The 54,822-nt window shown below is 63.7% G+C and carries 61 protein-coding genes (1 of these 61 cut by a window edge); 50 read left to right on the top strand and 11 right to left on the bottom strand.

What is annotated here, in order from left to right:
* The 18 genes from rplD to rpmD all read left to right on the top strand — a co-directional run.
* On the top strand, nt 1-587 hold the 3' portion of the coding sequence (rplD, locus tag H3Z74_RS14350) for a 50S ribosomal protein L4 (RefSeq protein ID WP_187760304.1). It extends 43 nt beyond the left edge of the window; the window shows 587 of its 630 coding nt (coding positions 44-630); the start codon falls outside the window, past its left edge; its stop codon occupies nt 585-587.
* Nucleotides 580-894: a 50S ribosomal protein L23 gene (locus H3Z74_RS14345; protein WP_034161644.1), complete on the top strand. Its 315-nt coding sequence runs from the start codon at nt 580-582 to the stop codon at nt 892-894. Before rplD ends, H3Z74_RS14345 begins: the two co-directional genes overlap by 8 nt.
* Nucleotides 895-898: 4 nt before the next feature.
* A complete protein-coding gene (gene rplB, locus H3Z74_RS14340) occupies nt 899-1,750 on the top strand; it encodes a 50S ribosomal protein L2 (RefSeq protein ID WP_187760303.1) in 852 nt (283 codons plus the stop codon).
* Nucleotides 1,751-1,754: 4 nt separating this feature from the next.
* Nucleotides 1,755-2,030: a 30S ribosomal protein S19 gene (rpsS, locus tag H3Z74_RS14335; protein WP_187760302.1), complete on the top strand. Its 276-nt coding sequence runs from the start codon at nt 1,755-1,757 to the stop codon at nt 2,028-2,030.
* On the top strand, nt 2,030-2,413 hold the full coding sequence (gene rplV, locus H3Z74_RS14330) for a 50S ribosomal protein L22 (protein WP_034161647.1): 384 nt from the start codon (nt 2,030-2,032) through the stop codon (nt 2,411-2,413). The genes rpsS and rplV overlap by 1 nt, the downstream gene beginning before the upstream one ends.
* Nucleotides 2,413-3,108 (top strand): 30S ribosomal protein S3, encoded by a 696-nt coding sequence (rpsC, locus tag H3Z74_RS14325; RefSeq protein ID WP_187760301.1) that lies wholly within the window; start codon nt 2,413-2,415, stop codon nt 3,106-3,108. The genes rplV and rpsC overlap by 1 nt, the downstream gene beginning before the upstream one ends.
* Nucleotides 3,109-3,120: 12 nt before the next feature.
* Nucleotides 3,121-3,555 carry a 50S ribosomal protein L16 gene (gene rplP, locus H3Z74_RS14320; RefSeq protein ID WP_183108980.1) on the top strand — a complete coding sequence of 145 codons (435 nt, stop codon included), beginning with the start codon at nt 3,121-3,123 and terminating at the stop codon, nt 3,553-3,555.
* Between the two features lies 1 nt (nt 3,556).
* Nucleotides 3,557-3,763, top strand: a complete 207-nt coding sequence (rpmC, locus tag H3Z74_RS14315; protein ID WP_183108979.1) for a 50S ribosomal protein L29 — start codon at nt 3,557-3,559, stop codon at nt 3,761-3,763.
* An 11-nt stretch (nt 3,764-3,774) separates the two neighbouring features.
* Nucleotides 3,775-4,047, top strand: a complete 273-nt coding sequence (rpsQ, locus tag H3Z74_RS14310; RefSeq protein WP_034161651.1) for a 30S ribosomal protein S17 — start codon at nt 3,775-3,777, stop codon at nt 4,045-4,047.
* A gap of 66 nt (nt 4,048-4,113) precedes the next feature.
* Nucleotides 4,114-4,482 (top strand): 50S ribosomal protein L14, encoded by a 369-nt coding sequence (rplN, locus tag H3Z74_RS14305; RefSeq protein WP_183108978.1) that lies wholly within the window; start codon nt 4,114-4,116, stop codon nt 4,480-4,482.
* On the top strand, nt 4,482-4,799 hold the full coding sequence (rplX, locus tag H3Z74_RS14300; RefSeq protein ID WP_034161653.1) for a 50S ribosomal protein L24: 318 nt from the start codon (nt 4,482-4,484) through the stop codon (nt 4,797-4,799). The genes rplN and rplX overlap by 1 nt, the downstream gene beginning before the upstream one ends.
* 22 nt (nt 4,800-4,821) lie before the next feature.
* Entirely contained in the window at nt 4,822-5,382 is a 561-nt protein-coding gene (gene rplE, locus H3Z74_RS14295) for a 50S ribosomal protein L5 (protein ID WP_187764334.1), read from the top strand.
* Nucleotide 5,383: 1 nt separating this feature from the next.
* Entirely contained in the window at nt 5,384-5,689 is a 306-nt protein-coding gene (gene rpsN, locus H3Z74_RS14290) for a 30S ribosomal protein S14 (RefSeq protein ID WP_187760300.1), read from the top strand.
* 10 nt (nt 5,690-5,699) lie between these two features.
* Nucleotides 5,700-6,095, top strand: coding sequence for a 30S ribosomal protein S8 (rpsH, locus tag H3Z74_RS14285; RefSeq protein WP_034161656.1), 396 nt, complete (start codon nt 5,700-5,702; stop codon nt 6,093-6,095).
* On the top strand, nt 6,095-6,628 hold the full coding sequence (gene rplF / locus H3Z74_RS14280) for a 50S ribosomal protein L6 (RefSeq protein ID WP_187760299.1): 534 nt from the start codon (nt 6,095-6,097) through the stop codon (nt 6,626-6,628). The genes rpsH and rplF overlap by 1 nt, the downstream gene beginning before the upstream one ends.
* Entirely contained in the window at nt 6,628-6,987 is a 360-nt protein-coding gene (gene rplR / locus H3Z74_RS14275) for a 50S ribosomal protein L18 (protein WP_187760298.1), read from the top strand. Before rplF ends, rplR begins: the two co-directional genes overlap by 1 nt.
* Before the next feature lie 2 nt (nt 6,988-6,989).
* Complete coding sequence (gene rpsE / locus H3Z74_RS14270; protein WP_187760297.1) at nt 6,990-7,709, top strand: 30S ribosomal protein S5; 720 nt, start codon at nt 6,990-6,992, stop codon at nt 7,707-7,709.
* 5 nt (nt 7,710-7,714) lie between these two features.
* Nucleotides 7,715-7,918: a 50S ribosomal protein L30 gene (gene rpmD, locus H3Z74_RS14265; protein WP_034161660.1), complete on the top strand. Its 204-nt coding sequence runs from the start codon at nt 7,715-7,717 to the stop codon at nt 7,916-7,918.
* A gap of 53 nt (nt 7,919-7,971) precedes the next feature.
* On the opposite strand, the gene H3Z74_RS14260 is transcribed toward rpmD, so the two are convergent.
* On the bottom strand, nt 7,972-8,697 hold the full coding sequence (locus tag H3Z74_RS14260; protein ID WP_187760296.1) for a class I SAM-dependent methyltransferase: 726 nt from the start codon (nt 8,695-8,697) through the stop codon (nt 7,972-7,974).
* Nucleotides 8,698-8,855: 158 nt separating this feature from the next.
* Here H3Z74_RS14260 and rplO point away from each other — a divergent pair, with 158 nt between their 5' ends.
* The 7 genes from rplO (at nt 8,856) to H3Z74_RS14225 (ending at nt 14,650) form a co-directional block, all read left to right on the top strand.
* On the top strand, nt 8,856-9,398 hold the full coding sequence (rplO, locus tag H3Z74_RS14255) for a 50S ribosomal protein L15 (RefSeq protein WP_187760295.1): 543 nt from the start codon (nt 8,856-8,858) through the stop codon (nt 9,396-9,398).
* A gap of 132 nt (nt 9,399-9,530) precedes the next feature.
* Nucleotides 9,531-10,877, top strand: a complete 1,347-nt coding sequence (gene secY / locus H3Z74_RS14250) for a preprotein translocase subunit SecY (RefSeq protein ID WP_187760294.1) — start codon at nt 9,531-9,533, stop codon at nt 10,875-10,877.
* A 33-nt stretch (nt 10,878-10,910) separates the two neighbouring features.
* Entirely contained in the window at nt 10,911-11,561 is a 651-nt protein-coding gene (locus H3Z74_RS14245; RefSeq protein WP_187760293.1) for an adenylate kinase, read from the top strand.
* 96 nt (nt 11,562-11,657) lie between these two features.
* The gene (locus tag H3Z74_RS14240) at nt 11,658-12,233 is read left to right on the top strand and encodes an SRPBCC family protein (RefSeq protein ID WP_187760292.1); all 576 of its coding nucleotides are present in this window, start codon (nt 11,658-11,660) and stop codon (nt 12,231-12,233) included.
* 120 nt (nt 12,234-12,353) lie between these two features.
* The gene (locus tag H3Z74_RS14235; RefSeq protein WP_187760291.1) at nt 12,354-12,509 is read left to right on the top strand and encodes a hypothetical protein; all 156 of its coding nucleotides are present in this window, start codon (nt 12,354-12,356) and stop codon (nt 12,507-12,509) included.
* Between the two features lie 105 nt (nt 12,510-12,614).
* On the top strand, nt 12,615-13,307 hold the full coding sequence (locus H3Z74_RS14230; RefSeq protein ID WP_187760290.1) for a response regulator transcription factor: 693 nt from the start codon (nt 12,615-12,617) through the stop codon (nt 13,305-13,307).
* Complete coding sequence (locus H3Z74_RS14225) at nt 13,304-14,650, top strand: HAMP domain-containing sensor histidine kinase (protein WP_187760289.1); 1,347 nt, start codon at nt 13,304-13,306, stop codon at nt 14,648-14,650. The genes H3Z74_RS14230 and H3Z74_RS14225 overlap by 4 nt, the downstream gene beginning before the upstream one ends.
* 219 nt (nt 14,651-14,869) lie before the next feature.
* On the opposite strand, the gene H3Z74_RS14220 is transcribed toward H3Z74_RS14225, so the two are convergent.
* Complete coding sequence (locus tag H3Z74_RS14220; RefSeq protein WP_187760288.1) at nt 14,870-15,676, bottom strand: SDR family NAD(P)-dependent oxidoreductase; 807 nt, start codon at nt 15,674-15,676, stop codon at nt 14,870-14,872.
* Between the two features lie 75 nt (nt 15,677-15,751).
* On the opposite strand from H3Z74_RS14220, the gene H3Z74_RS14215 reads away from it, so the two are divergent.
* Entirely contained in the window at nt 15,752-16,192 is a 441-nt protein-coding gene (locus H3Z74_RS14215; protein WP_187760287.1) for a winged helix-turn-helix transcriptional regulator, read from the top strand.
* A 167-nt stretch (nt 16,193-16,359) separates the two neighbouring features.
* On the opposite strand, the gene H3Z74_RS14210 is transcribed toward H3Z74_RS14215, so the two are convergent.
* Nucleotides 16,360-16,758 (bottom strand): EVE domain-containing protein, encoded by a 399-nt coding sequence (locus H3Z74_RS14210; RefSeq protein WP_187760286.1) that lies wholly within the window; start codon nt 16,756-16,758, stop codon nt 16,360-16,362.
* 151 nt (nt 16,759-16,909) lie between these two features.
* Between H3Z74_RS14210 and H3Z74_RS14205 the strand changes: the two genes are divergently transcribed.
* The 3 genes from H3Z74_RS14205 to H3Z74_RS14195 all read left to right on the top strand — a co-directional run bounded on the left by H3Z74_RS14205 (nt 16,910) and on the right by H3Z74_RS14195 (nt 20,287).
* Complete coding sequence (locus tag H3Z74_RS14205; RefSeq protein ID WP_187760285.1) at nt 16,910-17,296, top strand: hypothetical protein; 387 nt, start codon at nt 16,910-16,912, stop codon at nt 17,294-17,296.
* 96 nt (nt 17,297-17,392) lie between these two features.
* The gene (locus tag H3Z74_RS14200) at nt 17,393-17,662 is read left to right on the top strand and encodes a DUF3297 family protein (RefSeq protein WP_187760284.1); all 270 of its coding nucleotides are present in this window, start codon (nt 17,393-17,395) and stop codon (nt 17,660-17,662) included.
* Nucleotides 17,663-17,884: 222 nt separating this feature from the next.
* Nucleotides 17,885-20,287, top strand: a complete 2,403-nt coding sequence (locus H3Z74_RS14195; protein WP_187760283.1) for a TonB-dependent receptor — start codon at nt 17,885-17,887, stop codon at nt 20,285-20,287.
* Nucleotides 20,288-20,986: 699 nt separating this feature from the next.
* Here the strand turns inward: H3Z74_RS14195 and H3Z74_RS14190 are convergent.
* The 3 genes from H3Z74_RS14190 to H3Z74_RS14180 form a co-directional block, all read right to left on the bottom strand.
* Nucleotides 20,987-21,739 (bottom strand): isocitrate lyase/PEP mutase family protein, encoded by a 753-nt coding sequence (locus tag H3Z74_RS14190; protein WP_187760282.1) that lies wholly within the window; start codon nt 21,737-21,739, stop codon nt 20,987-20,989.
* A 182-nt stretch (nt 21,740-21,921) separates the two neighbouring features.
* A complete protein-coding gene (locus H3Z74_RS14185; RefSeq protein ID WP_187760281.1) occupies nt 21,922-22,722 on the bottom strand; it encodes a LytR/AlgR family response regulator transcription factor in 801 nt (266 codons plus the stop codon).
* Nucleotides 22,719-23,858 carry a sensor histidine kinase gene (locus H3Z74_RS14180; RefSeq protein ID WP_187760280.1) on the bottom strand — a complete coding sequence of 380 codons (1,140 nt, stop codon included), beginning with the start codon at nt 23,856-23,858 and terminating at the stop codon, nt 22,719-22,721. Before H3Z74_RS14180 ends, H3Z74_RS14185 begins: the two co-directional genes overlap by 4 nt.
* A gap of 70 nt (nt 23,859-23,928) precedes the next feature.
* Between H3Z74_RS14180 and H3Z74_RS14175 the strand changes: the two genes are divergently transcribed.
* From H3Z74_RS14175 to H3Z74_RS14160, 4 genes are all read left to right on the top strand, one after another.
* A complete protein-coding gene (locus H3Z74_RS14175; protein ID WP_187760279.1) occupies nt 23,929-24,519 on the top strand; it encodes an HD domain-containing protein in 591 nt (196 codons plus the stop codon).
* Between the two features lie 115 nt (nt 24,520-24,634).
* The gene (locus H3Z74_RS14170; protein WP_229726583.1) at nt 24,635-25,096 is read left to right on the top strand and encodes a hypothetical protein; all 462 of its coding nucleotides are present in this window, start codon (nt 24,635-24,637) and stop codon (nt 25,094-25,096) included.
* A gap of 46 nt (nt 25,097-25,142) precedes the next feature.
* Nucleotides 25,143-27,479, top strand: a complete 2,337-nt coding sequence (locus H3Z74_RS14165) for a TonB-dependent receptor (RefSeq protein WP_229726582.1) — start codon at nt 25,143-25,145, stop codon at nt 27,477-27,479.
* Nucleotides 27,476-28,840: a PepSY-associated TM helix domain-containing protein gene (locus tag H3Z74_RS14160; protein ID WP_187760278.1), complete on the top strand. Its 1,365-nt coding sequence runs from the start codon at nt 27,476-27,478 to the stop codon at nt 28,838-28,840. The genes H3Z74_RS14165 and H3Z74_RS14160 overlap by 4 nt, the downstream gene beginning before the upstream one ends.
* A 114-nt stretch (nt 28,841-28,954) precedes the next feature.
* On the opposite strand, the gene H3Z74_RS14155 is transcribed toward H3Z74_RS14160, so the two are convergent.
* Nucleotides 28,955-30,997, bottom strand: coding sequence for a M13 family metallopeptidase (locus tag H3Z74_RS14155; RefSeq protein ID WP_187760277.1), 2,043 nt, complete (start codon nt 30,995-30,997; stop codon nt 28,955-28,957).
* Between the two features lie 130 nt (nt 30,998-31,127).
* Here H3Z74_RS14155 and H3Z74_RS14150 point away from each other — a divergent pair, with 130 nt between their 5' ends.
* Together H3Z74_RS14150 and H3Z74_RS14145 are read left to right on the top strand one after the other, a co-directional pair.
* Nucleotides 31,128-32,393: a spinster family MFS transporter gene (locus H3Z74_RS14150; protein ID WP_187760276.1), complete on the top strand. Its 1,266-nt coding sequence runs from the start codon at nt 31,128-31,130 to the stop codon at nt 32,391-32,393.
* 2 nt (nt 32,394-32,395) lie between these two features.
* A complete protein-coding gene (locus H3Z74_RS14145) occupies nt 32,396-33,298 on the top strand; it encodes a TauD/TfdA dioxygenase family protein (RefSeq protein ID WP_229726581.1) in 903 nt (300 codons plus the stop codon).
* Nucleotides 33,299-33,343: 45 nt separating this feature from the next.
* Here the strand turns inward: H3Z74_RS14145 and H3Z74_RS14140 are convergent, their stop codons facing one another.
* Nucleotides 33,344-35,698 carry a TonB-dependent siderophore receptor gene (locus H3Z74_RS14140; protein WP_187760275.1) on the bottom strand — a complete coding sequence of 785 codons (2,355 nt, stop codon included), beginning with the start codon at nt 35,696-35,698 and terminating at the stop codon, nt 33,344-33,346.
* A 146-nt stretch (nt 35,699-35,844) separates the two neighbouring features.
* Between H3Z74_RS14140 and H3Z74_RS14135 the strand changes: the two genes are divergently transcribed.
* From H3Z74_RS14135 to H3Z74_RS14125, 3 genes are read left to right on the top strand one after another with little or no spacing between them, the layout of a single operon-like run.
* Nucleotides 35,845-36,099 carry an iron transporter gene (locus H3Z74_RS14135; protein ID WP_187760274.1) on the top strand — a complete coding sequence of 85 codons (255 nt, stop codon included), beginning with the start codon at nt 35,845-35,847 and terminating at the stop codon, nt 36,097-36,099.
* Entirely contained in the window at nt 36,096-37,694 is a 1,599-nt protein-coding gene (locus H3Z74_RS14130) for a PepSY-associated TM helix domain-containing protein (protein ID WP_229726580.1), read from the top strand. The genes H3Z74_RS14135 and H3Z74_RS14130 overlap by 4 nt, the downstream gene beginning before the upstream one ends.
* Nucleotides 37,684-38,001 carry a DUF3325 family protein gene (locus H3Z74_RS14125; RefSeq protein WP_187760273.1) on the top strand — a complete coding sequence of 106 codons (318 nt, stop codon included), beginning with the start codon at nt 37,684-37,686 and terminating at the stop codon, nt 37,999-38,001. The genes H3Z74_RS14130 and H3Z74_RS14125 overlap by 11 nt, the downstream gene beginning before the upstream one ends.
* A 293-nt stretch (nt 38,002-38,294) precedes the next feature.
* On the opposite strand, the gene H3Z74_RS14120 is transcribed toward H3Z74_RS14125, so the two are convergent.
* Both H3Z74_RS14120 and acs read right to left on the bottom strand, forming a co-directional pair.
* Nucleotides 38,295-38,816: an O-acetyl-ADP-ribose deacetylase gene (locus H3Z74_RS14120; protein WP_315443301.1), complete on the bottom strand. Its 522-nt coding sequence runs from the start codon at nt 38,814-38,816 to the stop codon at nt 38,295-38,297.
* Nucleotides 38,817-39,009: 193 nt separating this feature from the next.
* Nucleotides 39,010-40,950, bottom strand: coding sequence for an acetate--CoA ligase (acs, locus tag H3Z74_RS14115; RefSeq protein WP_187760271.1), 1,941 nt, complete (start codon nt 40,948-40,950; stop codon nt 39,010-39,012).
* Nucleotides 40,951-41,065: 115 nt separating this feature from the next.
* Here acs and H3Z74_RS14110 point away from each other — a divergent pair, with 115 nt between their 5' ends.
* A complete protein-coding gene (locus tag H3Z74_RS14110; RefSeq protein WP_187760270.1) occupies nt 41,066-42,082 on the top strand; it encodes an NAD-dependent epimerase/dehydratase family protein in 1,017 nt (338 codons plus the stop codon).
* Between the two features lie 24 nt (nt 42,083-42,106).
* On the opposite strand, the gene H3Z74_RS14105 is transcribed toward H3Z74_RS14110, so the two are convergent.
* On the bottom strand, nt 42,107-43,492 hold the full coding sequence (locus H3Z74_RS14105) for a helix-turn-helix domain-containing protein (protein ID WP_187760269.1): 1,386 nt from the start codon (nt 43,490-43,492) through the stop codon (nt 42,107-42,109).
* Nucleotides 43,493-43,606: 114 nt separating this feature from the next.
* Here H3Z74_RS14105 and H3Z74_RS14100 point away from each other — a divergent pair, with 114 nt between their 5' ends.
* The 11 genes from H3Z74_RS14100 to H3Z74_RS14050 all read left to right on the top strand — a co-directional run bounded on the left by H3Z74_RS14100 (nt 43,607) and on the right by H3Z74_RS14050 (nt 54,172).
* Nucleotides 43,607-45,133 (top strand): acyl-CoA carboxylase subunit beta, encoded by a 1,527-nt coding sequence (locus H3Z74_RS14100; protein WP_187760268.1) that lies wholly within the window; start codon nt 43,607-43,609, stop codon nt 45,131-45,133.
* Between the two features lie 16 nt (nt 45,134-45,149).
* The gene (locus H3Z74_RS14095; RefSeq protein ID WP_187760267.1) at nt 45,150-45,719 is read left to right on the top strand and encodes a hypothetical protein; all 570 of its coding nucleotides are present in this window, start codon (nt 45,150-45,152) and stop codon (nt 45,717-45,719) included.
* A gap of 10 nt (nt 45,720-45,729) precedes the next feature.
* Nucleotides 45,730-46,164, top strand: coding sequence for a methylmalonyl-CoA epimerase (gene mce / locus H3Z74_RS14090; RefSeq protein WP_187760266.1), 435 nt, complete (start codon nt 45,730-45,732; stop codon nt 46,162-46,164).
* Nucleotides 46,165-46,222: 58 nt separating this feature from the next.
* On the top strand, nt 46,223-46,963 hold the full coding sequence (locus tag H3Z74_RS14085) for an enoyl-CoA hydratase-related protein (RefSeq protein ID WP_187764329.1): 741 nt from the start codon (nt 46,223-46,225) through the stop codon (nt 46,961-46,963).
* Nucleotides 46,964-46,970: 7 nt separating this feature from the next.
* Entirely contained in the window at nt 46,971-47,567 is a 597-nt protein-coding gene (locus H3Z74_RS14080) for a histidine phosphatase family protein (RefSeq protein WP_229726579.1), read from the top strand.
* Nucleotides 47,564-48,103 (top strand): 3'-5' exoribonuclease domain-containing protein, encoded by a 540-nt coding sequence (locus H3Z74_RS14075; RefSeq protein WP_187760264.1) that lies wholly within the window; start codon nt 47,564-47,566, stop codon nt 48,101-48,103. The genes H3Z74_RS14080 and H3Z74_RS14075 overlap by 4 nt, the downstream gene beginning before the upstream one ends.
* Nucleotides 48,100-50,241, top strand: coding sequence for a methylmalonyl-CoA mutase (gene scpA / locus H3Z74_RS14070; protein WP_187760263.1), 2,142 nt, complete (start codon nt 48,100-48,102; stop codon nt 50,239-50,241). The genes H3Z74_RS14075 and scpA overlap by 4 nt, the downstream gene beginning before the upstream one ends.
* Nucleotides 50,242-50,354: 113 nt before the next feature.
* Nucleotides 50,355-51,359 (top strand): biotin synthase BioB, encoded by a 1,005-nt coding sequence (bioB, locus tag H3Z74_RS14065; protein ID WP_187764328.1) that lies wholly within the window; start codon nt 50,355-50,357, stop codon nt 51,357-51,359.
* The gene (locus tag H3Z74_RS14060) at nt 51,350-51,721 is read left to right on the top strand and encodes a lysozyme inhibitor LprI family protein (RefSeq protein ID WP_187760262.1); all 372 of its coding nucleotides are present in this window, start codon (nt 51,350-51,352) and stop codon (nt 51,719-51,721) included. The genes bioB and H3Z74_RS14060 overlap by 10 nt, the downstream gene beginning before the upstream one ends.
* A gap of 61 nt (nt 51,722-51,782) precedes the next feature.
* Nucleotides 51,783-52,061 (top strand): hypothetical protein, encoded by a 279-nt coding sequence (locus H3Z74_RS14055; RefSeq protein ID WP_187760261.1) that lies wholly within the window; start codon nt 51,783-51,785, stop codon nt 52,059-52,061.
* A complete protein-coding gene (locus tag H3Z74_RS14050) occupies nt 52,058-54,172 on the top strand; it encodes an acetyl-CoA carboxylase biotin carboxylase subunit (RefSeq protein ID WP_229727084.1) in 2,115 nt (704 codons plus the stop codon). Before H3Z74_RS14055 ends, H3Z74_RS14050 begins: the two co-directional genes overlap by 4 nt.
* Nucleotides 54,173-54,822 lie beyond the last annotated feature (650 nt).

Here is a 54,822-nt window from a genome sequence, read left to right as displayed (position 1 = left end):
CGGACATCGAGCTCAACGATGAGGTCTTCGGCCTCGATCCGCGCCCGGATATCCTGCACCGCGTCGTCACCTGGCAGCTCGAAAAGCGCCGCGCCACTGCGCGCGGTACTCGTGAGCGTGCCGATGTCGCTCGCACGGGCAAGAAGTTCGGTCGCCAGAAGGGCGGCGGTACGGCACGTCACGGCGATCGCCGTGCGCCGATCTTCGTCGGCGGTGGTAAAGCCCACGGCGCTCGCGTCCGCGACTTCAATCCGTCGCTGAACAAGAAGATCCGCGCACTCGGCCTGAAGATGGCGCTGTCGACCCACGCTCAGGCGGGTTCGCTGGTAGTCATGGAGAGCCTGGCGGTTGCAGAGAGCAAGACCAAGACGCTGATCGCGGATTGGGCCAAGCTGGGCCTCGGCAAGACTGCGCTCGTCATTGACGGCGATGCGGTCGACAACAGCTTCGCGCTGGCCGCGGGCAACCTTCACACGATCAACGTCATGCCGGCCGCCGGCGCGAACGTTTACGACATCCTGAAGCACGACACGCTGGTCCTGACCCGCGCTGCCGTCGAGAAGCTGGAGGCGCGCTTCAATGGCTAAAAAGCAGAAGGCGGACATCGATACGCGTCATTACGACGTGATCGTTGCGCCCCACATCACCGAGAAGGCGACCTTGCTCAGCGAGCACAACGCGGTCGTGTTCAAGGTCGCTGGCGATGCCACCAAGCCCGAGATCAAGGCTGCCGTCGAGGCGCTGTTCTCGGTCAAGGTCCTGGGGGTCAACACGATCGTCCAGAAGGGCAAGACCAAGAAGTGGAAGGGCGTGCCCTACACCAAGTCCGATGTGAAGAAGGCGATCGTGACGCTGGCCGATGGCCAGTCCATCGACGTGACCACGGGAATTTAAAGCCATGGCACTGAAGCATTATAACCCGACCAGCCCGGCACGACGCGGTCTTATCCTCGTCGACCGTAGCGGTCTGCACAAGGGCGGCCCGATCAAGGCGCTGACCGAAGGCAAACGCAAGACTGGCGGCCGCAACAACAAGGGCCATGTGACCTCGCGCGGCATCGCCGGCGGTCACAAGCAGCGCTATCGCATCATCGACTTCAAGCGTCGCAAGTGGGACGTCGAAGGCATTGTGCAGCGGATCGAATATGATCCCAACCGTACCGCCTTCATCGCACTCGTCAGCTACGGCACCGATGACGCGGGCAAGGAAGACGTCGCCTACATCATCGCACCGCAGCGCCTCGGCGTTGGCGACAAGGTGATCGCGTCGAAGAAGACCGACGTGAAGCCGGGCAATGCGATGGAACTGGGCCAGATGCCGGTCGGCACGATTGTCCACAACGTCGAGATGAAGCCCGGCAAGGGTGGCCAGATCGCTCGTTCGGCAGGCACCTATGTGCAGGTCGTCGGCCGCGACAAGGGCATGGTGATGGTTCGCCTCAATTCGGGCGAGCAGCGCTACATCCACTCGAACTGCATGGCGACCGTCGGTGCGGTGTCCAACCCGGACAACGGCAACACCAACCTCGCCAAGGCCGGCCGCAATCGCTGGCTCGGCAAGCGCCCGCTGACCCGCGGCGTCGCCAAGAACCCGGTCGACCATCCGCACGGCGGTGGTGAAGGCCGGACCTCGGGTGGCCGTCATCCGGTTACGCCTTGGGGCAAGCCGACCAAGGGTGCGCGCACCCGTCACAACAAGTCGACCGACAAGATGATCATCCGGTCGCGTCACGCCAAGAAGAAGGGCTAACGCCATGGCTCGTTCCGTCTGGAAGGGTCCGTTCGTGGACCTCCATCTGCTGAAAAAGGCAGAAACCGCGCAGGAAGCCAATTCGCGCGCGCCGATCAAGACCTGGTCGCGTCGCTCGACGATCCTGCCGCAGTTCGTGGGCCTGACCTTCACCGTGTATAACGGTCGCAAGTTCGTGCCGGTCTCGGTCAACGAGGACATGGTTGGGATGAAGCTCGGCGAGTTCGCGCCGACGCGTTACTTCCCCGGCCACGCCGCCGACAAGAAGGGCAAGCGCTGATGTCGAAGCCGAAATCCCCCCGCAAGGTCGGTGAGAAGGAAGCTCTCTCGGTCGGGACGCAGATTCGCGGCTCGGCTCAGAAGCTCGGTCTCGTCGCTGCGCTGATCCGCAACAAGCCGGTCGGCGATGCGATGAACATCCTCGCTTTCTCGACCCGCGCGATGGCCGTGGACGCTCGCAAGGTGCTCGCTTCGGCGATCGCCAATGCGGAGAACAACCACAATCTCGACGTCGATGCGCTGGTCGTATCGGAAGCGAGCGTCGGCAAGTCGATCGTCATGAAGCGGTTCGCCACGCGCGGTCGCGGCAAGTCGACCCGCATCCTGAAGCCCTTCAGCCGCCTGCGCATCGTCGTTCGCGAACAGCAAGAAGAAGAAGCCTAATGGGTCAGAAAAGCAATCCGATCGGGCTTCGGCTTCAGATCAACCGCACCTGGGACAGCCGCTGGTACGCGGAGGGCGCCGACTATGGCCGTCTTCTCCTCGAAGACCTCAAGATGCGTGCCTACATCATGAAGACGCTGCCGCAGGCCGCGATCTCCAAGGTAGTGATCGAGCGTCCGGCAAAGCTGTGCCGCGTGTCCATCTTCGCTGCGCGCCCCGGCGTGATCATCGGCAAGAAGGGTGCGGACATCGAAAAGCTGCGCAAGACGCTCGGCAAGATGACCAGCTCGGACGTGTCGCTGAACATCGTCGAAATCCGCAAGCCGGAAGTCGATTCGAAGCTCGTCGCACAGGGTATCGCCGATCAGCTTGAGCGTCGTATCGCTTTCCGCCGCGCCATGAAGCGTGCGGTTCAGTCGGCGATGCGCCTGGGTGCTGAAGGCATCCGCATCAATTGCGGCGGCCGTCTCGGCGGCGCCGAAATCGCACGGTCGGAATGGTATCGTGAAGGTCGCGTTCCGCTGCACACGCTGCGCGCGAACGTCGATTATGCCGAAGCGACTGCACACACCGCCTATGGCGTGTGCGGCGTGAAGGTGTGGATCTTCAAGGGCGAAATCCTCGGCCATGACCCGATGGCGACCGACCGGATCATGATGGAGGCTCAAACCTCCGGCGTGCGCCCGGCGCGCTAAGGAACATTTGACATGTTGCAACCGAAGAAGACCAAATTCCGCAAGCAGTTCAAGGGCCGGATTCACGGCGATGCGAAGGGCGGCACCACGCTGAACTTCGGCTCGTACGGGCTTAAGGCAATGGAGCCGGACCGGATCACCGCACGCCAGATCGAGGCGGCTCGCCGCGCGATCACGCGTCACATCAAGCGCCAGGGGCGTTTGTGGATCCGCATTTTCCCCGACGTGCCGGTCACGTCGAAGCCTGCCGAAGTCCGCATGGGCAAGGGCAAGGGTTCGCCGGAATATTGGGCGGCCCGGGTCAAGCCCGGCCGCATCCTGTTCGAACTGGACGGGGTTCCCGGCGACATTGCAGCGGTGGCGTTCAGCCGCGCGGCGATGAAGCTGCCGATCAAGGTAAAGGTTGTTGCCCGTCTCGGCGACACCTCGCACCTGGGAGTTGCATAAGATGGCTCGCATCGACGATTTGAAGGCGAAGACCGAGGACCAGCTGGGCGAAGAGCTCGGCAACCTGAAGCGCGAGGCGTTCAACCTCCGTTTCCAGGCCGCGACCAACCAGCTCGAAAAGCCGAGCCGGGTTCGTGAAGTCCGTCGCGACATCGCTCGCATCAAGACCCTGCAGACCGCGCGTTCGCGCGACGCTGCGGCTAAGTAAGGAACGATACCATGCCGAAGCGCGTGCTGACGGGACTGATCGTCTCGGACAAGGGCGACAAGACGGTGGTCGTGAACGTGGAGCGCAAGGTCAAGCATGCGCTCTACGGCAAGATCATCCGCCGTTCGAAGAAGTACCACGCCCATGACGAGGCGAACGAGTTCAAGCAGGGTGAAACCGTGCGGATCGAAGAGACCGCGCCGATCTCCAAGCTGAAGACCTGGAAGGTGATCGATCGGGTGAACACCCATGCGACGCCGGAGCGGGTCGACGTCGACGCGTAACGCGCCGGCATATTTTTAGGCGGGGTCCGGTCGGAATCGGCCCCAGAGTGAGAAGGAACCGGATCGATGATCCAGATGCAGTCCAATCTCGAGGTCGCTGACAACAGCGGCGCGAAGCGGGTGCAGTGCATCAAGGTGCTTGGCGGGTCCAAGCGCCGCACCGCAGGCGTTGGCGACATCATCGTCGTCAGCGTCAAGGAAGCAGCCCCCCGTGGCCGCGTGAAGAAGGGCGACGTGCACCGTGCCGTCATCGTGCGCACGGCGAAGGACATTCGTCGCGCCGATGGCTCGGTGATCCGCTTCGACGGGAACGCAGCCGTGCTGGTCAACAAGAACGAGGAGCCGATCGGCACCCGTATCTTTGGCCCAGTGGTGCGCGAGCTCCGCGGCAAGAAGCACATGAAGATCATCAGCCTGGCGCCGGAGGTTCTGTAATGGCCGCTGCGAAAATCAAGAAGGGTGACCGCGTCATCGTCCTGTCCGGCAAGGACAAGGGCAAGACCGGTGAAGTGACCCAGGCCCTGCCGCGTGACGGCAAGGTCATCGTGTCGGGCGTGAATGTCGCGATCCGCCACACCAAGCCGAGCCAGGGCGACCCTCAGGGTGGCCTGGTCCGTTCGGAAGCGCCGTTGCACGTCTCGAAGGTCGCTCATGTGACTGCCGACGGCAAGCCGACGCGTGTCCGGTTCGAAACCCAGGACGGGAAGAAGGTCCGCGTGGCCGTCAAGACCGGGGAGAAGATCAGTGGCTGAAGCCGCCAACACCAAGCCGCGCATGCGGCAGATCTATGATGACAAGATCATCAAGGCGATGACCGAGAAGTTCGGTTACAAGAACGCGATGGAGGTTCCGCGCCTCGACAAGATCGTCCTGAACATGGGCGTTGGCGAAGCGACGCAGGACAAGAAGAAGGTCGAGCAGGCCGCGGGCGAGATGGAACTGATCGCAGGTCAGAAGCCCGTCGTCACCAAGGCGAAGAAGTCGATCGCGCAGTTCAAGCTGCGCGAAGGCATGCCGATCGGCGTGAAGGTAACCCTTCGCCGTGAGCGCATGTACGAGTTTCTCGACCGCTTCATCACGATCGCGCTTCCCCGCGTTCGCGATTTCCGTGGCCTGAACCCCAAGAGCTTCGATGGACGCGGCAATTATGCCTGCGGCCTGAAGGAGCAGCTGGTGTTCCCGGAAATCAACTATGACCGGATCGACAAGGTGCGCGGCATGGACGTGATCGTCACCACCACCGCCCGGACCGACGACGAAGCGCGCGAGCTGCTCCGCCTGTTCGGTTTCCCGTTCCCGATCGAAGTCGCTGACGACGAAAAGAAGGCAGCATAAGATGGCTAAAGTCAGTTCTGTAAACAAGAACGAGCGCCGCAAGCGGATGGTGAAGAAGTACGCCCCCGCTTATGCGAAGCTGAAGGCGATTGCGGCCGACGAGTCGCTCGACGATGGCGAGCGTCTGATCGCCCGCCTGAAGATGGCGCAGATTCCGCGCAACGGTAACCCGACCCGCGTTCGCAACCGTTGCGAAACCACCGGGCGCCCGCGCGCTTATTATCGCAAGTTCCGTCTCTGCCGTATTCAGCTGCGCGATCTGGCCAACAAGGGCCTCATCCCCGGCGTTACGAAGTCGAGCTGGTAAGGATCACGAGATGGCATTGACCGATCCCCTGGGTGATATGCTCACCCGCATCCGTAACGGCCAGCGCGCGCGCAAGGATTCTGTCCTTTCGCCGGCGTCGAAGCTGCGCGCCCGCGTGCTCGACGTGCTTCAGCGCGAAGGCTATATCCGCGGATATTCCGAAGAAGAGATGGGCCCCGCAAAGGGCATCCGCATCGAGCTTAAATATTTCGAGGGTCAGCCCGCGATCAAGCACGTTGCGCGCGTCTCCAAGCCTGGCCGTCGCGTCTATTCGGGTTCGCAGGATCTGCCCCGCGTGATGAACGGCCTGGGCATCACGATCGTCTCGACGCCGCGTGGCGTTCTGTCCGACGCCGAAGCGCGTGAGCAGAATGTCGGTGGCGAAGTGCTGGCGGAGGTATTCTGATGAGCCGCATCGGTAAAAAGCCGATCACGATCCCGAGCGGCACTACCGCGACGATCGAGGGTCAGCAGCTCAGCGTGAAGGGCCCCAAGGGCACCCTCGCAATGCCGCTGCGCGAAGAGATCAGCTATACGCTCGAAGACGGCGGCATCTCGGTGCAGCCGGCCAATGCGACCAAGCGCGCTCGCGCGTTCTGGGGCATGCAGCGCACGCTGGTTCAGAACCTCGTCACTGGCGTGTCGGAAGGCTTCACCAAGAAGCTGCTGATCAACGGCGTCGGCTATCGTGCCGCCGCTTCGGGTCGCACGCTCAACCTGAAGCTCGGCTATAGCCACGACGTCAACATCGACGTGCCGGAAGGCATTGAAGTGAAGACGCCGGACAACACGACGGTCGAGATCTCGGGGTCGGACAAGCAGAAGGTCGGCCAGCTGGCCGCCGAAATTCGCCAGTGGCGCAAGCCTGAGCCGTACAAGGGCAAGGGCATCAAGTACGACGGCGAGTTCATCTTCCGCAAGGAAGGGAAAAAGAAGTAATGAGCACCAAAGGTCTCTCCCTTTTCGCGAAGCGCCGTCTTCGCAACCGTACCGCTCTTCGTGGTCGTGCCGCTGGCCGTCCCCGTTTGTCGGTGCATCGTTCGGGCAAGCATATCTATGCCCAGATCATCGACGACGCAGCGGGCAAGACGCTCGCTTCGGCATCGACCCTGGAAAAGGACGTGCGCGGCACGACCGGCGCGAACATCGACGCGGCGACCTCGGTCGGCACGCGGGTAGCAGAAGCAGCCAAGGCAGCGGGTGTGACCAAGGTCGTGTTCGATCGCGGCGGCTTCCTGTTCCACGGTCGTGTCAAGGCGCTGGCACAGGCCGCGCGTGAAGCCGGATTGGAGTTCTAAGAATGGCTGACGAAATCATCCCGACCGAAGCCGCTGCATCGCCCGAGGGCGCACCGCAGGAAGCTCCTGGTCGTGGCCCGCGTGGCGGCCGTGGCCGTGGCGGTCCCGGTGGCGGCGGTCAGAACCGTGGCGGTCGCGACAATCGCGGTGGTCGTGACAATCGTCGCGGCGCACCCGGTGGCGACGATGGCGGCGAAGAGCTGATCGAGAAGCTGGTTCACATCAACCGCGTTTCGAAGACGGTGAAGGGCGGCAAGCGCTTCGGCTTTGCGGCACTGGTCGTCGTCGGTGACGGCAAGGGCCGGGTCGGCTTCGGTCACGGCAAGGCGCGCGAAGTGCCGGAAGCCATCTCCAAGGCGACTGCCGCCGCGAAGAAGGCCATGGTTCGCGTTCCGCTGCGTGACGGTCGTACGCTGCATCATGACGGCAAGGGCCATTTCGGCGCTGGCCTCGTGACCGTACGCTCGGCACCGCAGGGTACCGGCATCATCGCCGGCGGCCCGATGCGCGCCGTGTTCGAATCGCTCGGCGTTGCCGATGTGGTGACCAAGTCGGTCGGCACGTCCAACCCGTACAACATGATCCGTGCGACCTTCGAAGCGCTGACCTCGCAGGTCTCGCCCAAGTCGGTCGCGCAGCGTCGCGGCAAGAAGATCGCCGACCTGCTCGGCCGTGGTGGCTCGCAGGCCGCCGAGGCTGAAGCCGCAGCGATTGCGGAGTAAGACAGATGGCGAAGAAGAAAGAAGCCGCTGCTGGCGGCACGATCAAGATCACGCAGACCGGTTCGCCGATCCGTCGTGAAAAGGATCAGCGCGCAACCCTGATCGGTCTTGGCCTCAACAAGATGCACAAGACCCGCGAACTGCAGGATACGCCCGAAGTTCGTGGCATGATCCGCAAGGTCGCGCACATGCTGTCGGTCGAAGGCTGACCGGCATCGGAGCCGAACGAGAATAAAGGGCGGGCCGCAAGGTCCGCCTTTTTCTATGGGTCGACCTTATTTTCGTCGAGGGCGGCCGCGCTGAGTGCCGGTTTCCGGACGGCGACGAAGATCGCTTGCGAGTTGAGCCACCAGGGCAGCGCGGGAAACGGGCTATAGGCGATCTCGGTGATCGTGAAGCGCTCCGCGATCTGCTTGCGCAATTCCCTGAAATCGAATCCCTTGTGCGAGAATCGCCGTTCCGTTGTGCGTGCGATTGGCCGGCCGAACGTGCCCCTGAGCAGTTCCGTCGCACTCGTGTCGCCCCAGTGGCGATAGATTGCCGCGCGCGAGGCTTCTTTCAGGATCAGCGTTGCGCCGTACATGATCGGTACTGTCACGAGCAGCCGGCCCTGGCCGGTCAGCACAGCATCGCTCGCGGCGAGAAAAGTCGCCAGATGGTCGTCTTCGACATGCTCGAGCGTCTCGAAGGCGGTGACCAGATCAATCGACCGGTGCGCCAGGTCATCCATCGCCGCGACGCGTTCGATGACGGGAGACGCAATTTCCATATAGGGTTCGACCGCAATCAATCGCGCGTCGGGGCGAACATCGTGCAGCCGGGACAGAAAATATCCTTGGCCCGCTCCGAAATCGACGATGCTGCCACCGCGCGGCAGCAATTTGTCGGTGAAGGAGAGCGATGCGGCATAGCGCGAGCGATGAGCGAATCGCTTGATCGGATTGCGGCTGTCATGGGTTCGCTGGGCGTAGGTCAGCGTTTTCGACACGGCGTTACTCCACCAGGGCGGATCTGATCTGCGAAGAATCGCATCTGGGCAAAGATTTAATCGCCGCGTCAAATGTTTTTGGGGTGACAGGCGACAACATCATCGCTAACCGCACCCGATCCATCAACGCGCGACAAAAGCGAAAGCGAGTGCACGATATGAAACTGAACGAACTCCGCGACAATCAGGGCGCCCGTAAATCCCGCATGCGGGTCGGCCGCGGCATCGGCTCCGGCAAGGGCAAGACCTCGGGCCGTGGTATCAAGGGCCAGACCAGCCGTGAGGGTGTGTCCATCGCCGGCTTCGAAGGTGGCCAGATGCCGCTGCACATGCGCCTGCCGAAGCGCGGCTTCAACAACATCTTCGCCAAGGATTTTGCCGAGGTGAACCTGGGCGCGATCCAGAAGGCGCTCGATGCCGGCAAGATCGAAGCCGGTGCGACGCTCGATCATGCCGCGCTGAAGGCCGCTGGCCTGGCACGTGGCGGCAAGGACGGCGTCCGTCTGCTCGGCAAGGGCGATTTCTCGGCCAAGCTGAACTTCACCGTTGCCGGTGCGTCGAAGGGCGCGATCGAGGCGGTCGAGAAGGCCGGTGGCAAGGTAGAGGTGATCCACCTCGTACCGGCAGCAGAGAAGGCCGCCGCCAAGAAGGGCGTGAAGTACAAGGAACGCCAGGCTCACAAGGCCTCTTTCAAGGCATAACCTCGCTTTCCCCGGCGATGTGCCGGGGAACATGCTAGGCAAGCCCGCTTGCGTGACTATATGAGCGGCGGGGCGGTAAAACGTTTCCCGCCGCTTTTGTTTCCCCGTTCGTTTTTGGGACGATAAATCATAATGGCATCCGCAGCCGATCAGATGGCCTCAGGCCTCAGCCTGTCGAAGTTCGCGCAGGCGACCGACCTCAAGAAGCGCTTGTGGTTCACGATCGGCGTGCTGATCGTTTTCCGGATGCTCAGCTATGTGCCGCTGCCGGGTATCGATCCCACCGCGCTCCATTCGCTGGTCCAGAAGACGAGCGGCGGCGTGCTCGATTTCTTCAACGCGTTTTCGGGCGGTTCGCTGTCGCGCGCCAGCATCATCGCGCTCGGCGTGATGCCCTATATCACCGCCTCGATCGTGGTGCAGCTCGCGACCTCCCTCTCGCCGACGCTGGCAGCGATCAAGAAGGACGGCGAGAGTGGTCGGAAGCGGCTCAACCAATATACGCGCTACGGCACGGTCGGCCTGACCGCAGTGCAGGGCTATTTCCTCGCGGTCGGTTTCGAGAGCCAGAATGTCGTCGTCGATCCCGGGATGCTGTTTCGCCTTGCGGCGGTGCTGAGCCTGGTCGGCGGTACGATGTTCCTGATGTGGCTGGGTGAGCAGATCACCAGCCGAGGTATCGGCAACGGCATGTCGCTGATCATCATGGCCGGCATCGTCGCCAGCCTGCCACGGACCCTGGTCAACCTGTTCGAAGGCGGCCGTTCGGGGTCGCTCGATTCGTTCAAGCTGATCGGGATCATCGCCGCGGTGGTGATCCTGGTGCTGTTCATCTGCTTCATGGAGCGCGCGCAGCGGCGCATCCTGATCCAGTATCCCAAGCGACAGACGCAGCGCGGCATGCAGGCGGATCGCAGCCATTTGCCGCTCAAGATCAACACCGCCGGCGTGATCCCGCCGATCTTCGCCTCCTCGCTGCTGCTGATGCCGCTGACCATCTCGCAGTTCGCCGGCCAGCGCGTCGCGGGCGAGAGCACTTGGGGTGACATCATCATCACCCTCAACCAGTATCTGCAGCACGGCAGCCCGGTCTATATGGCGCTGTACGGTGCCGGGATCATCTTCTTCTCGTTCTTCTACACCGCGGTCGTGTTCAACCCGGAAGAGACGGCGGACAATCTGAAGCGCTATGGCGGGTTCATTCCTGGCATCCGCCCGGGCAAGAACACCGAGACCTATTTCGATTATGTGCTGACGCGCATCACCGTGATCGGCGCGGCCTATCTGACGATCATTTGCCTTCTGCCGGAATATCTGGTTTCGGCGCTGTCGATCCCATTCTATCTTGGCGGCACCAGCTTGCTGATCGTGGTCAACGTGACGATGGATACGGTGACGCAGATTCAGAGCCATTTGCTGGCTCATCAATATGGCGACCTGATCAAGAAGGCCAAGCTGAAGGGCGGACGCCTCCGTTAAGACGGGTGATATGAAGTCTAGGGGAGTGCGGTCTTGAATATCATCCTGCTCGGGCCCCCGGGGGCGGGGAAGGGCACGCAGGCGAGCCATCTGGTGGCGGACCGCGGCATGCTTCAACTGTCGACCGGTGACATGCTGCGCGCCGCGCGCGACGCGGGGACGCCGGTCGGCCTCAAGGTCGCGGCGATCATGGCGGCGGGCGAACTCGTCTCCGACGATATCGTCTCGGCGCTGATCGACGAGAAGCTGTCGACGATGCCGGCCGATCAGGGCGCGATCTTCGATGGCTATCCGCGTACCGCGGCGCAGGCGCATTCGCTCGATGATATCCTCGCCAATCATGGTCGCACGCTTGATCATGTGATCGAACTCGAGGTCGACGAGGACGCGCTCGTCGAGCGCATCACCGGTCGCTACACCTGCGCGAAGTGCGGTACTGGCTATCATGACAGTTTCAAGCAGCCCAAGGTCGCGGGTGTGTGCGACGTATGCGGCTCGACCGAGTTCAAGCGCCGCGCCGACGACAATGAGGAATCGGTTCGTACCCGCATGGTCGAATATCGTGCCAAGACCGCACCGATCCTGCCGATCTACGAGGCGCGCGGGCTGGTCCGCCGGGTCGACGGCATGGCCGACATCGATCATGTGACCCAGGCGATCGAAGCGATCCTCGACGGGAAATAGTCTTCCGTACCTCATTCCCGCCCGCGCGGGATGACGGCGGAGGTTGCGGATCATCGGCGGGGGCATATGATGCGGCGATCCATCGGGGGCCGCCACATGAACCGTTTCGTCCTACTCTCCGCACTGGCCATTCTGCCGCTCGCCACGCCGGCTGCTGCCGATGTCGTGCAGGCGACGCCCGCCGGGTTCGAGATCAAGCAGGTGGTCACCGTCGATACGTCGATCGCCCAGACATGGGATACGCTGCGCGCGCCGCAAAGATGGTGGAGCAAGGAGCACACCTATTCGGACGATTCCGCCAATCTCTATCTCGATAGTCAGGCGACCGGTTGCTTCTGCGAACGGATGAAGGGCGCCGACCGATCGGGAGGCAGCGTCGAGCATGCCCGGATCGTCTATATCGCTCCCGGCCGGATGATCCGGCTGGTCGGCGCGCTTGGCCCGCTTCAGGCCGAGGCCGTGACCGGCACGCTCACCTTCAAGCTCGATCCCGAAGGGTCGAACGCGACGCGGGTGACGATGACCTATGTCGTCGGCGGCTATGTCCGCGCTGGCGCCGACACCCTGGCACCAAAGGTCGATGAAGTGCTGGCGGTGCAGATGCTCGGGCTGAAATCCGCCGCCGAATCCGCGCCGGCCGTTGAGCCGGAGAAGAAAGAGAAGAAGAAATAGGCCCGGTTTCGATGCTTCATGACGCGCTTTTCATGTGGGCGTCATCGGAAAGCACCGGGTGGTCCGGCTAATGTCCTGACTGTGGCTGGCGAGAGTGCCGGCCCGATCAGGAGAACGCCGATGACCCTCCGCATTCTGCTCCCCGCCACCGCAATGGCGATGATCGCCATTCCCACCATCGCGTCGGCGACCACCGCGCGCGCTGTGCCGAAACACGCCCACCACGCCAAAGCCACCACCGTCGCCAAATCGAGCGCGGTGAAAAAGGCCCACTGATCCGTCACCATATTCCCGGTGGTGTCGGAAGAGCCGGCGGAAGGCGAGGCTTTCCGTCGGCTCGCTTCGTTCGTACAGTCCGGGAAAGACATCGGACGCCCGCTCATGACCCGCAAGATTCTCATCGTCGAAGACGACCATGCGACGGCAAGCTATATCGCCAAGGGGCTGGCCGAGGCCGGCTATTCGGTCGAGATCTGCCATGACGGTCGCGATGGCCTGTTCCTGGCCAGTGAAGGCATCTTCGACGTCATCGTCGCCGACCGCATGATGCCGGGCCTGGACGGGCTGGCCATGCTTGCCGCGATCCGTGCCGCGGGGATCTCCACGCCGGCCTTGATCCTGTCCGCGCTGGCGACCGTCGACGACCGGATCGACGGGCTGCAGGCCGGGGCGGACGACTATCTGGTCAAACCCTATTCCTTTGCCGAGCTTCATGCCCGGATCGAGGCCCTGCTGCGGCGTACCGATCGGGTCGCTTCCGACCCGCAGACCGTGAAGCTCACCGTCGGCGATCTCGAGATCGACCTGCTCGCGCGCAGCGTATCGCGGCAGGGCCGGGCGATCCTGCTCGGCGCGCGCGAATTCAACCTGCTCGAATATCTCGCGCGCCATGCCGGCCAGGTCGTTACCCGCACGATGATGCTGGAGAAGATCTGGAATTATCATTTCGATCCCGGTTCGAATGTGGTCGATGTCCATATCGGCCGGCTGCGGCGCAAGCTTGAGGAAGGCTTTGCCGTGCCGATCCTCCATACCGTGCGCGGTGCCGGGTACCGGCTGTCAGTCGACGGGTGAAGCGTCTATCGGTCACCGCGCGTATCGCGCTGCTCGCGATCGCGCTGGCGCTCGTTTCCAACCTCGCGCTGGTCGGGTTCGTCTGGCAGCAGATTCATGATGATGCGGTCGGCGCCCTGCGGCGCAATACGCTCGAACAATCCGATGCGCTGGTGGCGGTGTGGCGCAGCGGTGGCATGCCTGCGCTGATCCAGGCGATCGAGGTTGCCCGCGCGCCGGGCGACGAATCCCTGATCCTTGCCGTGATTGACCGGTCGGGCCGCCGCATCGGCGGCATTGGACCCGACCGAGTCACGCTCGAAGGAGACGGCACCTCGTTCCAGATCGGCCGAGCAGGAGCATCTCCGCCCTGGTCGGATCGCGACGCGGGCTATGCCGTGCGCACCATCGGCAGCAACCGGCTGATCAGCGGGCGGCTGCTCGACGATTGGGAGCAGGAGCAGCGCGACCTGGAAGGCGCATTGGCGCTCGCGGTGTTGCTGTCGCTGGCACTCGGGATCGGCGGCGGGCTGGTGATTGCGCGCTATGTCGGGCGAAGGCTCAACGGGGTGGCGAGCGTGATCGAAGGAGTCGCGGATGGCGACCTGTCGCGCCGGGTAGTGACGCTGACCGGCAGCGGAGACCCATTCGACCGCCTCGCCAGTCAACTGAACGCGATGCTCGACAAGCTCGAACGGCTGATGGGTGAACTACGCCTCGTCACCGACAGTCTCGCGCATGATCTGCGCTCGCCGCTGAGCCGGCTGCGCAGCAAGACCGAAGGGGCGGTGCTGATGGAGGATCCGGCGCAGCGCGAGGCGGCGCTGGGCGGGTTGATTGCCGAAACCGATATCGTCATGCGCATGCTCACCACGCTGATCGAGATCAGCCGTGCCGAATCCATTTCGCGCGACCGCTTCAGCCTGGTCGATCCGGCGGAACTGATCGAAGAAATTGCCGAGCTTTATGCGCCAGTCGTCGAGGATGCCGGCATGCGCATGATCGTCGCGCTCGATGCCCGCCCGCCCGCGCTACTGCTCCATCGCGAGCTGATATCGCAGGCGGTCACCAATCTCGCCGACAACGCCCTGCGTCATGGTGCGGGCGGCGGATCGATCACGCTCCGCCTGTCGACCGGTGCGGATGAGGTGCGGCTGCAGGTCGAGGATCATGGTCCCGGTATCGCCGCCGAAGACCGTGCCCAGGCGCTGCGCCGCTTCGGTCGGCTCGATAGCGCGCGGACCACGCCCGGCGCGGGCCTCGGCCTGGCATTGATCGAAGCGGTCGCGCGGCTGCATGGCGGGCGGTTCGATCTGGACGACAATGCGCCCGGACTGATCGCGGCGATCGTGCTGCCGGCCTAGCGACGGGCCGCGTCCGGTAAGGCGCGCAACGGGACGGCATGTCGGATGACACGCTGTCCCGGTCGATGTCGCTTTCCTGTCAGGCTGCCGCACTTTCCATCGATCCCTGGGCTGACCGGGATCGGAACTCGAACACTTTTGTCATCCGCGCTGCGCGACCGGCATGGGCGACGGCCGGCAATCGGCGTCGCCCCCGCCGCGTCGCCCCTGCCGCGTCGGTCACGCCGCGATCGGTTCGCGATAGCGGTCGGCGACGTCACGGCGGCTGAGGTCGCCCTGCATCGCCAGACGCTGCGCGTTGAGCGCCGACCATTGACCTTCATCGGCCAGCGGCGGGATGGTCACGGTTTCGCGCCGGTCGAACCCGGTCAGCGCCGCGTCGACCAGGTCGTCGACCTCCATCACCATTTCTGCGGGGAAGGTGTCGACATCCTTGCCGGAACGCTCCCAGATCTCGGTCCGCGTCGCGCCGGGCAGCACCGCCTGGACATAGACGCCCTCAGGGGCGAGTTGATTGGCGAGCGACTGGCTGAGGTTGAGCAGGTGCGCCTTGGATCCGCTATAGACGCCGTCGAACATCTCCGGCGCGAGTGCAAGGACCGACGCGATGTTGACGATCGCGCCCGTCTTGCGCGCAACGAACGCCTTGGCTGCCGCACCGGCGAGGCGGGTAGGAGCAGTGATGTTGAGCGCGATCAGCCGCTCGATCTGATCGGGTTCATTGTCGAGCAGCGTACCGTTGAGCGACATGCCGGCATTGTTGACCAGCAGCGTGATCGCCGGGTCGCCGGCGAGTCGGGCTTCGATCGTCGCGACGTCGGTGCGGTCCGTCAGATCGGCGCGCAGCACCTCGATGGTGCGCTCGGTTTCGGCGCGCAGCCGCGTGGCCAGCCCGTCCATCCGCACCGTGTCGCGCGCGACCAGGATCAGGTCATAGCCGCGATGTGCAAGCCGGTCGGCATAGACCGCACCGATGCCCGATGATGCGCCCGTGATCAGCGCGGTTCCCTTGATGGTCGATGACATTCTTCGTCTCCAGGACCGGCCCGATGCCTAGTCACTTGCATTTAGATAGTAAGTGACTATTCTTTTGCAATGGACATGAAAAAAATCAGTGAGGGCACTTGCCCGGTTGGGCGTGGCCTGGCGCGGACGGGTGATGCATGGAGCATGCTGGTCCTGCGCGACGCAGCGCTCGGCCTGACCCGGTTCGACGAATTCCAGCGTAGCCTGGGCATCGCGCCCAACATCCTGACGCGCCGCCTCGCGGCGCTGGTGCGCGACGGGGTGCTGGAGCGCCGTCGCTATAGCGAACGGCCGCCCCGCGATGAGTATGTGCTGACGCAGTGCGGGCGCGACTATTTGCCGATCCTGTCGGCGCTCGGTGCCTGGGGGGCGCGCTATTTTGGGGAGGGCGATGTCTCGCAACTGGTCGAGGCCGGTAGCGGCCGCATCATTGATCCGGTGGTGGTCGACCGGGCAACGGGGCGGCCGCTTGACGAGATCGACTTGCGCACTGTGTTGCCGGGCGGGGCGGTTTAGAGCGACGCGGGCCCGGATGGACTCACCTTATTCCGTTCGTGCTGAGGTTGTCGAAGCACCGTTCTTTTTATCCTGCGTCGGAAAGAGAAGAACGGCCCTTCGACAAGCTCAGGGCGAACGGAGGGAGGTGGGGTTCTCAGTTTCAGCCGGCGATGCGCCCCCCGCGATCAGCCACCCATCGCCAGGATCGCGGCCCATTGCGCATCGGACACCGGCGAGACGGAGAGCCGCGACTGCCGCAGCATTTCCATGCCTGCCAGTTTCGGCTCGGCCTTCATCGCCGCCAGCGTCACCGGTTTTGCCAGCGGTTCGAGCGGCTTGACCGCGACCGATACCCAGCGCGCCTCGTCGCCATCCTGTTGTGCGGTGCGCGTCACCTCGACCGTGCCGACTGCGGCCTTGTCCTTGCCCGAATGATAGAAGAACGCGCGGTCACCGACTGCCATTGCTTTCAGGTGCAGTGCGGCGGCGGCGTTGCGCACGCCGGTCCATTCGGTCTGCCGCTCAGCGAGCAGGTCATCCCAGCTGTAACTTTCGGGTTCGGACTTGAGCAACCAGTACGCCATGCGATCCTCCAGAGGTTTGCCGTAAGCTAAACGCCCGCTTAACATGTCATTCCGGCTCAGTTCAGCCCGACTCGAATATTGCGTGAAACAAGCTGGCATGGTCCCGCGTTTCGGCACCAGCGAATTTGCTTTCCCGACTGAGGAGGTCGACATGAAGAATATGATGAAGAAGGCCGTGCTCGGGGCGACGCTTGCCGCAACCGCGCTTACGGTCGCAGCGCCTGCCGATGCGCAGCGTTATCGTCGCCATTATCACCGTGGCAACGATGCGGGTGTGGCCGTTGTCGCCGGTATTGCCGGCCTGGCGATCGGCGCCGCGATCGCGTCGGACGGCCGCCGCGATCGCGACCGTGAAGTCTATTATCGCGACCGGGGCTATGACCCCTATTATGACGATAATTACTATCAGGAACGCGGCTATTATCCGAACGACGGCTATTACGCCTGGCGGTATCGCGACCGCTATGCCAGCTGCCATATCGAACGCCGCTGGGATCCCTATTATCGCCAGCCGGTACGGGTGCGGGTCTGCTACTGATCCGGATGCAGTGACGATGACGGCGGCGCGGTTAATAGCCGCGCCGCTTTCATATGGGCTGGCATCGAGCGCAATTTTGCGTCAAAGCGCGGCGCTATGACCGATACTCCTCCCGACCGCCTGTCCTCCAATCCGCGCAGCCCGTTCTTCGACGAGGAAAAGCTGTCGCGCGGCATCGGCATCCGCTTCAAGGAGCGTGAGCGCCATGACGTCGAGGAATATTGCATTTCCGAAGGCTGGATCCGCGTCGCGCTCGGCAAGAAGGTCGATCGCAAGGGCAATCCGCTGACGCTGAAATATAGCGGCCCGGTCGAGGCCTGGTTCGAGCGCCCCGCCGAGGGCGCTGAGGAAACGCCCGAGGCCTGATCCGGCCGGTCGCAAGCGTCGCTTGCAACCGCATCGCGTTCGACAATCATTTTGTTGGGTCTCTGGCCGTAATCAACCGCGATATGTCGTGGTTGATGCAAAATAGCCACGCCCGTAACGAAATCGCGCCTGGCGAAGTTGCCACATATTCCCGGTCCTTTTAGGCTCTCCATTCTGATGCTTCATAACGAAGACAGTATGCGTTTCAGGAGAGGAAATAACATGATCGGTCGATCGGGAAATAGACTGAAGGCGCGGCTCGCTATTGGTACCGCTGCAATTGTTATACTTACTAGCCCAATCTATGCACAGGAAGCGCCCCAGGATAGCAGCGATATCATCGTCACCGCGACCAAGCGGTCGACGACGATCCAGAACGTGCCTTTTTCGATCAACGCCCAGACCGCCGAAGACATTGAGCGCGCTCACGCGAACTCGCTCGAGGACGTGTCGCGCAATGTCGCGGGTCTCGCGGTGCAGAATCTCGGGCCGGGCCAGAGCCAGGTGGCAATCCGTGGCGTTTCCGCCGGCCAGGTCGCTCGCGACCAGCCCGGCGTGAAGGAGCAGGTCGGCGTCTATCTAGATGAATCGGTGATTTCGCTGTCGCTCTTCACCCCCGACCTCGACCTGTTCGATCTCAACCGCATCGAAACACTGCGCGGGCCGCAGGGCACGCTGTTCGGATCCGGTTCGGTCGGCGGCACCTTGCGCTACATCACCAATCAGCCGCGCACCGATAAGGTCGAGGGCCAGGTCGAGGGCAATATCAACATCGTCGACGAGGGTGACGTCGGCGGCTCGATCAAGGGCATGATCAACCTGCCCTTGTCGGACAAGGCGGCGCTGCGCGCGGTGGGCTATTATACCCGCTATGCCGGCTTCATCGATGCGCGGCGGCCGGGCGGCAAGGTCGACGAGAATATCAATGATGGCTGGCGGGCCGGCGGGCGTGTCTCATTGCTGCTGGAACCGGTCGACGACCTCAAGATCACGCCGCGCGTGGTGTATCAGAAGATCCACGTCAACGGGTTCAACCGGCAGGAAGTCTATAACCTGTTCGCCAATCCCTATACCACCACGGCTGCCGGCCGGCCGCCGGTGACTCTGGATGAGCGCCAGCAATATCTGATGCTCGATGAAGAGTTCGAGGATCGGGTCCTGCTCGGCGACCTGACGATCGAGGCCACGCATGGGCCGGTGACGGTCACCTCGGTCACCAGCTATACCGATCGCAACATCCTGGTCAGCCGCGATGCCAGCGCACTCACCAACAGCGTGTTCATCGATGTCGGTTTTGCGCCCGCAGGCCAGGCGCTGCCGGCCAATCTGGTCGATACCACCAAGGTGAAGCAATTCACCCAGGAGCTGCGCTTCGCGTCGGCCGATACCGGCCCGTTCCAGTGGCTTGTCGGTGGTTTCTATTCGTCGGTGGATCGTAAATATTCGCAGCGCCTGCCCACGCCGGGGACCGATGCGTTTGCCGATGCGCGGTTCGGCGCCGGTTTCTCGCTGTCGCAGCGCAACGGATTTGGGGCGGATTCGCCGTACAACGCCGATATTCCCTACAAGCTGAAACAGCTCTCGATCTTCGGCGAAGCGAGCTACGAGCTGACCGAGGCGCTCAAGGCGACGCTGGGCGGCCGCTATTATACCTTCAATGAAGAGCGCGTGTTCCACTCGGGCGGCTTCTTCACCAATCTCGACAATAATCGCGACAAGACATCGTCCGAAGGCTTCTCGCCGCGCGCCCTGTTGAGTCTGAAAGCATCCCAGAACGTCACGTTCAACGCGCAAGTCTCCAAGGGCTTCCGGCTCGGAGGCGTGAACGATCCGCTCAATCTGCCGCTGTGCAGTGGCGGTGCCACCGGCCCCGATGCCCGGACCTTCGGCAACCGGCCGCGCTATGACGATGAATCGCTGTGGAACTATGAAGGCGGGGTCAAGACGCACTTCGGCGGCATCACCTTCAACGCGGCCGCTTTCTATACCAAGATCACCAATCTCCAGGTGACGGCGGATGCCGGAAGCTGCTCGTCGCGGGTCGTGTTCAACGTGCCCAAGGCGCATACCATGGGTATCGAGGCCGAATTCTCGCTGACCCCGGTCCATGGCCTTGATCTGTCGATCTCGGGCAGCCTGCTTCAGTCCGAGTTCGATTCGACGCTCACCCGGCCCGATGGTTCTGTGATCGAGGGGATCCGGGACGGCAATCGCTTGCCCTCGGTGCCGAAGTTCCAGATTTCCGCCAGCGCGACCTATAACTTCGCGCTGGGTGCCGAAACCGAGGGCTATGTCGGTGCGTCGTTCCAGCATGTCGGCAGCCGCTTCACTCAGCCCGGCGACCAGGAAAACAACCCGCGCAGCTTCGTGCATGGGCTGCCCTTTGGCGGTGCCCCGGCGAACGCCACCACGGTGGTCGATCTGGAATTGCCCGAATATGAGCTCGTTGGCCTGAGCGCAGGCGTCAACCTGCCCAATGACCTGGGCGTGTCGGTCTATGTCAACAACCTGCTCGACGAAAACCCGCTGCTGTCGTTCGATCGCGAACGTGGCGGCCGCGCCCGGCTCGGCTTCGCGGTCGGCCAGCCGCGCACGATCGGGATGACCGTTCGCAAGGGCTTCTAACGGGGGAGATCGAGGCCGGTATGAGGTGACGCCGTTGCCCCTGGGCGCGGCGTCACCACCAGGCGGACGCCGTCTGCACATCGGCCTCGATCGACTTCATCGCCGATTGGATCGTTGCGTCGATCCTCACTTTGGCAGGCGTGCCCTGTGCTGATCGCAAACCAGGACTCATCGACCAGCTCGGGGGTGCTTCCCTGAGATTTTGCTTCCTGTCTCCGAGAATGACCGGGAGGATTCGGCAAGCATCTTCATCGTGCCCAGGTCGCAAGGCGACGTGCCGGGGAGCTACGGAAATGCGGACCGAAGCTCATAATTTAGTATTGCGTCCCCGAAATGCTCGGGGCGATGGCCAGAGATATGTTACATTCCTGGTGTAACATATCTCACCCGCCGGTCCGTGCGTGCCGCTGACCGGAGCCAGAGATATGCGACATTTCTGGTGTAACATATCTCTGGCCTCGTGCCCCCGCAGTGTCGCTGACCGAGGCCCGAGATATGCGACATTCCTGGTGTAACATATCTCTGGTCACCTTATCCCAGCGGCGCCATCGCCGGCGACGATTCAACCATCACACAGGATCGGGCATGCACCGTGTGCCGGACGGATGCCGGCGCGCTCTTTCTCAGTGTTGAAACCAGCATTGCCACAGCGCCGCCAGCGCTTGGGCTTCGCCTGTCGTCAGCCAGCTTGGATCGGCGTCACCGCCAGGCGAACACCGCCTGCGCATCGGTCTCGATCGACTTCATCGCCGAGCGGTAGGGCCCTGGCCCATAGCTGATCCGCGACACCCCGGCATCGGCCAGCGCCGAGGTCGAGGGCACGCCCGGAAAGGCCATGATATTGACCGGCAGTTCGACCGCATCGCACAGCCGCGCGATCAGCTTGGCGTCGGCGAGTCCGGGCGCGAAAAAGCCGCTCGCACCCGCTGCGGCATAGGCGGACGCGCGCTTGATCGCGGCATCGACCATCGCCTTGTCATGCGTGTCCTGCGCCGCCTGCAGGAAGATGTCGGTGCGTGCGTTGATGAAGAAATCCACGCCTGCACCGACCCGCGCCGCGGCGATGCGGCTGACCTGTACCGGGATCGGGTGCAGGCTGTTCTCGCCGACCACCTGGTCCTCGAAATTGCAGCCGACCGCCCCCGTGGCGGCAAGCCGCGCGATATTGGCGGCGACATCCTCCGGCTCGACGGCATAGCCGCCCTCGAAATCGATCGTCACCGGCAGCGATACCGCGCCCGAAATCCGCGCCGCGCCGGCGAGGGCGAGTTCCAGCGGGAAGGCTTCGCCATCGTCGAACCCCTGCGCTGCGGCGACCGACCAGCTGCCGGTCGCGATCGCCTTGGCGCCGGCGCCGGCCACTGCGCGCGCGCTGCCGACGTCCCACGCATTATAGAGGATCAACGGGTCGCCGGCGACATGCAGGGCGGCAAAGGCCAGTGCCTTGGACATCGGTATTTCTCTCCGTCGCTTGCGCTCAGTCGTTCGAAAATTCGCGGAAGGGCGAATTTAAAAAGGTGGCACCGGCCCGCTTCCCCTCCCGGCCGCCCACAGAATATTCTGAACGGGTGGCCGGGAGGGGAAGCGGAGCGGTGCCGCGCAAAATGCGCCGGAGCGCCTGCTGAGACAAGCCCCTAGTGGACGAACCGTGCGACCACATCGCGATAGCTGCGGCTCACCTTGACCTGTGCGCCCGATCCAAGCACCAGGAAGCATTCGCCATTGGTGTGCGGCTTCACTTCCTTGACCAGGTCGAGATTGACGATGGTCGAACGATGCACGCGCTGGAAACGGCGCGGGTCGAGGCGCTTTTCCAGATCCTTCATCGTCTCGCGCAGGATCAGCGTGTTGTCGCCGGTATAGATGCACATATAGTCGCCGGCCGCGTCGATGCGCTCGATCGTATCGACATCGACACGGAAGATCTGGCCGCGATCCTTGATGTTGATCAGCTTCTCGAAGCGGTTCGACGATACCTGGTCGCCGCCATCGGTGAGATTCTCGACCGAATCCGGCGCCACCTCGGCCAACACTTCCTTCAGCCGGTCGACTTCCTCGACGCCGCGCTTCTCGGTCAGGCGTTGACGCACCCGGTCGAGCGTGTCGGCAAGGCGGCTCTCCTCGACCGGCTTCATCAGATAATCGACCGCCTGCGCCTCGAACGCCTTCACGGCATGGTCGGAATAGGCGGTGACGAACACGAACAGCGGCGGTTCGACCTCCATCAATCCCTGTACGACGGAAAAGCCGTCAAATCCGGGCATCTGGATGTCGAGAAACACCAGGTCGGGCTTGTGCGTCTTGATCGCGCGGATCGCCTCGCGGCCATTCTGGCATTTGTCGATGATTTCGACATCATCATGCGCCTGCAGTCGAAGTTCGAGGCCCTGGATCGCCAGTGGCTCGTCATCGACCAAAATCGTTCTAATCGTCATGCGACCTCTCTAGGTTCTCGCGCCGGCTCACCGAGCTGGAACGGTATTTCGATCTCGACCTCGAACCCGCCAACGGGCAGGGACCGGGTCTCGAAACGGTGGTCGGGGCCATAAGCCTGCACCAGCCGCTCCCTGATATTGGCAAGGCCAACCCCGGTTGAAAGGCTTGGACGTGCTTTCATTTCATTCAACCCCGGTCCGGTGTCGGATACGGCGATCTGCACCCGATCCCCGGCGAGCCGCGCAACCACCGCGATTTCGGCGCCCTCTTCCTTCGGTGTGACGGCATATTTGATCGCATTTTCGACCAGCGGCTGAAGCAGCAAGGAAGGCAATCGCGCCATCGCGACGCGCGGATCGATTTCGAAATTGGGCCGCAGCCGATCCTCGAAGCGCATCTTCTCGATCTCGAGATAGAGTTTCAGCGTTTCGACCTCCTGCGCGATCGTGACATGAGCGGTCGGCTCGTTGGCGAGCGTGTAGCGCAGGAAGGACGACAGGCGGCTGAGCATCGCATTCGCCCGCTCGGTCTGTTTCAGCAGCACCAGGGTGGAGATCGAATTGAGCGTGTTGAACAGGAAATGCGGATTGAGCTGATAGCGCAGCATTGCGAGCTGCGCTGACGAGGCCTGATTGCCCAGCGCTTCGAGCTGGTCGATCTGTTCCTCGACGATCAGGTAGAAATTGATCCCGAAATAGAGCGCCGACCAGCCCGCCAGCACAGTGAAGTTGAGGAATACCGTTCCAAGTACGAGGTTGAGGTTGAGCCCCGGATTGGCGAGTTTGATGAACGAGAAGGAGAAGGCGTCGAGCACCGAATACAGCAATGTCGCGATCACCAGCGTCACGATCGTGAGCAGGATCCCGCTGATCCGCCGCAGCCCGCGGAAATAGCCGTAGAGCGTGGAGAGCAGCAGGGTGATGCAATAGCCGACGATCGATTCGATGATGACCGGGATGAGCACGTCGAGCGACGGTCCGTTGGAAATGCTCGAGACGCTGCGCAGGATCAGATAGCCGGTCCAGCCCGCCGCCTGCAGCGTCCAGAAGGCGCGGCTTTTCTCCTCGAAAAAGGGTCGCGAGAAGATATCGGGCTTTTTCAGCGCCGGAATCGCCGGGATGGGAAGGGCTGACATTCGACCTGTCCTACTATGGCTGGGATGCCAGTGCAAAATTGTGTATGATGCGTGCCGTAGGAGAGACGCCATGAACGTGACCCCAGATCGCGCCCAGTTCACCGCCATGACCGAGGGCACCCAGCAGGACTGGAGTCTGATCGGCAGCCATTTTCGTGAATTTTCAAAGGGGTTGCCGGCGCGGGTCCTCACGCATCTCAAGTTGCTCGACGGCGATTATGGTGGTTTTCCGGTCGATCGCCTGGAACATTCGCTGCAGACCGCGACGCGCGCGCATCGCGACGGTCGCGACGAGGCCTATGTGGTGATGGCGCTGCTCCATGACATTGGCGACACGCTCGGTTCGTTCAACCATCCCGAGATCGGCGCGGCGATGCTGCGGCCGTTCGTCTCGGAGGAAGTGCACTGGATCGCCAACACGCATGGCGTGTTCCAGGGCTATTATTTCTTCCATTACATCGGCGGCGACCGCGACATGCGCGAACAATATCGCGGCCATCCGCATTTCGAGGCCTGCGCCGAATTCTGCGAAAAATACGATCAGTCCGCGTTCGACCCCAATTACGACAGCGCGCCGCTTGAATTCTTCGAGCCGATGGTCGGCCGGGTGATGTCGCGCCCGATCAACAGCATCTATGCCAAGGTGAGCGAAGCGGCCTGATTCTGTACGCTGGTAGAGCGGACCCATTGAAACCAGGCTGTTTCCCCAACTGGGCCCCGGCCTTCGCCGGGGAGGCAGCCTTTTTTGCCTAATCGGACCTCACCTTGCCGCCACGATGGACCAAATGTCCACTTGCCGATCCGGTGCGGCTGATCCAAACACGCGCGGCAATGGGGGGCATCATTCCATCAGCGCCGCGCGGCGCAGCCTGATTCTCGCGATTTTCGCGTGCGCGATTCTGGTGCGTGCGCTGGTCCCGGCGGGATGGATGCCGACGATGGGCGCCAATGGCGGCATCGTCATCTCGATGTGTACCGGCATGGGCGCGGTCGAGATGGTGCTCGCACCCGACGGTTCCCTGCATGAAAAAGCGCCGGTCAAGCATGACGGCGCGACCGATCACCCCTGTACTTTTGCCGGCCTGGGTCAGGCCTTTGCCGCCGCTGATCCGGTGGCGATGCCGGTCCCGCTCCCGGTGGACTTCATTGACCGGCCGCTGGCGCCGCAACTCGTGTCGATCGGTCGTGGTCTCGCCGCGCCGCCGCCGCCGCAAACCGGACCACCGATCCTCGTCTGAACCCATTCGCGCCTGAGGGCGCACCCGTTCGGACAGGAAAATTTCAATGCCAATCACCGTGCGCGCCCTGTTGCGCGCGTCATTCTGCGCGTTCGCCGCCGCGACCGCGCTTCCCGCCCATGCCGCCGATGAAGATCAGAGCAAGGATGACATTCTGGTCGTCGGGCAGAAGGATGCGCCGATCTCGATCGAGCCGCGTGGCCTGTCGGTCAGTCTGGGCCAGGATCAATTCGACGGCGTCAATGCCTTTAACACCGAGGATCTGATCAAATATGCGCCCGACTTCTTCGTGCGCACCCGCTATATCGGCGACAATAACGCCGTGCCCGGCTTTCGCGGTACGCATAGCGCACAAAGCGCCCGGTCGCTGGTAATGGTCGACGGCTTCGTCGTCTCCAACTTCCTCGGCAATTCGTTCGGCTTTCCGCCCGCCTGGGGCATTGTCAGCCCGACCGAGGTCAAGCAGTTCGACATTGTCTACGGCCCCTATTCGGCGCGTTATCCGGGCAATTCGATGGGTGGCATCGTCAATATCACCACCCGCGCGCCCGACCGCAACGAAGCGTTCGGCACCGTGCAGGCCTTCGTCCAGCCTTATCGCCAATATGGCACGCGCGACGATTTCTACGGCTATGCCGCCGAAGCCGGCTTCGCGCTGAAGGCCGACAACAGCCCGTTCGGCTTTCGCGCCTCGGTGCGGCGGCTGCGCAACGACAGCCAGCCGATGCAATATTATCAGTTCGGCTATTCCGCCGGGCTCTACGGCAGGCCCAATGCCGGCACGCCGGTCGCCGGCGCCTATGCCGATCCGGCGCTGATCCCGGTTGCGGGCACGAAAGTGGTCGCCCCGGTGATTGGCGACTACAGTTCCGTCGCCACACGCCAGGATCAGGTCCGTGCGCAACTCCGCTTCGACCAAGGCGAGTTCCATGCCGAAGCGCTGTTCACCTATTGGTGGAACCGCGAAGAGACGCTCCACCCGAAAACCTATCTGCGCGATGCGGCCGGTAATCCCTTTTATGGCGATGCGACCGGGCAGGTGAGCTTCGCCGGACACACCTACACGCTCAATCCAGCGACCAGCTTTCGTCTCGGCCTTGCCGCCAAGGACGAATGGCTGGCGGGGCTGAAGCTGGAAGGGCCGGTTGCCGGCTTCGATGTGCGCGCCAATCTCTCGACCCTGCGTTTCGACCGGCAGGAAAGCCGCAGCTCGAACGGCTATGCTGCCGGCATCGCCAATGGCGCGGGGCAGGTGACCGAGCAGGGGCCGACTGGCTGGTATACCGGCGACCTGCTCGTCACCCGGACACTGGGCAGCCATGACGTGGCGTTCGGTTTGAACGGCAATCTCTATGAGACCGACCAATCGGTGTTCGACACGACCAACTGGCGCGCCGCCAGCGGCCGGACTCAGCGCACCCGCACCTTTGGGCGGACGCGCACGATCGGCGTCTTTGCCGAGGACGCGATCGCCCTCGATGTCGATACGCTGCTGATCCTTGGCCTGCGCGCCGATTGGTGGCGCGGCTATGATGGCGGCCTGACGGCGCGCGCCACCAGCGGAGCGCAGGCCGGGCAATTGGTCATGCAACGGTATGCCGCGCGGACAGAAACCGCGTTCAGTCCCAAGCTCGCGCTCAAGCGCGGCCTGGGTGATGGCTGGGCAGCCGAACTCAGCCTTGCGCTGGCGACCCGTTTCCCGACCGTTGGAGAGTTGTTCCAAGGATCGCTCAACAGCGATGGCAGCTTCAATCAGAACAGCTTCGATCCGAACCTGAAACCGGAGAAGAGCCGCGACGCGAATTTCCTGCTGCGCAAACGCTTCGGTCCGGTCACGCTGACCGGCAGCCTGTTCTATCAGCGCATCCGCGATGCGATCTTCAGCTATGTCGGTTTCAATCAGGCTGGCGTGTCGACCTCCAACTTCAAGAATATCGACCTGACTCGCCAATTTGGGGCGGAGCTGATCGCGGAGGTGCGTGACTGGCCGGCACAGGGCCTGGATATCGATGCCAATGCCGCCTGGATCGATGCCGAAACTGTGCGCAATCGCGCCGATCGCGCCTCCGAAGGGGTGCAATTTCCGCGCATCCCGAGCTGGCGCTTCAACGGCAATCTGCGCTGGCGGCTCGCACCGTCGCTGCAGGCGGTGGTCGGCGTGCGTTATGCCAGCCGGCCCAATACCGATCTCGACGGGCTGCAGCGCGGCGACGCCTATGGCTATACCTCGGAGCTGTTCGCGCTCGATGTGAAGGCCAACATCGATCTGGCGCACAACCTGAGGCTGTCGGCCGGGGTCAATAATCTCACCAATGACAGCGCCTGGGTCTTCCATCCCTATCCGCAGCGCACCTTCGTCATCGAAGCGGGGATCAAATTATGAGCGTCAAACCGCCCGGAACGCGCTGGTATAATGCCGTGTGGCGCTGGCATTTCTACGCCGCGTTGCTGTGCGTGCCGTTCGTCATCTGGCTGGCGCTGACCGGTACGATCTACACCTGGAAGCCGCAGATCGAAGGGTGGATCGACCGCCCTTATGACACGCTGGCGGTCGCGCCGGCGGCGAGTGTCGAGGCGCAGGTCGCCGCCGCGCTTGCGGCGGTGCCGGGCGCGCGGCTGCACAAATATGAACTGCCCGAAGGACCCGGCCATGCCGCGCGCGTGATCGTCAGCACAGGCAAGATACAGACGCGCGTCTATGTCGATCCGGCAACGCTTCACGTGCTGAAACAGGTCGGCGAGGAAGAGCGCTTCATGCGCTACATCTTCCGCCTGCACGGCGAACTGATGGCGGGCAATCCCGGCAGCTATCTGGTCGAGCTTGCCGCATGCTGGGCGATCATGATGATCCTGACCGGCCTGTATCTGTGGTGGCCGCGCGGCGCGACCGGGCTCGGCGGGGTGCTTTATCCGCGGCTGCGCCAGGGGCGTCGCCTGTTCTGGCGCGACATCCATGCGGTGTCGGGGATCTGGGTCTCGTTGCTTGCGCTTGGCCTGATCACGACAGGACTACCCTGGGCCAAGGCGTGGGGCAGTTATTTCAAAGAGGTACGCGCGGTTACGGGTACCGCCGATGGCCCAGTCGACTGGCCGACCGGCGCCGCCTCTGTCGCCACCCCGCCCGCCGTTACGCCGCCCGGCGAACGCGCGATGCTCGACGAGCATGCCGAACATATGGGCATGTCGATGGCGCATCTTGCACCGCGTGCCGGCGATCTCGACCGCGTCGTGCGCGCGATCATGCCGCTGCGCATTGCGCCGCCGGTGCTGGTCGCACCGCCGGCGGACGGCGCGCAGGCCTGGACGGTCACGTCGGACGCCGACAATCGCCCGCTGCGTACGCAGCTGACCATCGATGGCCGGACCGGAGAGGTCCTCGCCCGGCGCGATTTCGATCAGCGCCACTGGATCGATCGCGCCGTCGGCTACGGCATCGCCGCGCATGAGGGGGCGCTGTTCGGTATCGCCAACCAGTTGCTCGGCACGCTCGCCGCCGTGCTGCTCGTGACGCTCGCGGTATCGGGGACAATATTGTGGTGGCGCCGGCGACCGGTTGGGCTGGTCGGCGCGCCGATCCCGCTGTCACGCCCGCGTTTCGGGGCATTGCTGATCAGTGTGGTGATCGTGCTCGGCCTTTTGCTGCCGCTGTTTGGCGCATCGCTGATCGCCGTGCTGATGATCGAGCGTTTCGCGCTGCGACGGGTTCCGCCGGCTCGCCGCTGGCTCGGGCTGCGCGCGGTCTAGGAAAAACCGTTCGTGCTGAGCTTGTCGAAGCACCGTCCTTCTTCTCTTACACCCGAGAAAGAAGAACGGCCTTTCGACAGGCTCAGGGCGAACGGGGAGGAAAGCCCCCTCAGCTTACCAGATGTGAACGCGCTTCTCAGGCGGCAGGTACAGTTTGTCGCCCGGCTTCACGTCGAACGCCGCATACCAGGCATCGACATTGCGCAGGATGCCGTTGACCCGGAACATCGCCGGCGAATGCGGATCGGTGAGCAACAATTGCCGCGCCAGGGCCTCGCGACGCTTGCTCTGCCAGGCCTGGGCATAGGCAAGGAAGAAGCGCTGGTCGCCGGTCAGCCCGCCGATCACCGGCGCCTTGCCATGCTTCTGCTGGTAGATCTTGTACGCGGTATAGGCCGCTTCGACCCCGCCCAGATCGCCGATATTCTCGCCCAGCGTCAGCTTGCCGTTGATCTTGGTACCGGGGACCGGTTCATATTGGTCATACTGCGCGGCCAGCGCGCCGGTGCTGCCCTTGAAAGCGGTCGACGCCGCGGGCGTCCACCAATTCTCGAACTTGCCGGTCGGGCCGAACTGGCTGCCCTGGTCGTCGAAGCCATGGCCCATTTCATGACCAATGATCGCACCGATCGCGCCATAATTGACCGCCGGATCGGCATTGGGATCGAAGAAGGGCGGCTGCAGGATCGCCGCCGGGAACGTGATCTGGTTCGACAGGGGGTTGTAATAGGCGTTCACCGTCTGCGGGGTCATGTCCCACAGGCTGCGATCGACCGGCTTGGGGAAGCGCGAAAGCTGCAGCTGCTGTTCGAACTCGCCGGAGCGCATCGCATTGCCGAGCAGGTCGCCACGTTCCACCTTCAGCGAGGAATAATCGACATAGCGCACCGGGTGGCCGATGCGCGGCTCGAACGCGGCGAGCTTGACCAGTGCGGCCTTGCGGGTCGCATCGTCCATCCAGGTCGATCCGGAAATGCGCTGCTGATAGGCCTCCCGCAGATTCTCGATCAGTTCGCCCATTTGCGCTTCGGCTGCAGGCGGGAAATATTTCGCGACATAGATCTGGCCGACCGCCTCGCCGAGCGATCCGTTCATCAGCTGGATACCGCGCTTCCAGCGATCGCGCTGCACCTGCACGCCCGACAGGGTCTTGGAGAAGAAATTGAACTGCGCATCGTCGAACGCCTTGGGCAGGAAGGTCGCATGGTCGCTGACGAAGTGGAAGGCGAGATAGTCCTTCCAGGTCTGCAGCGGGGTCGCCACCAGCAGCTTGCCCATCGCGGTCAGCGCAGTGTTCTGAGTCATCAGCACGGTCGGTGACGAATCGAGGCCGGAGGTCTTCAGCAGCAGCGCCCAGTCGAACTCAGGGGCCTTTTTCTCCAGTCCGGCAAGCGGCTGCGGATCGTTCAGCTTGGCGATGTCGCGGCTTTGCTCGGGCGACCATTGCTCCTTGGCCATCGCTGTTTCCAGCGCCATGATCGCATCAGCCTTGGCGCTGGCATCGGGGATGCCCGCCAGTTCCTGGATCTGCTGGATATAGGCGCGGTAAGCCTTGCGGTAGCCGTCGTATTTTTCACCTGGCAGCAGGTAATTGTCACGTGCCATGCCCAGACCGCCCTGGCCGGCCGCGGCGGTGTAGCGCGTCGGATCCGCCAGGTCCGGGATGATCCCGATCCCGACCGGCGAGGCATATCCGACGGTTGCGAACAGCGTCTGCAGCCCGCTCAGATCGTTCACCGCGGCGATCTTCGCGAGATACGGCTTCAGCGGTGCCGTGCCTTTCGCCTCGATCCCGGCAGTGTCCATCCAGCTGGCATAGAAATCGCCGACCTGCTTGCCGGTCGCGCCATATTGCGCGGGGTTGGCGGCCATGTCGTCGAGAATCTTGCGCACATTGACCTCGGCTTCGTCGGACAGGATCGAGCCGAACCCGGCCGAGCCCTTGTCGGCGGGAATCTCGGTCTTCGCGGCCCAGCCACCGTTGGCATAGGTCCAGAAATCGTCGCCCGGCTTCACCCCTGCCTGACGCGCGGTCTGGTCGATGCCGAATGTGCCGTAACGCGCAGCCTTGGTCGCCGCGTCCTTGGATAGCGCAGGGATGGCGATGGCGATGGCGGCGGTGGCCGCGGTGAGACGAACTAGGACGGAAATGCGCATGGAGTGCCCCTATTAAGGTGTATTGCCGTGGCATAGCGGTGAGCCGGATACGAGGCAATCGCCAGAGCGGGCCACTCACAGCATAAAAGAGCCGTTTGTAATTATCGATAATATTGATAACTTCGCCGCCATGGCATCGATCGATCCGAAGGGCGACGCTCAATCGCCGGCGCGCGGGCGCTCGGTATTGCTGTTCCTGCTGCTGATGTTTCTTGTCTCGTCGCTCAACATGGCGGATCGTCAGTTGATTGGCATCGCCGCCCAGCCGATCAAGCGCGAATTCGGCCTGTCGGACACGATGATCGGCTTGCTCGGCGGGACGGCTTTTGCCCTGGTCTATCCGCCGCTCGGCCTGCCGCTGGCCTGGGTCGCAGATCGCTTCAACCGGCGCAATTTGCTGGCCTGGTGTCTCGCCTGGTGGAGTGCCGCAACGATGCTGTGCGGCGTCGTCACGGCCCCGCTCGGACTGTTGCTCTCACGGATCGGCGTGGCGGCGGGGGAGGCTGGCTACGCCCCGACCAGCCATTCTCTGATCGCCGACACCATTGCGCCGGAGCGACGGTCGAGCGCCTTTGCCGTGCTGGTTGCCGGGATTTCCGCCGGGACCTTCATCGCCATGGTCGGCGGCGGGTGGCTGACTCAGCATTATGGCTGGCGCACCGCCTTTATCGCGATCGGCGCGCCCGGCGTGCTGGTCGCGATCCTCGTCCGGCTGCTGATCAGGGAGCCGGCGCGAACCACCATGCCCGGCGGTTCGCCCTGGCCGGCCTATAAGCGGTTGCTCGGTAGCGCACCGTTCCGCTGGTGCGTGGCGGGATCGGCATTGCATCTGATGGTGACCTACGGGCTGATCTGGGCTGTGCCCTGGCTCGAACGCAGCCATGGTATCGGCCCGGCCCAGGCTGGGCTGCTGCTCGGCACAATCGGCGCGGCGGCCGGCCTCATCGGCAGCCTGGCGGGTGGCGCGATCGGCGATCGTCTTGCGCAGAGCGACCGGCGCTGGCTCGGTTGGTGGCCGGCGGTCACGGTGCTGGCCGCCGCGGCGTTCGGTGTGCCGGCATTACTGACTCAGTCGCTGACCCTCGCGCTGCTCGGGCTTGCTGCGGCGACGTTCCTTAACGCGCTGTATCAGCCATCGACCTATGCGCTGGTCCAGGGCGTCGCCGGCCCGGGCGAACGGGCCAGTGCCGCCGCGCTGATGATCTTCATCCAGAATCTGATCGGTCTGGGCCTGGGTCCGGCCTGTGTCGGTTTCGCGAGCGATCTGCTGACGCCGGAATTCGGTGCGGATGCGCTGGGCATTGCGCTGGCCGGATTGTTTCTGGTCAACGGCCTGTCGGCGGCGGCATTCTATTGCGCGGGCCGCGCGCTCGGGCCGGGCAAGATGGGAGAGTGACGATGCAGGACACACCGACCATGGCGAAGCCTGGGCTGCAGCGTCCCGGCCATGTCGAAATCTTCTCGCGCGCGCCGCAGCAATCCTATGGTCATATCCGCGTCGACCAGCTGACCCCGGCGATTGGTGCGGAGATTTCGGGCGTGGATCTCGACGCCGACATCGCGCCCGAAGTCTTTGCCGAGATCGAGCGCGCTTTTGCCGAAAACCTCGTAATCTTCTTTCGCGATCAGCATTTGTCGGCTGAGCGGCATATCGCCTTTGGGCGGATGTTCGGCGATCTCCATATCCATCCCGCCGCGCCGAGCGAACCCGGCCATCCCGAACTGATGATCATCGCCGCGGACGAGAACAGCGTGCGCGCCAATGGCGAGGGCTGGCACAGCGACGTGTCCTGCGATGCTGAACCGCCGCTCGGCAGCATGCTGTATATCCGCGAATGCCCGCCGGTCGGCGGCGACACCGTGTTCGCCAATATGTACGCTGCCTATGATGCGCTGTCGGACCGGATGAAGGTGTATCTGGCAGATCTGCGCGCGGTGCATGATGGCGAACATGTCTATCGCGGCCTTTATGCCGATCTCGGCGTGGCGGACCGGCCGAAATATCCGCGCTCGATCCATCCGGTGGTGCGCACCCATCCGGTGACCGGGCGCAAGGCGCTGTTCGTCAATTCCGGCTTCACCACCGGGCTGGCCGGTGTCGCACCGCATGAAAGCGCAGCAGTGCTGCGCCATCTGTTCGAGCACCTGGCGCACCCGATGTTCCAGTGCCGCTTCCGCTGGACGCCGGGCACGCTCGCCTTCTGGGACAATCGTTGCGCCCAGCACCATGCGATCTGGGATTACTGGCCGGCGCGGCGTTATGGCAACCGGGTGACGATCAGGGGTGACGTGCCGGCCTGAGCCGGCGGCGGCCCGCTCAAGGGCCGCCGCCTCGACGCAGAACCCTTACCAATTATAGCGCAGCGATCCGATCACGGTGCGCGGTGCGCCGTAATAGCAGCTGTTGCTGAACGGGCAGGCGCTGATGTGCGTCTTGTCGAACAGATTGGCGGCGTTGACCGCCAGCCCCCAGCCGCGCAGCGCGGGCGACGCCTGACCCAGATCGTAGCCGATCAGCGCATCGACCAGCACGAACCCCTGGGTGTGGAAACGCTGGAAGGTCGTGACGTTGTTGATCACGGCATAGGTGGTCGTGCCGTCCGATCCCGCGACATAGCGCACGCCGCCGCCAATGCTGAGGCCAGATAACGGCCCGGACACGCTGCTGCCCTTGCCCAAATCATAGGACAGGAAGGTCGAGGCCATATATTTCGGCGTGCCGAGCTGGCGCGTGCCGGTGGTCGTGGGCGTACCGCTGTTGATCGCGGTAGGTGCGATTGCCGCTGTGCCTTGAGTAATGATGGCGTCGGTGTAGCTGGCGGCGGCAACCACGTCGAAACCGGGAAAAATCTGGCCGCGCCCTTCGAACTCGACGCCGCGCACGCGGACTTCGCCGATCTGGATCTGGGCATTGGTCGGGATGCCGTTGGTGCCCGCGGCCGGATCCGATACCGGCACCTTCTGGCGGCGCAGGTCATAGACCGACACAGTGAAGATCGCATTGGTGCCGCGGGGCTGGAATTTGATCCCGCCTTCATATTGCCGCCCGGTCACGGGTTCGAACGGGACGCCGAGATAGGTCGTGCCGGCTTGCGGCTCGAACGATTCCGAATAGCTGAAATAGGGCGAGACGCCGAAATCGAACTCGTAAAGTGCGCCCAGTCGCATCGTGAAGGCATTCTGCGAGAGCTTGGTGACCGGAGCGAGGCGGGCGGCGGGCGTGACCGGATTCTTGTTCAGCGTGGTCTGGTCATAGCTGTCGAAGCGGCCACTCGCGATCAGCTGCAGCCGGCCAATGCTGATCTGGTCCTGGATATAGACGCCGGTCTGGTCGCGCTTGCCATAGGTGTTGATATAATTGGGCGACAGCTTGGTCAGGTCGAAGCTGGGCAGGGGGCCGCGATAGGTCGGTGCGAACAGGTTGAGATTGGGGATGCTGGTCAGCGGATCCGCCGTCTGGCCGGTGTTGAACTGCTGGAAATTCTCGCCGGCGATATGCTGATAGTCGATGCCGATAAGCAGGTTGTGCTGGATTCCCGCCGTCTCGAACTTCGCATTCAGGCTATTGTCGATCGTCAGAGTATCGAAATCCTCGTCCGCGCCGCCGCCGCCGCGCGTGATGACGCCGAAATTGCTGTTGCGCGCCAGCCCGGTCCCGGTCGTCGCGAAGCCGGCAACATAGAGCTGGCGGTAGGATAATTCATTGTTCTGGAACCGGAAATTGGACCGGAAGGTCAGATGCTCGTTGAAATCGTGACGGAACAGCGCCGCGATCGATTTCGCCTTGTGATTGTAGCGCTCATAGCCGGGGTCCCCGGTATTGATGTTGCGCGGCAGCACGCCCTTGGGGGTAGGCAATACCGTCCCATAAGCCGGCACGCCGGAATAGCCGCCACCGCTCGGTGCGTGCTGATAGGTGGCGATCAACGTCAGGCTGGTGTCGGGCCCTGGTGCGAAGGTCAGCATCGGGCTGACATGATAGCGCTCGCTGACCGTGCCTTTGGTCAGGCCGTCGCCCTTCTGCCAGCCGGCGACGACACGACCGAGCAGCTTGCCGTCGCTGGTGAGCGGCTGGTTGATATCGATCGCGCCGCGCCGCGTGTCGTAATTGCCGAGCTGCGCCTCGATCCGCCCGAACGCACCGGCCTCGGGCATCTTGCTGGTCAGGTTGACCAGCCCGCCCGGCGTCGAACTGCCATAGAGGACCGAAGCCGGACCCTTGACCACATCGATATGGTCGACCCGGTTGAAGTCGATCTGCGGCGTGGAATAGGGGCCGGCGATCAGGCGCATGCCATCGAGGAACACGCCGGGGGCGAAGCCGCGCAGGATGAGCTGATCGTAGCGCGTGACCATCGCTCCGCGCTGGTTGGGAGATACGCCGGCGACATAGCCGAGCGCCTGGTTGATCGACAGCGCGTTGCGGCGAGTCAGTTCCTCATTGTCGATCACCGTGATGCTTTGCGGCGTCAGCATGAGCGGCGTGTCGGTCTTGGTGCCCGATCCGGCCTGTTTGAGCCTGAGGCCGGTGACGATGATCTCTTCGCGCCCGGCCTCAGCGTCGGCATGATCGGTAACTGCATCATCGGGGGCGACAGCATTTTCGGCATGGGCGACGGCCGGAACGATGGCCAGCAGGGCCGCCAGCGCCGCCAGAGAAACGCCAAATCTGCCGGATTGCCGAGGCCGCTGAACGCTCATTGTCTGTCCCTTTGGAATTATTGCTAACGATTCGCAATTGCCGTTAGGGAAGCTTCCGCGTAGAGGCAAGCCACGACTTGAAAGGGAATGGCGTGTCGGTCGGCGGACTCTCGGGAAGCAAAAGGCGCGGATTACGCGGCCTGCAGATGGCTGTGCGCTGCCTCACCGCGCTGGTGGGCGGCTATGTCGCGGCGGCTGGGCTGGCCTCATTGCTGGCGCGGCTGCTGCCCATTGCGCGCGCCGAGGCGACCGCATGGGGCATGATCCTGTCCTTCCTGTTCTTCGCGCTGCTCGGGCTCTGGGCCTTTTACGAACCGCGGCTCACGCGCGTGACGGGAATCATCTGGGGGACCGCCATCCTGGCCATCGGCGCGCTCTGGCTGCTGGGCGTCCGCGCGTGACGACGAGCGGCGAGAAGGCAAGGGGCTTGCGCCAGGCGATGGCGTGGATCCACACTTGGCTCGGCCTGTTGGCGGGCTGGATCCTGTTTGCCATGTTCCTGACTGGCACTGCGAGCTATTTCCGCCCGGAAATCACCCGCTGGATGCAGCCCGAACTCGACCTCAAGGCCGTGACACCAGCGCGAGCGGCGGAGACGGCAGTCGCGCATATGCAGGCGACGTCGCCGCATGACGAGCAATGGTTTATCTATCTGCCCGATGAGCGGACCACCGAAACCCGCATCTTTGCGCGCGCGAAACCCAATCCGGATCCGAAGGCGCCGCCAACGCCGCGCCGTGCCGAAATCAAGCTCGATCCGGCGACGGGCGCCGAACTCGCGGCACGCGACACGCGCGGCGGCGAACATTTCTATCGCTTCCATTTCCAGCTGCAGCTGCCGCATCCCTGGGGCCGGTGGCTCGCCGGGCTGTGCGCGATCTTCATGCTGGCCGCGATCATTTCGGGCGTCGTCACGCATAAGCGGATCTTCATCGATTTCTTCACGCTGCGCTGGGGCAAGGGACAGCGAAGCTGGCTCGATGCGCATAATGTCTCGGCGGTGCTTGCGCTGCCTTTTCACGCGATGATCACCTATACCGGCCTGATCACCCTGGTCGTAATGTACATGCCCTGGCCGATCACCGCCAACTACAAGTCGCCGGCGGTCTTCGCGACCGAGGCGTACGGCGCGGAGCCCGAACGCGAGGCGATGGGCCGTGCGGTAGCGCTGACCCCGATCGGCCCGCTGGTGAGTGCCGCGGCGCGCGAATGGCAGGGCGGCCGGCCCGATCGGGTCGTCATCCGCAATCCCAATGACGCGGCCGCGATCGTCACGATTTCCCGCAGCGGCGCAGATCGGCTCAATGCCCGCAGCGCATCGATCAGCTATTCGGGTGCGGACGGCCACCGCCTGACCGCGTCCGATCCGCCCGGACCCGCAATCGCCACCGCCGGGGTGATGCTAGGCCTTCATCTCGGCTCCTTCGCCGGGCCGGTTTTGCGCTGGACCTATTTCCTGCTTGGGCTGACCGGCGCGGCGATGGTCGGCACTGGGCTGCTGCTGTGGACCGCCAAGAGGCGCAAGCCCGGCGCGAAGCCGTTTTTCGGATTCCGGCTGGTCGAGCGGCTGAACATCGGCGCGATCGCCTGTCTGCCGGCGGGCATGGCCGCCTATCTCCTCGCCAATCGCCTGATCCCGGCCGAATTGCCGAAGCGCGCCGATATGGAGGTCGCGACGATGTTCTGGGTGTGGTTCGGGCTCGCGGCGCTGTCATTGCTGCGACCGGTGCACCGTGCCTGGCCGGAAACGCTCGCGATCGCGGCAGCTGCCTTTGCGGCATTGCCGATCGTCAACGCGCTGACCACCGATCGTGGGTTCATCCACAGCATCCGGGCCGGCGACACGCTGTTTCTCGCCTTCGATCTCGCGACGTTCGCAATCGCGCTGCTGCTTGGCTTTGGCGCATGGCGCGCCAGTCGGCCGAAACGAGCGCCCGTGCGCCCGCGCCGGTCTGCGCCTGCGCGCGTCGAACGGGAGATGGCCGATGCCGCTTGAATCCGGCCTGATTGCCTATGCTGCGCTCGCTAATCTCGCGCTGGCGCGCGCCAAGCATCGGCCGATGTCGCCGCTATCGTTGATGGCTTCGCCCGCCGTTGCGCGGAAGCTCGGAGTGCTGCTGCTGCTGCTCTCCGTGCTGGCGGCCATGCTGCGCTTCGGCGTTGCTCAGGGCGTGGTCGGCTGGATCGGGCAGCTCTGCGTGGCGGGGGCGGTGCTGGTGCTGCTGATGTCGTGGCGTTCGCGCGTCGCATTGATGCTCGGCCTGCCGGCGCTGCTGGCGGCGATCCTCGTCATGCTGTTTTGACCGGCGCTTCGGTCGCCGTATTTCACCGGAGCATCGTGCATTATCTCAGACGTTGAGGAGCGGCTCTGATGTTTTCAACACTGAGAAAGAGCGTGCCGGCACCAGCCCGGCGAACGATGACATGCACGATCCTGTGTGACGGTTGAATCTCTGCCGGTGATGGGGCTGGGGGAGATATGGGACACCGGTTGTGTCGTATCTCGGGCCTTCTCCTTCGCGGAGGGGTCTCTATAATATCATTATATATCAAATACTAAGATAAAATAGTAAGTGATACGACGCAGGAAGTCGGGTTAATCCTCGGCCGTCGCTCGCTCATAAGCGCGCGTCACCGCCGCATCGAAAGTGACGAGGATAATTTGCTCAAGCGCCGGATTGGCGGCGAGTTCGGTGTTGCATTCCGCCACGGCAATTGCCGCCGCCTGATCCGGCGGAAAGCGATAGACGCCGCAACTGATCGCCGGAAAGGCGAGGCTGCCAAAGCCTTGCTCGCGGGCAATCGCGAAGCAGCACCGATAGCAGCTGGCGAGCAATTCAGGCTCGCGGTGCAACCCGTCCTGCCACACCGGTCCGACGGTATGGATGATATGTCCGGCCGGCAGTCGATAACCGCGCGTCAATTTGGCGTCACCGGTCTTGCACCCGCCAAGGCTGCGCAGCTTGCGGCATTCGTCGAGCAGTTCGGGGCCGGCGGCGCGGTGAATCGCGCCATCCACCCCACCACCGCCAAGCAGCGACGAATTCGCCGCGTTGACGATCGCATCGACCTTCAATTTGGTGATGTCGGTCTGGAGAAGTTCGAGGCGGCCGGTCACTTGGCTCAGCGTCTTGCCTTGGTGAGGTCCTGCAATTCCTCGAGAGATGCTTCCCCGGCGCAGGCCGGGGCCCAGTCGGAAAGGTCGATATAACTGGGCGCAGCGACAATGATCGCCTGTTTCCCGACTGGGCCCCGGCCTGTGCCGGGGAAGCGATCTCTTTCGGAAATCGCGTCTCGGGACTGTTCTTGTTTCATCCCACCCGGTTGGCCACCAGATCGTCGACCACCGCCGGATCCGCCAATGTGCTGGTGTCGCCAAGCGACGAAACATCGCCCTCGGCGATCTTGCGCAGGATGCGGCGCATGATCTTGCCCGACCTTGTCTTGGGCAGACCCGGCGCGAACTGCAGTTTGTCGGGCGCAGCGATCGGGCCGATTTCGCTGCGTACCCATTTGATCAGCGTGCCGCGCAATTCGTCCGACGCCGTCTCGCCCGAATTGAGCGTGACATAGGCATAGATGCCCTGGCCCTTGATGTCGTGCGGCATGCCGACCACTGCCGCCTCGGCGACCTGCGGATGGAGCACCAGCGCGGATTCGACCTCTGCAGTGCCCATGCGGTGGCCCGACACGTTGATCACATCATCGACCCGGCCAGTGATCCACCAATAGCCATCCTCGTCGCGCCGCGCGCCGTCGCCGGTGAAATATTTGCCCGGATAGGTGGTGAAATAGGTCTGGAAGAAGCGCGCATGATCGCCCCACACGGTGCGCATCTGTCCCGGCCAGCTCCGCGCGATGACGAGATTGCCCTCGGTCGCGCCGTTCAGTACCTCACCCTCGGCATCGACCAGTTGCGGATCGACCCCCGGCATCGGCCGCGTCGCGCTGCCCGGCTTCAGGTCGGTCGCGCCGGGCATCGGCGCGATCATCGCCCCGCCGGTCTCGGTTTGCCACCAGGTGTCGATGATCGGGCAGCGGCCTTCACCGACCACTTCATGATACCAACGCCAGGCTTCCGGATTGATCGGTTCGCCGACCGTGCCGAGTAATTTGAGCGAAGAGCGGTCGGTCTTGGTGACGAACTCATCGCCATCCTTCATGAGCGCGCGCAGCGCGGTCGGCGCGGTGAAGATGGTGTGCACCTTGTGCCGGTCGACCACTTGCCAGATGCGGCTTGCATCGGGCCAGTTGGGCAGCCCTTCATACATCAGGGTCGTCGCGCCATTGGCGAGCGGGCCGTAGAGGATATAGCTGTGGCCGGTGACCCAGCCGATATCGGCCGCGCACCACCACACATCGCCGGGGCGATAGTCGAAGGCGAGCTCATGCGTCAGGCTGGCCCATAGCAGATAGCCGCCGCTGCTGTGCAGCACACCCTTGGGCTGGCCGGTCGATCCGCTGGTATAGAGGATGAACAGCGGGTCCTCAGCGCCCATCGGCTCGGGCGGGCAGGTCGTTGCCTCATTCACCGCGGCCTCGTGATACCAGACGTCGCGCCCTTCGCGCATCGTCACCTCGCCGCCGGTCGCCCGGACTACGATCACCGTCTGCAGTGCCGGCGCGCGCTCGGCGGCGGCATCGACATTGGCCTTGAGCGGGACCTTCTTGCCGCCGCGACGCCCTTCATCGGCGGTCACGACAATGCTCGAATCGCAATCGGTGATCCGCCCCGCCAGCGCTTCGGGCGAGAAGCCGCCGAACACCACCGAATGGATCGCCCCGATCCGCGCACAGGCCAGGATCGCGAACGCCGCCTCGGGGATCATCGGCATATAGATGGTGACGCGGTCGCCCTTCTTCGCACCCTGGCTTTTCAGCACATTGGCAAAGCGGCACACTTCGGCATGCAACTGACGATAGGTGAAACGCTTCGGCTCTTCCTCCGGTGCGTCGGGTTCCCAGATCAGCGCGACCTGCTCACCGCGCCGGGCCAGATGCCGGTCGAGGCAGTTCGCCGCGACGTTCAGCCTCCCGTCGGCGAACCATTGGATGCGGAAATCCGCTTCGTCGAAAGACCAGTCTCCGGCGATCTCCGGCCGCTTGATCCAGTCGAGCCGGCGCGCCTGTTCGAGCCAGAAACTGCCCGGATCGGCCAGCGATCGGCCGTAAAGCTGCTCATATCCCGCCGCATCGAACCGCGCGCGCTTCGCCCATTCGGGAGTGACGGGGTAGAGTAACTGATCGGCCATGTAACGCTCTCCTGCAGGCCCATTTGCCGGGGGGAGACGGGCGAATGCAAGGCCCCGCTTGTCATAAGTTAGGTTTCAATATAAAACTTGATTCATCGCAGACGGAGCGCAATCGATGTCAGGCACGGTTTTGGTGACGGGCGGCAGCGGCTATATCGGCGGCTATCTTATCCAGCAGCTGATCCGGGAGGGGTGGACCGTTCATACCACGATCCGCTCGCTCGCGCGTGAGGCAGAGGTGCGTGCGACACTTGACATTCCGGGACCGGAGCTCAAATTCTTCGCCGCCGACCTGATGAACGATGCCGGCTGGGCCGAGGCGATGGCCGGCTGCACGCATGTCGCGCATGTCGCGTCGCCATTCCCGGTCGGTGCGGTCAAGCATGAGGATGAACTGATCGTTCCCGCACGCGAGGGCGCGCTCCGCGCACTGCGCTTCGCCAAGGAGGCGGGCGTGCAGCGCTTCGTGCAGACCTCTTCGGTTGCCGCGATCGCCTATGGCCGCGATGATCTGGCGCGGCCCTTCACCGAGGCGGACTGGACCGATGTCACCTCGCCTAAAGTGGCGGCCTATCCCAAGTCGAAGACGATCGCCGAACGCGTGTCGCGCGACTGGATCGCGGCCAATGGCGGGGCGATGGAATATTGTTCGGTCAATCCGGCCGCCGTGCTCGGCCCGGTGCAGAGCGCGGATTATTCCGCCTCGATCGAATTCGTGAAACGCGCAATCGATGGTTCCGTCCCGGGTTTTCCGCGGCTCGGTTTTGCGGTGGTGGATGTCCGCGACCTCGCGGATCTCCATGTCCGCGCGCTGACCACGCCGGGGATCGCCAATGAACGCTTCATCGCGGCCGGACCGTTCATGATGATGAAGGAGGTCGGGCAAGTGCTGCGCGATCGGCTCGGGCCCGATGCGAAGAAGGTGCCGAAGCGCGTGATCCCCGATTTTCTGGTCAGATTCATTGCATTGTTCGACGGTGGCCTGCGCCAGGTGATTGGCGAGCTGGGCCGGGTCCGCGCGGTCGATTCGAGCCATGCGCTTGAGGTGCTGGGCTGGAAGACACGGCCGGCCGCGGACTCGATCGTCGATACCGCGCGCAGCCTGATCGACCGCGGCATTGTGAAGGTTTAGCTCCTCCCCCGTGCCGGGGAGGAGTCAGACCACCCGGTATGGCACGGTGCCGCGCAGATCCGGGTCGACCGCGATGCTGCGGTCCGCCGGTGGAAAGGCGCGTTGATCGCAATCGTCGCGCGGGCATAGCCGGCACGAAATGCCGATCGGCGTCGCCGGCGCGCTGCGGTCGAGCGCATCGGCATAGACGAAATCGGCGGCATGCTCCGCTTCGCAGCCAAGCGTGACGGCATAGCGGCGGGGGGTGCGCGTGAAGCTGCCGGAAGGCTTCACCAGCCCCTTGGCCATCGAGACATAGCGCACCCCGTCGGGCGTTTCGGCATGCTGCACGACGATGCGGTCGGGGATCGCCGCCGCCTCATGCACGATCCAGAGCGGACAGGCGCCGCCGAAGCGCGCGAACTGGAAACGCGTCGCGCTGTGCCGCTTGGTGATGTTTCCGGCCATGTCGACGCGACAGAAGTAAAAGGGAATGCCTTCCGCGCCGGGCCGCTGCAGCGTCGACAGACGGTGGCAGGCCTGTTCGAAACTCACCCCGAAACTGCGGCACAACCGGTCGATATCGTGCCGCGCCGTTCGCGCTGCCGAACGGAACGCGGCATAGGGCATCATCAGCGCGCCCGCGGCATAATTGGCGAGGCCGATACGCAGCAGGTTGCGCGCCGCATCGCTTGCCAGCGGCGCGCCTGCAACGATCGTTTCGATCGCCGTGTCGAACTCGATCGCGGCAAGCTGATGCGCGATCAGGAAGCGGCGGCTTTCCGGTGGCAGCGCACCGCCGAGCGTGAGCAGTCCGCGCGCCCGATCGAAAGCGCGGATCGGGGCGGGATCGCCCGGTGCCGTCTCGATGGCGATGCCGTGGCGCGCCAGCCCAGCGGTCATCGCCGCGTCGCCGGGCCCGATTGCGGCCGCCAACGCCTCGGCCGCTCGGTCAAGCGGATCGACATAATTGCCCGCCGCATGGAACCAGTCGCGTACCGACTCCCACGGCATGCGCCCGCCCGCACCCGAGGAAATCGTTTCCTCGACCATTTGCAGGCGTTCCTCCGCCGCGCGTACCGCGCCGTGCAACGCGATGATCCGGTCGGCGATCTCCGGCCGTTCCTCGGCCAGCCGTGCGATTGCGTCCGGCGGTGGGGCGGGGGGCAGCAACGGATCCGCCAGTGCCTCGGCGAGCGAAGCGATGCGCATCGCCGGCGCACTGTCCTCGATCGCGGCGAGCGCATTCGGATGGTTGCGCCGGAGCGTCGCGGTCACCGCCGGGGTCAAGGGCCGAACACCGCTTTCGAGCTGCGAGAGATAGCTGACCGACAGTCCGAGCCGCGCCGCCATCGCTGCCTGGTTCAAGCCCGCCGACTGGCGCAGTGCACGGAGCTGCTCTCCGGCGAAGAGGCGAGTGGGGCGGGGCATCGATGTTTTGCGAGTCTACTTCGCAAACTCATCCTTCACAACTTCGCAAGTTCACATTTGCAAAACCGCCGACACCTTGAAAGAGAAGCCAACCGCAATTTGCCGGAGAGCCGCATGTCGTCGACCATCGCCGAACTCGAACGCAAGCGTCAGGCAGCGCGCATGGGCGGCGGGGAGAAACGCATCTCGGCCCAGCATGCCAAGGGCAAGCTTACCGCACGCGAGCGGCTCGACGTGCTGCTCGACCAGGATTCGTTCGAAGAGCTCGACATGTATGTCGAGCATAATTGCGTCGATTTCGGCATGCAGGACCAGATCGTTCCCGGCGATGGCGTGGTCACCGGATCGGGCACGGTCAACGGCCGGCTGGTGTTCGTGTTCAGCCAGGACTTCACCGTGTTCGGCGGCAGCCTCAGCGAGCGCCATGCGCAGAAGATCTGCAAGGTCATGGATATGGCGATGAAGGTCGGCGCACCGGTGATCGGCATCAACGATTCCGGCGGCGCGCGCATCCAGGAGGGCGTCGCCAGTCTTGGCGGCTATGCCGAGGTGTTCCAGCGCAACGTGCTGGCCAGCGGCGTCGTGCCGCAGATTTCGCTGATCATGGGGCCGTGCGCGGGCGGCGCGGTCTATTCGCCGGCGATGACCGACTTCATCTTCATGGTGAAGGACAGCTCCTACATGTTCGTCACCGGCCCCGATGTCGTGAAGACCGTCACCAACGAGATCGTCACGCAGGAGGAACTCGGCGGCGCGGTCACGCACACCACCAGGTCGGGCGTGGCCGATGTGGCGTTCGAGAATGATATCGAGGCGCTGCTCGCGGCGCGCGACTTTGTCGATTTCCTGCCCGCGTCGAACCGTGAAACGCCGCCCGAGCGGCCGAGCTCGGACCCCTGGGACCGGGTCGAGGACAGTCTCGACACGCTGATCCCGGCCAGCGCCAACCAGCCCTATGACATGCATGAACTGATCCGGAAGACGGTCGACGAGGGCGATTTCTTCGAGGTCCAGCCGACTCATGCCGCCAATATCATCATCGGCTTCGGCCGGATCGAAGGGCGAACGGTCGGCTTCGTCGCCAATCAGCCGATGGTGCTGGCCGGTTGCCTCGACATCAATTCGTCCAAGAAGGCGGCCCGCTTCGTGCGTTTCTGCGACGCGTTCGACATTCCGATCGTGACGTTCGTCGACGTGCCCGGCTTCCTGCCCGGCACCAGCCAGGAATTGAACGGCATCATCAAGCACGGCGCGAAACTGCTTTTCGCCTATGCCGAGGCGACCGTGCCCAAGATCACCGTGATCACCCGCAAGGCCTATGGCGGCGCGTATGACGTGATGGCCTCCAAGCATTTGCGCGGCGACCTCAACTATGCCTGGCCGACCGCGGAGATCGCCGTGATGGGCGCAAAGGGCGCGGTCGAGATCATCTTCCGCGGCAAGACGCCGGAAGAGATCGCTGAACGCACCGCACAATATGAGGCGCGCTTCGCCAATCCGTTCGTCGCCGCGTCGAAGGGCTTTATCGATGAGGTGATCCAGCCGCACTCGACCCGGCGGCGCGTTGCGCTAGGGTTGCGCAAGCTGCGGGGCAAGGCACTCGAGAACCCGTGGAAGAAGCACGACAATATTCCCCTGTAATCGTCGAGGTAGACCCATGCTCCCACTCCTTCTTCTCGCCCTTCAAGCGGCCGCACCAGCTCCCGTTGCCGCTCCCCCGTCACCTGCCCCCGCGGCACCGGCGGCGCCCGCGCCCTGGGCAGTGCGTGAGCGCGCCGACGCAGCGAACGGCGTGTTGACCACCACCACCTCGGTCATCGCGCGCGACGGATCGTCGCGCCTGATCGTGAAGTGCGATCGGGGGACCGAATCGATCGTGTCGGTGCAATTCATCACCAAACAGGTGCTGCAGACGGCAGCCGATACCGGCGAGTTCGCCGACAAGCAGGTGGCGCTGCGCTTCAATGGCGGCCCGGCGGTCGCCGACAATTGGCAGTTTCGCGGCAGCGCCGCCTTCATTGCCGCCGCCACCCCGGTCACCACGCTGACCACCGGGCTGGCCAAGGCCAAGACGATCACGGTCGAAACCACCAATTCGGCGAATTTCGCCTTTTCCGCCACCTTTGACGGTCCCGCGACCGATGCGCCGGTGCGGCAGGTCCTGACCGCCTGCGGCTACACGCTCGGCACGGTGCCTCCGCCGCCGGCGCCGCCGGCCAAGAAGTGAGGCGCGACCAGTGACGCTTGGCCGTCTCAACCATGTCGGGGTCGCGACGCCCTCGATCGAAAAATCGATCGAGACCTATCGCACCCTGCTTGGCGCGACCGTGATCGGCGCGCCGTTCGACCTGCTCGCGCAGGGCGTGAAAGTGTGTTTCATCGACACGCCCAACACACAGATCGAACTGATCGAGCCCTATGACGACAGTTCGCCGATCGCCGGCTTCCTGAAGAAGAACCCGGCGGGCGGTCAGCACCATGTCTGCTTTGAAGTGCCCGACATCGATCAGGCGGTCGCCGACCTCAAGGAGAAGGGAGCGACCGTATTGGGCGAACCGCGCATCGGCGCGCACGGCACGCCGATCGTCTTTGTCCACCCCAAGGATTTCGGCGGCCTGCTGGTCGAGCTGATGGAAACGCCCCGGGATTCTCATCACGCCGGCGATCATTGAGACGGAGAACAGAGTGCCCGAATTCGAAACGATCCTGACCGAGCGGCGCGGCGACGTGATGCTGATCACGCTCAACCGGCCCGAGCGGCTCAATGCCGCGCCGCCGCAGATGGCAGACGAGATCGGCGCAGTGCTCGATCATCTCGATGGCGCGCGCGCCATCGTCCTCACCGGCTCCGGCCGCGCCTTCTGCTCGGGCGCCGACCTGCAGGCGCGGGGCGGGGGATCGATCAGCGGCGGGCGCGCGTCGTACAATGCGCTCACGCGCCATTATAACCCGACGATGATCAAGCTGGCCGAACTCGACGTGCCGATCGTCAGCGCGGTCAACGGGCCGGCAGCCGGAATCGGCTGCTCGATCGCCTTGTGCGCCGATTTCGTACTGGCCGGACGGTCGGCCTATTTCCTCCAGGCATTCGTCAATATCGGCCTGGTCCCGGATGGCGGCGCGTCCTGGATGCTGACCCGGCTGGTCGGCAAGGCACGCGCGACCGAAATGATGCTGCTCGGTGAAAAGATCGGCGCGGAGAAAGCCGAAAGCTGGGGCCTGATCCATAAATGCGTCGATGACGCGGTGCTGCTCGACGAAGCGCTGGCGCTGGCCGACCGGCTCGCCGCCGGCCCGACGCTGGCACTCGGCATCATGCGCCGCAACATTGCCGCGGCGATGGACGGTACCTATGCCGAAGCGCTGATCCGCGAAGCCAATGGGCAGCGTGTCGCCGGCAGCAGCGCCGACGCGATGGAGGGCGGCATATCCTTCCTCCAGAAGCGCAAACCCAGCTTTACGGGCGCCTGAAAAGGCCGTGGCGATCGCCTATTATCTTTCCCACCCGCAAGTCCGGGTCGATCCGGCAATACCGGTTCCCGATTGGGGATTGTCGGACGCGGGCCGCGAGCGGCTATCCGCGCTGGCCGGGCGGGCGTGGCTGGCGAGCGTCCGCCGCATCGTCTCGAGCGGCGAGCGCAAGGCAATCGAAACGGCGGAAATCCTCGCCCCGCTGACTGGCGCCACGGTGGAAGTGGTTGCCGCCATGCATGAGAATGACCGCAGCGCGACCGGGTTCCTGCCGTCAGAAGAGTTCGAGGCGACCGCCGACCAGTTCTTCGCGCAGCCCGCCCAGTCGGTTCGCGGCTGGGAACGCGCAATCGACGCGCAGGCGCGGATCGCACGCGCCGTCCGGCGCAGCCTGGCGGACCGTGCCGATGACGAGACGATCCTGTTCGTCGGCCATGGCGGTGTCGGCACGTTGCTGAAATGCGCCATCGCGGGCGATCCGATCGACCGGCGCCACGACCAGGCGGCGGCAGGCGGCCACCCTGGCGGCGGCAATGTCCATGCGTTCGAAGCGGATCTCTCGGCGTCGCGCTTCGGCTGGACGGCAATGGAAGAGCTGGCATGAAGGCGCATGTCATCGTCGATTGCGAAGCATCGGGTCCGTGCCCGGGCTTTGGCAGCATGATCTGCTTCGGCGCGTTCGTCGCCGAAGCCGAGCTGTCGCGTGGCTGGCGGTCGGCGGTGATTGAGCCCTATTCCGATGTCCATAACGACGCCGCCTATGCGTCGATCGGCATGACTCATCAGCAGCATGTCGCCGACGCGACGCAGGACCTCGCCGCTGCGATGATCGAATTCGATCGCTGGCTGACCGCGCTCGGTGCGGATCGCGTCGTGTTCTGGTCGGACAATCCGGCGTTCGACTGGCAATGGATCAACCATGGTTTCTCGGTCGCTGGTATCGCCAATCCGTTCGGCTTTTCGGCGCGGCGGATCGGTGATCTATATGCCGGGCTGACTGCCAATTTCGGCAATACGCAGGGCTGGAAGAGGCTGCGCCAGACCGCGCATGATCACGATCCGCTCAATGATGCCAAAGGCAATGCCGAAGCACTTGTCGCGATCCTGCGCGACCATAATCAGTTGGAAAAGCTGAGATGACTGACAAACCCACCCTCGATCAGTGGCAGGCCGCGGCCGCCAAGGAAGTGAAGGGCAAGAACCTTAACTGGCCGACGCCCGAGGGCATCACGGTCAAGCCGCTCTACACGGCGGAGGATGTGGCGGAGATCGATCCCGGCCTGCCCGGTTTCGCGCCGTTCACCCGCGGCGTGCGCGCGTCGATGTATGCCGGCCGGCCCTGGACGATCCGCCAATATGCCGGTTTCTCCACCGCCGAGGCGAGCAACGCCTTTTACCGCCGCAATCTGGCGGCCGGGCAGAAGGGCCTGTCGGTCGCGTTCGATCTCGCCACGCACCGCGGCTATGACAGCGACCATCCGCGCGTCACCGGGGATGTCGGCAAGGCGGGCGTCGCGATCGACACGATCGACGACATGAAGATCCTGTTCGACGGCATCCCGCTCGACAAGATGAGCGTGTCGATGACCATGAACGGCGCGGTGATCCCGATCCTCGCTTTCTTCATCGTCGCCGGCGAGGAACAGGGCGTGCCGCAGGAACTGCTCGACGGCACGATCCAGAACGACATCCTCAAGGAGTTCATGGTCCGCAACACCTACATCTACCCGCCCGAACCGAGCATGCGGATCATCTCGGACATCATCGGCTACACCAGCCGTCACATGCCGAAGTTCAATTCGATCTCGATTTCCGGTTATCACATGCAGGAAGCCGGGGCGACGCAGCTCCAGGAACTCGCCTTCACCATCGCCGACGGGCGTGAGTATGCGAAAGCGGCGATGGCTTCGGGACTCGATCTCGATGCCTTTGCCGGGCGGCTGTCCTTCTTCTTCGCGATCGGCATGAACTTCTTCATGGAGGTCGCGAAACTGCGCGCGGCGCGCAAGCTATGGCACCGCGTGATGACTGATCTCGGCGCCAAAGACGAGCGCTCGAAGATGCTGCGCACGCATTGCCAGACCAGCGGCGTGTCGCTGACCGAGCAGGACCCGTACAACAATGTCATCCGCACCACGATCGAGGCGATGGCGGCGATGCTGGGCGGCACGCAGAGCTTGCACACCAATGCGCTCGACGAAGCGATCGCGCTGCCGACCGATTTCTCCGCCCGCATCGCGCGCAACACGCAGATCGTGATCCAGGAAGAGACCGGCATGACCAAGGTCGTCGATCCGCTCGGCGGCAGCTATTATATCGAGAGCCTGACGCAGGAACTGTACGACAAGGCGTGGGAAATCATCGAGCGCGTCGAGAGCGAAGGCGGCATGGCCAGGGCGGTCGCCGCCGGCTGGCCCAAGGCGATGATCGAGGAAGCTTCGGCCGGCCGCGCCGCGCGCGTCGACATGGGCGAGGACGTGATCGTCGGCGTCAACAAGTACAAGCTGGCCGAGGAGGATGCGATCGACATTCTCGACGTCGATAATGTGGCAGTGCGGGAATCGCAGATCGCACGCATCAGGAAATCCAAGGCCGGCCGCGACGAAGATAAATGCCGCGCCGCGCTCGATGCCTTGCGCGAAGGCGCGCGCGGCACCGAGAATGTTCTTGGCCTCGCTGTCGACTGTGCCCGCCAGCGCGCCACGCTGGGCGAGATCTCCCTCGCGATGGAGGATGTGTTCGGCCGCTACGGCACCAAGCCGACGCCGGTCTCCGGTATTTACGGCGGCGCGCATGAATTCGACAAGCGCTGGCAGGGCCTGCTTGACGGGGTCGGCTCGCTCACGCAGCGCAAGGGGCGCCGGCCACGCCTGCTGGTCGCCAAGATGGGGCAGGACGGGCATGACCGCGGCGCCAATCTGGTCAGCTCGGCCTTTGGCGATCTCGGCTTCGAGGTCGTGCCCGGCCCGCTGTTCCAGACGCCCAAGGAGGCCGCGGATCTCGCGATCAGCTCGGACGTCGACGTGGTCGGTGCGTCGAGCCTCGCGGCAGGCCACAAGACGCTGATCCCTGAACTGATCGGTCATCTGCGCGATGCGGGCCGCAGCGATATCAAGGTGATCGCCGGCGGTGTCATCCCGGCACAGGATTATCAATATCTGCGCGACGCGGGCGTGCAGGGAATTTTCGGGCCGGGCACCAACCTGGTCAATGCGGCGGGCGAAGTGCTCCGGCTGCTCGGGCACAACATGCCCCCGATAGAGGAAGCTGCAGAATGAGTGACGTGATCGATCTCCAAACCCGTCATTCCCGCGAAAGCGGGAATCTCGCTTCTTCTTCATCCGACGATTCCACCCAGATCCAGGGCAGCGGGATCCCCGCTTTCGCGGGGATGACGGGGGCCGTCCGCAACGACTGGACACGCGAAGACATCGCCGCGCTGTTCGATCTGCCCTTCACCGACCTGATCCTGCGCGCGGCGCAGACTCATGCCGCGCATCACGCGCCCGGCGAAGTCCAGCTCTGCACATTGTTGTCGATCAAGACCGGCGGCTGTCCCGAGGATTGCGGATATTGCAACCAGTCCGCCAGCGCCGAGACCGACCTCAAGGCGACCAAGCTGATGGACGTCCGTGCCGTGCTGCAATCGGCGGCGCAGGCACGCGATGCCGGATCGCAACGCTTTTGCATGGGCGCGGCGTGGCGCAATCCCAAGGACCGCGACATGCCCGCGATCATCGAGATGGTGAAGGGCGTGCGGCAAATGGGCCTGGAGACGTGCATGACGCTCGGCATGCTTGAGCCGCACCAGGCGCAGCAACTGGCCGAGGCGGGGCTCGATTACTACAACCACAATATCGACACCGCGCCGGAGAAATATGGCGACATCATCACTACGCGCAGCTTCCAGGACCGGCTCGACACGCTGGAGAATGTGCGTGAAGCCGGGATCAACGTGTGCAGCGGCGGCATCGTCGGCATGGGCGAAACGCGGAGCGACCGGGTCGGCTTCATCCACGCGCTCGCCACCTTGCCGCGTCATCCCGAAAGCGTGCCGGTCAATGCACTGATCCCGATCAAGGGCACGGTGCTCGGCAACATGCTCGCCGACACGCCGCTCGCCAAGATCGACGATATCGAGTTCGTCCGCACCGTCGCGGTCGCGCGCATCACCATGCCGATGAGCATGGTGCGCCTGTCGGCCGGCCGCGAGAGCATGTCCGATGCGACCCAGGCTTTGTGCTTCATGGCCGGCGCCAACTCGATCTTCACTGGCGACAAGCTGCTGACCTCGGGCAATGCCGGTGACGATGCCGACGCCGCGCTGTTCGCCAAGCTCGGCTTGCGGCCGATGCAAGGCGCGGAGCCGATGCGGAAGGAAAAGACATGCTGCTGATCGCCCTGCTGCTCGCTGCGGCGCCCGCCAATTGCGCCGATCCGCAGACTCAGGCGGACATGACTCAGTGCGCCGGCAGCGCGGCGCAACGCGCCGATGCCGCGATGACCCGGCAGTGGAACGCCACCTACGCCTATATGAAGCGGCGGGATGCGCAGGACACGTCGCGCGGCGGCGGTTTCGGCTATGCCCCTGCATTGCTGGCGAGCCAGCGCGCCTGGCTGAAGTTCCGCGATACCCAGTGCGTGATCGAGGGCGGCGAGTTTGCCGATGGTTCCGCCCAGCCAATGGCGCAGGCGCAGTGCAAGGCGCGGCTGAGCGAGGCGCGGACGGCGCAGTTGCGCGGGTTGATCTGGAAGTGAGAGCGCACCCGATCTTCATCGGCGACAAATTGCTCACACTGGTGATGCCGGTGATGGCGGCGTGAACCACGCTGACCTGTTAGCGCTGGTGTTAGTCGCAATCGCTGCCGCTTTTGGTATCTGGATCGGCGTTCGAATTATGAGGCGAGCAGGGTTTCAGGCCGTGGATCGGTCGATGGGCCAACGCCTTTTTATCGCTGTGCTGCTTACCTTTACCATCGTGATCGGCCTGTGGGTCGGAGGCCGGGATAACCTGAGCGATCCTGGCGCAGTCCTTCTCGGAATTATATTCGGGCTTGTCGCGATGTTCTTTTCATTCCGTCGTCCAAAGAGATCCTGATGTTCAAGAAAATCCTGGTCGCCAATCGCGGCGAAATCGCCTGCCGTGTCATGCGCACCGCCAAGAAAATGGGCATCGCCACCGTCGCGGTCTATTCCGACGCCGATGCGCGCGCCCCGCACGTGCTGATGGCGGATGAGGCCGTGCGCCTCGGGCCGCCGCCGGCGGGGGAGAGCTATCTGCTCGCCGACCTGATCCTGCTTGCCGCGAAGGAAACCGGCGCGGACTGTATCCATCCCGGTTACGGTTTCCTGTCCGAACGCGAGAGCTTCGCCAAGGCGTGCGCCGAGGCGGGGATCGCCTTTGTCGGCCCGCCGCCGAACGCGATCGCCGCGATGGGCGACAAGATCGAATCCAAGAAGCTCGCCAAGGCGGCCGGCGTCAATGTCGTGCCCGGTTTCCTCGGCGAGATCGCCGATACCGACGAGGCGGTGAAGATCGCCTCGGAGATCGGCTATCCGGTGATGATGAAGGCGTCGGCCGGCGGCGGCGGCAAGGGCATGCGGCTCGCCTATAGCGAACAGGATGTGCGCGAAGGCTTTGAGGCGACCAAGCGCGAGGGGTTGGCCAGCTTCGGCGACGACCGCGTGTTCATCGAGAAGTTCATCGAAAGCCCGCGCCATATCGAAATCCAGGTGCTGGGCGACCAGCATGGCAACATCGTCTATCTGAACGAGCGTGAATGCTCGATTCAGCGACGCCACCAGAAGGTCGTCGAGGAAGCGCCCTCGCCCTTCGTCAGCCCCGAAATGCGCCGCAGGATGGGTGAGCAGGCGGTCGCACTGTCGCGTGCAGTCGGCTATTATTCGGCCGGTACGGTCGAACTGATCGTGTCGGGCGCCGACACCACCGGTGAGGGATTCTACTTCCTTGAGATGAACACCCGGCTCCAGGTCGAGCATCCGGTGACCGAGGAGATCACCGGGCTCGACCTTGTCGAGCAGATGATCCGCGTTGCCGCTGGTGAGAAATTGACGTTCGGCCAAGACGATGTGCGGATCGACGGTTGGTCGATCGAGAATCGCGTCTATGCCGAGGACCCGTATCGCGGCTTCCTGCCGTCGATCGGGCGACTGATCCGCTATAATCCGCGCGGCGACAACGATGTCGAGGATGACCCGTCGGCGCACCATGTCACCGGCAGCGAGTTGTGGCGCGAATACCAGGCCGAGCAGGAAGAGGCGAAGGAAACGGCGTTCGCCGAAGGTTCCTGGGCCTATGGCTACACCATGTCGCAGACGCGCATCGACGACGGCGTCGCCGAAGGCGGTGAAGTCAGCATGTTCTACGATCCGATGATCGCCAAGCTGATTACTTGGGCGCCAACACGGGAAGAGGCGATCGACGCACAGATCGCGGCGCTCGACCGGTTCGAGATTGAGGGGCCGGGCAACAATATCGATTTCCTGTCGGCGCTGATGCAGCATCCTCGCTTCCGTGAGGGACGGCTGACCACCGGCTTCATTGCCGAGGAATATCCTGAAGGCTTCGCTGGTGCGCCAGCCTCGGTGGAGTTGTTGAAACAACTCGCCGGTATCGCTGCCTTCGCCGCGACTGCCGAGGCCGATCGCGCGCGGCGGATCGATGGTCAGCTTGGTAAGCGGCTTCGGCCCCCCGCAGCATGGATCGTCCGCATGCATGGTAAAGACCATGCGGTCGAGATTTCGACCGATGGGATTGCCGTCGATGGCGAGGATCTCGACCTGGCCATGGAATATACTCCAGGCGACCGCTTCGTGACCGCCGAGATGCTCCCACGAAACCTGACGGTGAAAATCGCCCGGACGCGGACCGGTTTTCGCCTGACCACGCGCGGCGCATCGCATATCGCTCGCGTGCTGCCCGCACATGTCGCACCCTATGCCGAGCATTTGATCGAGAAGATCCCGCCCGATCTGTCGAAATTCCTGCTTTGCCCGATGCCCGGCCTGCTGATGCGGCTCGATGTCGCGGCCGGCGACAAGGTCGAGGCCGGTCAACCGCTTGCCGTGGTCGAGGCGATGAAGATGGAGAATATCCTGCGCGCGGAAAAGGCGGGCACGGTGAAGTCGGTCAATGCCAAGCCCGGCGACAGCCTCGCGGTGGACGAGGTGATATTGGAAATGGAGTGAGTCTCCCCAGGGCGGGTGCTGCGAACCCTCCGGACTGGCCAGCAGTGCGCATGGAATGCCATGACCGGTTTGAGATGGTGATTGCCCCCTTGGACCATTGTTTCCCGGCGAAGGAGTATCGGGTCGGATCGTCTCCCGGACGATCCTTGAACATGCGGGGCATGTTCAACCCGATGCTGATCCAGTCGAGGAGCATATGTAGTGACGCGAAGCGTCTGTTAGCTCCTGCCTTCCGACTGGGTCCCGGCCGTCGCCGGGGAAGATATATTCCCCAAAGAGATATCCGCCGCTCGAGACATGTTCGCTCTCGCGCAGACTGGGTAAAACGAGGAGGCGATTCAATATCGGCAGCGGTCTCATCATGATCGGGCCGGATCGAACTCCTGAATGGGTGATATCGCTTTGCTCAACCGTACAGAATTGGAACAACCGGCATGCTGTTCGGGCAGAAACAGCATGCTGTTATACGCTGTTTCCATGCTGTTATTGAATAACAGCATAAGTGGGTATTATCTGACTGAAAATAAACGGAAATTTTTCTCTGAAAATCCAACTTAACAGCATGGAAAAAATCTCGTGGAAAATAACAGCACGAACAGCAGAAAAATCCCGCATGATCGGCGCTTTCGAGCCGCAGCCGAACCCGTTCA

The sequence above is a fragment of the Sphingomonas alpina genome, from assembly GCF_014490665.1.
Taxonomy (GTDB): domain Bacteria; phylum Pseudomonadota; class Alphaproteobacteria; order Sphingomonadales; family Sphingomonadaceae; genus Sphingomonas; species Sphingomonas alpina.
This window is presented reverse-complemented; position numbering and strand designations above follow the sequence as displayed.

Excerpts from the sequence above, each read along its gene's own strand:
- H3Z74_RS14345 (WP_034161644.1), top strand. The coding sequence starts at position 580 with ATGGCTAAAAAGCAGAAGGCGGACATCGATACGCGTCATTACGACGTG.
- rplB (WP_187760303.1), top strand. The coding sequence starts at position 899 with ATGGCACTGAAGCATTATAACCCGACCAGCCCGGCACGACGCGGTCTT.
- rpsS (WP_187760302.1), top strand. The coding sequence starts at position 1,755 with ATGGCTCGTTCCGTCTGGAAGGGTCCGTTCGTGGACCTCCATCTGCTG.
- rplV (WP_034161647.1), top strand. The coding sequence starts at position 2,030 with ATGTCGAAGCCGAAATCCCCCCGCAAGGTCGGTGAGAAGGAAGCTCTC.
- rpsC (WP_187760301.1), top strand. The coding sequence starts at position 2,413 with ATGGGTCAGAAAAGCAATCCGATCGGGCTTCGGCTTCAGATCAACCGC.
- rplP (WP_183108980.1), top strand. The coding sequence starts at position 3,121 with ATGTTGCAACCGAAGAAGACCAAATTCCGCAAGCAGTTCAAGGGCCGG.
- rpmC (WP_183108979.1), top strand. The coding sequence starts at position 3,557 with ATGGCTCGCATCGACGATTTGAAGGCGAAGACCGAGGACCAGCTGGGC.
- rpsQ (WP_034161651.1), top strand. The coding sequence starts at position 3,775 with ATGCCGAAGCGCGTGCTGACGGGACTGATCGTCTCGGACAAGGGCGAC.
- rplN (WP_183108978.1), top strand. The coding sequence starts at position 4,114 with ATGATCCAGATGCAGTCCAATCTCGAGGTCGCTGACAACAGCGGCGCG.
- rplX (WP_034161653.1), top strand. The coding sequence starts at position 4,482 with ATGGCCGCTGCGAAAATCAAGAAGGGTGACCGCGTCATCGTCCTGTCC.
- rplE (WP_187764334.1), top strand. The coding sequence starts at position 4,822 with ATGCGGCAGATCTATGATGACAAGATCATCAAGGCGATGACCGAGAAG.
- rpsN (WP_187760300.1), top strand. The coding sequence starts at position 5,384 with ATGGCTAAAGTCAGTTCTGTAAACAAGAACGAGCGCCGCAAGCGGATG.
- rpsH (WP_034161656.1), top strand. The coding sequence starts at position 5,700 with ATGGCATTGACCGATCCCCTGGGTGATATGCTCACCCGCATCCGTAAC.
- rplF (WP_187760299.1), top strand. The coding sequence starts at position 6,095 with ATGAGCCGCATCGGTAAAAAGCCGATCACGATCCCGAGCGGCACTACC.
- rplR (WP_187760298.1), top strand. The coding sequence starts at position 6,628 with ATGAGCACCAAAGGTCTCTCCCTTTTCGCGAAGCGCCGTCTTCGCAAC.
- rpsE (WP_187760297.1), top strand. The coding sequence starts at position 6,990 with ATGGCTGACGAAATCATCCCGACCGAAGCCGCTGCATCGCCCGAGGGC.
- rpmD (WP_034161660.1), top strand. The coding sequence starts at position 7,715 with ATGGCGAAGAAGAAAGAAGCCGCTGCTGGCGGCACGATCAAGATCACG.
- rplO (WP_187760295.1), top strand. The coding sequence starts at position 8,856 with ATGAAACTGAACGAACTCCGCGACAATCAGGGCGCCCGTAAATCCCGC.
- secY (WP_187760294.1), top strand. The coding sequence starts at position 9,531 with ATGGCATCCGCAGCCGATCAGATGGCCTCAGGCCTCAGCCTGTCGAAG.
- H3Z74_RS14240 (WP_187760292.1), top strand. The coding sequence starts at position 11,658 with ATGAACCGTTTCGTCCTACTCTCCGCACTGGCCATTCTGCCGCTCGCC.
- H3Z74_RS14235 (WP_187760291.1), top strand. The coding sequence starts at position 12,354 with ATGACCCTCCGCATTCTGCTCCCCGCCACCGCAATGGCGATGATCGCC.
- H3Z74_RS14230 (WP_187760290.1), top strand. The coding sequence starts at position 12,615 with ATGACCCGCAAGATTCTCATCGTCGAAGACGACCATGCGACGGCAAGC.
- H3Z74_RS14220 (WP_187760288.1), bottom strand. The coding sequence starts at position 15,676 with ATGTCATCGACCATCAAGGGAACCGCGCTGATCACGGGCGCATCATCG.
- H3Z74_RS14215 (WP_187760287.1), top strand. The coding sequence starts at position 15,752 with ATGAAAAAAATCAGTGAGGGCACTTGCCCGGTTGGGCGTGGCCTGGCG.
- H3Z74_RS14210 (WP_187760286.1), bottom strand. The coding sequence starts at position 16,758 with ATGGCGTACTGGTTGCTCAAGTCCGAACCCGAAAGTTACAGCTGGGAT.
- H3Z74_RS14205 (WP_187760285.1), top strand. The coding sequence starts at position 16,910 with ATGAAGAATATGATGAAGAAGGCCGTGCTCGGGGCGACGCTTGCCGCA.
- H3Z74_RS14200 (WP_187760284.1), top strand. The coding sequence starts at position 17,393 with ATGACCGATACTCCTCCCGACCGCCTGTCCTCCAATCCGCGCAGCCCG.
- H3Z74_RS14195 (WP_187760283.1), top strand. The coding sequence starts at position 17,885 with ATGATCGGTCGATCGGGAAATAGACTGAAGGCGCGGCTCGCTATTGGT.
- H3Z74_RS14190 (WP_187760282.1), bottom strand. The coding sequence starts at position 21,739 with ATGTCCAAGGCACTGGCCTTTGCCGCCCTGCATGTCGCCGGCGACCCG.
- H3Z74_RS14185 (WP_187760281.1), bottom strand. The coding sequence starts at position 22,722 with ATGACGATTAGAACGATTTTGGTCGATGACGAGCCACTGGCGATCCAG.
- H3Z74_RS14180 (WP_187760280.1), bottom strand. The coding sequence starts at position 23,858 with ATGTCAGCCCTTCCCATCCCGGCGATTCCGGCGCTGAAAAAGCCCGAT.
- H3Z74_RS14175 (WP_187760279.1), top strand. The coding sequence starts at position 23,929 with ATGAACGTGACCCCAGATCGCGCCCAGTTCACCGCCATGACCGAGGGC.
- H3Z74_RS14170 (WP_229726583.1), top strand. The coding sequence starts at position 24,635 with ATGGACCAAATGTCCACTTGCCGATCCGGTGCGGCTGATCCAAACACG.
- H3Z74_RS14165 (WP_229726582.1), top strand. The coding sequence starts at position 25,143 with ATGCCAATCACCGTGCGCGCCCTGTTGCGCGCGTCATTCTGCGCGTTC.
- H3Z74_RS14160 (WP_187760278.1), top strand. The coding sequence starts at position 27,476 with ATGAGCGTCAAACCGCCCGGAACGCGCTGGTATAATGCCGTGTGGCGC.
- H3Z74_RS14155 (WP_187760277.1), bottom strand. The coding sequence starts at position 30,997 with ATGCGCATTTCCGTCCTAGTTCGTCTCACCGCGGCCACCGCCGCCATC.
- H3Z74_RS14150 (WP_187760276.1), top strand. The coding sequence starts at position 31,128 with ATGGCATCGATCGATCCGAAGGGCGACGCTCAATCGCCGGCGCGCGGG.
- H3Z74_RS14145 (WP_229726581.1), top strand. The coding sequence starts at position 32,396 with ATGCAGGACACACCGACCATGGCGAAGCCTGGGCTGCAGCGTCCCGGC.
- H3Z74_RS14140 (WP_187760275.1), bottom strand. The coding sequence starts at position 35,698 with ATGAGCGTTCAGCGGCCTCGGCAATCCGGCAGATTTGGCGTTTCTCTG.
- H3Z74_RS14135 (WP_187760274.1), top strand. The coding sequence starts at position 35,845 with ATGGCTGTGCGCTGCCTCACCGCGCTGGTGGGCGGCTATGTCGCGGCG.
- H3Z74_RS14125 (WP_187760273.1), top strand. The coding sequence starts at position 37,684 with ATGCCGCTTGAATCCGGCCTGATTGCCTATGCTGCGCTCGCTAATCTC.
- acs (WP_187760271.1), bottom strand. The coding sequence starts at position 40,950 with ATGGCCGATCAGTTACTCTACCCCGTCACTCCCGAATGGGCGAAGCGC.
- H3Z74_RS14110 (WP_187760270.1), top strand. The coding sequence starts at position 41,066 with ATGTCAGGCACGGTTTTGGTGACGGGCGGCAGCGGCTATATCGGCGGC.
- H3Z74_RS14105 (WP_187760269.1), bottom strand. The coding sequence starts at position 43,492 with ATGCCCCGCCCCACTCGCCTCTTCGCCGGAGAGCAGCTCCGTGCACTG.
- H3Z74_RS14100 (WP_187760268.1), top strand. The coding sequence starts at position 43,607 with ATGTCGTCGACCATCGCCGAACTCGAACGCAAGCGTCAGGCAGCGCGC.
- H3Z74_RS14095 (WP_187760267.1), top strand. The coding sequence starts at position 45,150 with ATGCTCCCACTCCTTCTTCTCGCCCTTCAAGCGGCCGCACCAGCTCCC.
- H3Z74_RS14085 (WP_187764329.1), top strand. The coding sequence starts at position 46,223 with ATGCTGATCACGCTCAACCGGCCCGAGCGGCTCAATGCCGCGCCGCCG.
- H3Z74_RS14075 (WP_187760264.1), top strand. The coding sequence starts at position 47,564 with ATGAAGGCGCATGTCATCGTCGATTGCGAAGCATCGGGTCCGTGCCCG.
- scpA (WP_187760263.1), top strand. The coding sequence starts at position 48,100 with ATGACTGACAAACCCACCCTCGATCAGTGGCAGGCCGCGGCCGCCAAG.
- bioB (WP_187764328.1), top strand. The coding sequence starts at position 50,355 with ATGACGGGGGCCGTCCGCAACGACTGGACACGCGAAGACATCGCCGCG.
- H3Z74_RS14060 (WP_187760262.1), top strand. The coding sequence starts at position 51,350 with ATGCTGCTGATCGCCCTGCTGCTCGCTGCGGCGCCCGCCAATTGCGCC.